At 43.8% G+C, this 47109-nt stretch carries 45 protein-coding genes, 2 pseudogenes and 1 riboswitch (1 of these 48 only partly in view); of the genes and pseudogenes, 13 read left to right on the plus strand and 34 right to left on the minus strand.

Annotation, left to right across the window (positions count from 1 at the left end; translation table 11 throughout):
* On the minus strand, positions 1–514 hold the beginning of the coding sequence (locus AB4513_RS02145) for an HlyD family secretion protein (RefSeq protein ID WP_102257597.1). The gene continues 608 nt to the left of window position 1, outside the view; only the first 514 of its 1122 coding nucleotides appear in the window; the start codon lies at positions 512–514; its stop codon lies off the left edge, out of view.
* A 159-nt stretch (positions 515–673) separates the two neighbouring features.
* Between AB4513_RS02145 and AB4513_RS02150 the strand changes: the two genes are divergently transcribed.
* Both AB4513_RS02150 and AB4513_RS02155 read left to right on the plus strand, forming a co-directional pair.
* Positions 674–1669: an AraC family transcriptional regulator gene (locus AB4513_RS02150; RefSeq protein WP_102257596.1), complete on the plus strand. Its 996-nt coding sequence runs from the start codon at positions 674–676 to the stop codon at positions 1667–1669.
* Between the two features lie 306 nt (positions 1670–1975).
* Entirely contained in the window at positions 1976–2443 is a 468-nt protein-coding gene (locus AB4513_RS02155) for a hypothetical protein (RefSeq protein WP_012600934.1), read from the plus strand.
* Between the two features lie 195 nt (positions 2444–2638).
* Here AB4513_RS02155 and AB4513_RS02160 read toward each other — a convergent pair whose 3' ends face one another.
* The gene (locus tag AB4513_RS02160) at positions 2639–3076 is read right to left on the minus strand and encodes a PACE efflux transporter (RefSeq protein ID WP_102257595.1); all 438 of its coding nucleotides are present in this window, start codon (positions 3074–3076) and stop codon (positions 2639–2641) included.
* A 137-nt stretch (positions 3077–3213) separates the two neighbouring features.
* Here AB4513_RS02160 and AB4513_RS02165 point away from each other — a divergent pair, with 137 nt between their 5' ends.
* Together AB4513_RS02165 and AB4513_RS02170 are read left to right on the plus strand one after the other, a co-directional pair.
* Positions 3214–4116, plus strand: coding sequence for a LysR family transcriptional regulator (locus AB4513_RS02165; protein WP_102257594.1), 903 nt, complete (start codon positions 3214–3216; stop codon positions 4114–4116).
* A 418-nt stretch (positions 4117–4534) separates the two neighbouring features.
* Positions 4535–4879, plus strand: coding sequence for a thiamine-phosphate diphosphorylase (locus tag AB4513_RS02170; protein ID WP_102257636.1), 345 nt, complete (start codon positions 4535–4537; stop codon positions 4877–4879).
* Positions 4880–5007: 128 nt separating this feature from the next.
* Here AB4513_RS02170 and thiE read toward each other — a convergent pair whose 3' ends face one another.
* Positions 5008–5625, minus strand: a complete 618-nt coding sequence (thiE, locus tag AB4513_RS02175; protein ID WP_102257593.1) for a thiamine phosphate synthase — start codon at positions 5623–5625, stop codon at positions 5008–5010.
* 259 nt (positions 5626–5884) lie between these two features.
* Between thiE and AB4513_RS02180 the strand changes: the two genes are divergently transcribed.
* A complete protein-coding gene (locus AB4513_RS02180; protein ID WP_102257592.1) occupies positions 5885–7828 on the plus strand; it encodes a methyl-accepting chemotaxis protein in 1944 nt (647 codons plus the stop codon).
* 153 nt (positions 7829–7981) lie between these two features.
* Here the strand turns inward: AB4513_RS02180 and thiM are convergent, their stop codons facing one another.
* The 10 genes from thiM to AB4513_RS02230 all read right to left on the minus strand — a co-directional run bounded on the left by thiM (position 7982) and on the right by AB4513_RS02230 (position 16787).
* Positions 7982–8767: a hydroxyethylthiazole kinase gene (gene thiM / locus AB4513_RS02185; RefSeq protein ID WP_102257591.1), complete on the minus strand. Its 786-nt coding sequence runs from the start codon at positions 8765–8767 to the stop codon at positions 7982–7984.
* A 29-nt stretch (positions 8768–8796) separates the two neighbouring features.
* Positions 8797–9477: a thiaminase II gene (gene tenA / locus AB4513_RS02190; RefSeq protein WP_102257590.1), complete on the minus strand. Its 681-nt coding sequence runs from the start codon at positions 9475–9477 to the stop codon at positions 8797–8799.
* A gap of 8 nt (positions 9478–9485) precedes the next feature.
* The gene (locus AB4513_RS02195; RefSeq protein ID WP_065104608.1) at positions 9486–10442 is read right to left on the minus strand and encodes an ABC transporter substrate-binding protein; all 957 of its coding nucleotides are present in this window, start codon (positions 10440–10442) and stop codon (positions 9486–9488) included.
* Positions 10443–10560: 118 nt separating this feature from the next.
* On the minus strand, positions 10561–11376 hold the full coding sequence (locus AB4513_RS02200) for an ABC transporter permease (protein ID WP_102257589.1): 816 nt from the start codon (positions 11374–11376) through the stop codon (positions 10561–10563).
* Positions 11369–12127 (minus strand): ABC transporter ATP-binding protein, encoded by a 759-nt coding sequence (locus tag AB4513_RS02205; protein WP_102257588.1) that lies wholly within the window; start codon positions 12125–12127, stop codon positions 11369–11371. The genes AB4513_RS02200 and AB4513_RS02205 overlap by 8 nt, the downstream gene beginning before the upstream one ends.
* Positions 12117–13025, minus strand: coding sequence for a bifunctional hydroxymethylpyrimidine kinase/phosphomethylpyrimidine kinase (gene thiD, locus AB4513_RS02210; protein ID WP_102257587.1), 909 nt, complete (start codon positions 13023–13025; stop codon positions 12117–12119). Before thiD ends, AB4513_RS02205 begins: the two co-directional genes overlap by 11 nt.
* Positions 13026–13121: 96 nt before the next feature.
* A riboswitch (TPP riboswitch) is annotated at positions 13122–13233 on the minus strand.
* A gap of 98 nt (positions 13234–13331) precedes the next feature.
* Positions 13332–14249, minus strand: coding sequence for a DMT family transporter (locus AB4513_RS02215; protein WP_102257586.1), 918 nt, complete (start codon positions 14247–14249; stop codon positions 13332–13334).
* Between the two features lie 85 nt (positions 14250–14334).
* Positions 14335–15063, minus strand: a complete 729-nt coding sequence (locus AB4513_RS02220; RefSeq protein ID WP_102257585.1) for an AraC family transcriptional regulator — start codon at positions 15061–15063, stop codon at positions 14335–14337.
* A gap of 244 nt (positions 15064–15307) precedes the next feature.
* On the minus strand, positions 15308–15559 hold the full coding sequence (locus AB4513_RS02225; protein WP_009844829.1) for a DUF2999 family protein: 252 nt from the start codon (positions 15557–15559) through the stop codon (positions 15308–15310).
* Between the two features lie 130 nt (positions 15560–15689).
* The gene (locus AB4513_RS02230; RefSeq protein WP_102257584.1) at positions 15690–16787 is read right to left on the minus strand and encodes a YdcF family protein; all 1098 of its coding nucleotides are present in this window, start codon (positions 16785–16787) and stop codon (positions 15690–15692) included.
* A gap of 484 nt (positions 16788–17271) precedes the next feature.
* Here AB4513_RS02230 and AB4513_RS02235 point away from each other — a divergent pair, with 484 nt between their 5' ends.
* A complete protein-coding gene (locus AB4513_RS02235; RefSeq protein WP_102257583.1) occupies positions 17272–17946 on the plus strand; it encodes a glutathione S-transferase family protein in 675 nt (224 codons plus the stop codon).
* 186 nt (positions 17947–18132) lie between these two features.
* Here the strand turns inward: AB4513_RS02235 and AB4513_RS02240 are convergent, their stop codons facing one another.
* The 3 genes and pseudogenes from AB4513_RS02240 to AB4513_RS02250 form a co-directional block, all read right to left on the minus strand.
* Positions 18133–18768 (minus strand): HNH endonuclease, encoded by a 636-nt coding sequence (locus AB4513_RS02240; RefSeq protein ID WP_102257582.1) that lies wholly within the window; start codon positions 18766–18768, stop codon positions 18133–18135.
* A complete protein-coding gene (locus AB4513_RS02245; RefSeq protein ID WP_102257581.1) occupies positions 18758–20221 on the minus strand; it encodes an ATP-binding protein in 1464 nt (487 codons plus the stop codon). The genes AB4513_RS02240 and AB4513_RS02245 overlap by 11 nt, the downstream gene beginning before the upstream one ends.
* Before the next feature lie 257 nt (positions 20222–20478).
* Positions 20479–20736: pseudogene (locus AB4513_RS02250) on the minus strand (IMP dehydrogenase); the annotation flags it as partial.
* A gap of 282 nt (positions 20737–21018) precedes the next feature.
* On the opposite strand from AB4513_RS02250, the gene AB4513_RS02255 reads away from it, so the two are divergent.
* On the plus strand, positions 21019–21609 hold the full coding sequence (locus AB4513_RS02255; RefSeq protein WP_102257580.1) for a GIY-YIG nuclease family protein: 591 nt from the start codon (positions 21019–21021) through the stop codon (positions 21607–21609).
* A gap of 84 nt (positions 21610–21693) precedes the next feature.
* Here AB4513_RS02255 and AB4513_RS02260 read toward each other — a convergent pair whose 3' ends face one another.
* The 8 genes and pseudogenes from AB4513_RS02260 to AB4513_RS02295 form a co-directional block, all read right to left on the minus strand.
* Positions 21694–21978 carry a hypothetical protein gene (locus AB4513_RS02260; protein WP_102257579.1) on the minus strand — a complete coding sequence of 95 codons (285 nt, stop codon included), beginning with the start codon at positions 21976–21978 and terminating at the stop codon, positions 21694–21696.
* Positions 21979–22056: 78 nt separating this feature from the next.
* Entirely contained in the window at positions 22057–22239 is a 183-nt protein-coding gene (locus tag AB4513_RS02265; protein WP_102257578.1) for a hypothetical protein, read from the minus strand.
* Between the two features lie 2 nt (positions 22240–22241).
* Positions 22242–22670, minus strand: a pseudogene (locus tag AB4513_RS02270) (hypothetical protein); the annotation flags it as partial.
* A gap of 101 nt (positions 22671–22771) precedes the next feature.
* The gene (locus tag AB4513_RS02275) at positions 22772–23815 is read right to left on the minus strand and encodes a GMP reductase (protein ID WP_009844818.1); all 1044 of its coding nucleotides are present in this window, start codon (positions 23813–23815) and stop codon (positions 22772–22774) included.
* Between the two features lie 857 nt (positions 23816–24672).
* A complete protein-coding gene (locus AB4513_RS02280) occupies positions 24673–25110 on the minus strand; it encodes a PAS domain-containing protein (RefSeq protein ID WP_009844817.1) in 438 nt (145 codons plus the stop codon).
* Between the two features lies 1 nt (position 25111).
* Positions 25112–26116, minus strand: a complete 1005-nt coding sequence (locus tag AB4513_RS02285) for a response regulator (protein ID WP_012600962.1) — start codon at positions 26114–26116, stop codon at positions 25112–25114.
* 381 nt (positions 26117–26497) lie between these two features.
* Complete coding sequence (locus AB4513_RS02290; protein ID WP_009844815.1) at positions 26498–26743, minus strand: hypothetical protein; 246 nt, start codon at positions 26741–26743, stop codon at positions 26498–26500.
* Positions 26744–26999: 256 nt separating this feature from the next.
* Positions 27000–28352 carry an MATE family efflux transporter gene (locus AB4513_RS02295; RefSeq protein WP_102257577.1) on the minus strand — a complete coding sequence of 451 codons (1353 nt, stop codon included), beginning with the start codon at positions 28350–28352 and terminating at the stop codon, positions 27000–27002.
* Positions 28353–28452: 100 nt separating this feature from the next.
* On the opposite strand from AB4513_RS02295, the gene AB4513_RS02300 reads away from it, so the two are divergent.
* Entirely contained in the window at positions 28453–29427 is a 975-nt protein-coding gene (locus AB4513_RS02300; protein ID WP_102257576.1) for a LysR family transcriptional regulator, read from the plus strand.
* Between the two features lie 42 nt (positions 29428–29469).
* Positions 29470–30369, plus strand: coding sequence for a DMT family transporter (locus AB4513_RS02305; RefSeq protein ID WP_102257575.1), 900 nt, complete (start codon positions 29470–29472; stop codon positions 30367–30369).
* A gap of 214 nt (positions 30370–30583) precedes the next feature.
* On the opposite strand, the gene AB4513_RS02310 is transcribed toward AB4513_RS02305, so the two are convergent.
* Complete coding sequence (locus AB4513_RS02310; RefSeq protein WP_009844811.1) at positions 30584–31000, minus strand: VOC family protein; 417 nt, start codon at positions 30998–31000, stop codon at positions 30584–30586.
* 380 nt (positions 31001–31380) lie between these two features.
* On the opposite strand from AB4513_RS02310, the gene AB4513_RS02315 reads away from it, so the two are divergent.
* Together AB4513_RS02315 and AB4513_RS02320 are read left to right on the plus strand one after the other, a co-directional pair.
* Positions 31381–31647 carry a DUF3081 domain-containing protein gene (locus AB4513_RS02315; protein WP_102257574.1) on the plus strand — a complete coding sequence of 89 codons (267 nt, stop codon included), beginning with the start codon at positions 31381–31383 and terminating at the stop codon, positions 31645–31647.
* A gap of 42 nt (positions 31648–31689) precedes the next feature.
* Positions 31690–32298 carry a CIA30 family protein gene (locus tag AB4513_RS02320; protein ID WP_102257573.1) on the plus strand — a complete coding sequence of 203 codons (609 nt, stop codon included), beginning with the start codon at positions 31690–31692 and terminating at the stop codon, positions 32296–32298.
* 151 nt (positions 32299–32449) lie between these two features.
* On the opposite strand, the gene AB4513_RS02325 is transcribed toward AB4513_RS02320, so the two are convergent.
* A complete protein-coding gene (locus AB4513_RS02325) occupies positions 32450–33475 on the minus strand; it encodes a zinc-binding alcohol dehydrogenase family protein (RefSeq protein ID WP_102257572.1) in 1026 nt (341 codons plus the stop codon).
* A 206-nt stretch (positions 33476–33681) separates the two neighbouring features.
* Here AB4513_RS02325 and AB4513_RS02330 point away from each other — a divergent pair, with 206 nt between their 5' ends.
* The gene (locus AB4513_RS02330; protein WP_102257571.1) at positions 33682–34614 is read left to right on the plus strand and encodes a LysR family transcriptional regulator; all 933 of its coding nucleotides are present in this window, start codon (positions 33682–33684) and stop codon (positions 34612–34614) included.
* A gap of 144 nt (positions 34615–34758) precedes the next feature.
* Here AB4513_RS02330 and AB4513_RS02335 read toward each other — a convergent pair whose 3' ends face one another.
* The 7 genes from AB4513_RS02335 to AB4513_RS02365 all read right to left on the minus strand — a co-directional run bounded on the left by AB4513_RS02335 (position 34759) and on the right by AB4513_RS02365 (position 43537).
* Positions 34759–35145 (minus strand): hypothetical protein, encoded by a 387-nt coding sequence (locus tag AB4513_RS02335; RefSeq protein WP_009844806.1) that lies wholly within the window; start codon positions 35143–35145, stop codon positions 34759–34761.
* Positions 35146–35297: 152 nt separating this feature from the next.
* Positions 35298–36062, minus strand: a complete 765-nt coding sequence (gene fecE, locus AB4513_RS02340; protein WP_102257570.1) for a Fe(3+) dicitrate ABC transporter ATP-binding protein FecE — start codon at positions 36060–36062, stop codon at positions 35298–35300.
* A gap of 2 nt (positions 36063–36064) precedes the next feature.
* Positions 36065–37036, minus strand: a complete 972-nt coding sequence (locus tag AB4513_RS02345) for an iron chelate uptake ABC transporter family permease subunit (RefSeq protein WP_102257569.1) — start codon at positions 37034–37036, stop codon at positions 36065–36067.
* The gene (locus AB4513_RS02350; RefSeq protein WP_102257568.1) at positions 37036–38091 is read right to left on the minus strand and encodes an iron ABC transporter permease; all 1056 of its coding nucleotides are present in this window, start codon (positions 38089–38091) and stop codon (positions 37036–37038) included. The genes AB4513_RS02345 and AB4513_RS02350 overlap by 1 nt, the downstream gene beginning before the upstream one ends.
* Positions 38088–39065 carry a Fe(3+) dicitrate ABC transporter substrate-binding protein FecB gene (locus tag AB4513_RS02355; protein ID WP_102257567.1) on the minus strand — a complete coding sequence of 326 codons (978 nt, stop codon included), beginning with the start codon at positions 39063–39065 and terminating at the stop codon, positions 38088–38090. Before AB4513_RS02355 ends, AB4513_RS02350 begins: the two co-directional genes overlap by 4 nt.
* Positions 39066–39152: 87 nt before the next feature.
* Entirely contained in the window at positions 39153–41276 is a 2124-nt protein-coding gene (locus AB4513_RS02360) for a TonB-dependent siderophore receptor (protein ID WP_102257566.1), read from the minus strand.
* Positions 41277–41500: 224 nt separating this feature from the next.
* Positions 41501–43537 carry a TonB-dependent siderophore receptor gene (locus AB4513_RS02365; protein WP_012600977.1) on the minus strand — a complete coding sequence of 679 codons (2037 nt, stop codon included), beginning with the start codon at positions 43535–43537 and terminating at the stop codon, positions 41501–41503.
* A 486-nt stretch (positions 43538–44023) separates the two neighbouring features.
* On the opposite strand from AB4513_RS02365, the gene AB4513_RS02370 reads away from it, so the two are divergent.
* Positions 44024–44662 (plus strand): hypothetical protein, encoded by a 639-nt coding sequence (locus AB4513_RS02370; protein WP_009844799.1) that lies wholly within the window; start codon positions 44024–44026, stop codon positions 44660–44662.
* A gap of 314 nt (positions 44663–44976) precedes the next feature.
* Here AB4513_RS02370 and AB4513_RS02375 read toward each other — a convergent pair whose 3' ends face one another.
* Positions 44977–46170 carry an acetate/propionate family kinase gene (locus tag AB4513_RS02375; protein ID WP_009844798.1) on the minus strand — a complete coding sequence of 398 codons (1194 nt, stop codon included), beginning with the start codon at positions 46168–46170 and terminating at the stop codon, positions 44977–44979.
* Between the last annotated feature and the right edge of the window lie 939 nt (positions 46171–47109).

Below are 47109 nucleotides of genomic sequence, written 5' to 3' on the forward strand. Positions count from 1 at the left end.
GAGACGTTGCTAATGCGGCTCTCGCTTTATCTGCATCTGATTTAGAAACCACACCTTTATCAGCCATCTCTAAAACACGCTTGGCTTGTAGCTTGGTGTTTTGTCTTTCAACAATCGCTGAAGTGAGTTTCGCTTGCGCTGAAGCAATACTCGCGGTTTGAGCACCGACATTTTGGCCTGCAATCTCTAAATTTTGCTCGGCTTGTTGTACTGCAATTTTGTAATCAGACTCATCTAAAATAGCTAACTTGTCACCTTGATTAACCAGTTGGTTTGGTTGAACCAGTATATCGAGCACTTTACCCGACACCTCAGGCTTGATTGGAACGATATAACCTTTTACACGAGCATTATCAGTAATAGGGATGATGCGGTCTGAAATGACACTGAAGAGCAACATGAATGCAACAAACAACAATAGGTAGTTTGTAACCTTTCTTACTTTGTCTTTTCCGTTTTCTTGCTGGCCAACTTCTTCATTGGCTTCTTGCTTATTCCCTTTGGCTTCTGACATGGGGCTCCCTTCTAGATAACTAAGATCAACAAAATTAATACTTTAAAAATAAACCCAGCAATGGAAAACTCAAGTAAATAGGGTTAGATTTAGTAAACAAAACGTTGCAAATGATATGCACGTCTAATAATGCAACAATATATACAGGATTGTATTCTCATGACCTCTAGTCACTACCAAGTCCCAGTAATTCAGACGAACTACGCTAAAATTCTGGTTCAGGTTTTTTCTGACTATGGTCTTGATTTACATATGTTGCTTAAAGATTCCGGTTTACCACCTGACCTTATCGAATCAGAAAGTGATTTTGTGCCATCGGAATCCATTAAGCGTTTGATTTACCTCACATCGGCGCAACTTGGCGTATCTCGGTTCACCGATATTCTAGGACTCGCATTTCGACGTCGAATCATCCCAAATGTCTTGCATCAATTCACCGAATTTAAAACCATTGGTGATTCGCTGAAACACCTAAATTCAATCTTTGCCTACGACTCTCCAGGCAGCAAAGTCGAGCTTATTCAAGAACACGGCCAAAGTTGGTTTTGCCGAACTGCACCCGAAGACAATTCCCCTACGTTTCAATGGGGAGAAGCTTTTGCAATTACATATATCATTGAGTTAATAACCATTTTATCCAAATCCCCATGGTTGCCTAGTAAGGTGCGTCTGCAAGGACATGACATCGATGTCGTCAAAACACTGGTGCCAAGTAGCTGCCAATTGTTTGTTGAACAGTCGTCGACGGCTGTGCTGATCCCTGAAGAAATCTTACAACTCCCAATTCGCCTAACCTCTAAAGAACTCAGTGCTAAACCGACTCTTATTGAGTGGCACACCAGCTTTACCGATAGCGTTTATGAGCTACTCAAGCCCTACATGAAAGAACAAGATCTCTCATTTGAAGAAGCGGCTGAACTGCTCAATTTTTCTGTGCGAACGTTTCAACGCAAACTCAAAAATGAAAATACGACCTATCGAAAAATCAAAGAAAACCTAATGTTTTCAGTCGCATGTGAGCTGATGGAAGAAGGACACACGCTGACCTACATCTCTAGCCAACTCGGCTACACCAACATCTCTCACTTTTCTCGGGCGTTTAAGCGTGTGTCTGGTCTTACGCCGAAGATTTACCAACGTTCAATTTTGGACTAAGTGTAGTTTTGGACTGAATACAATTTTGGGCTAAGTACAATCTGGCCTCCCTCTCAGTTCCATTTGTAAGAGTGTCGCTAGATCTATCGCGCCCCAAAGCTCCTCTACGTCTTGTACCCTAAAATAAATAATCATACTTACTCCTCTTTAAGTCGAAGTACCATCTTGGATCAATCTCGACAGAGATACTTACCATAATGCGCCACACCCACTTTAAGAGCTGTTTCGCATATAAAACAATAAGCGTTTGAAAGTTATAAGTTTATCTCCTAAGTTTTTTATAACCCTTTACTCAAGAAGATGTAGATGAGCAATATAGAAAAAGTATATGGATTTAATACGCCCCAACGGCTCTTTGTCGGTTACACACTCGCCGTACTCGTTGATTTAACCGTTCTCAATTTTTTTGATGAATATTGGGATTTCGTCAATATCGAGTCTTTCACCATCTCATTTGCTGCTGCGATTTTGCTACAGCTGTTGCTCAAGTTATCCATCGGCTTAGAACATAAGCTCGCGGATTACTTCAAGTCGAAACCCGGCACTGCCCCTAAGATCTACAGAGGCCTGTCGAGCTATGTGATTCTCGTCGGTTCAAAATTCGTGATGCTAGAAGCCATCAATATCTTATTTGGTGACAAAGTGGATTTTACGGGGCCTTGGAACGGTGTCGTCGCCTTCTTTGCAGTGGTATTTACCATTCTGGTTGCCGAAGTGATTGTTTCTAAAATCTACTTTGCATTGGATGACACGCAGAAAACCGAAAAAGCCTAACTGCTCTATCAATTTTCAAGTGAACTGCCAACAATAAGTGGGCTACTCGGGAAGCCGATAACGTTGCATCACTAAAAAGCAAAACGCTTCCCGAAGGATCGGTTAAAAGCGTTTTGCGCTTTTTTGAGGGAGTGTTGACGGAGATGAGCTTAGAATGACGAGGTTACTTCTCCCTCGCCACGATTAAGACCATTTTTAGCTCGCTCTAAATTTAACCGCGAAAGATCTGTGCACCAAGAAGGCTCTCACGTGATCGTAAATCAGATTAAACACAAACGCGTAAATGGTAATAAAAATGGTCACGCCGATATCCATTAAGAATGCCTGCCAAATCCCCACATTAAGCAAGAAAGCCATCACTGGGATCGTCGCTATCAACAAGCCTGCTTCAAACAAAACCACATGGAATATTCTCAGCTTAAGTGAACGCTGAGATTTTTCACCCGTAAAGTAGCGATCAAAAATGCGGTTAAAACAGTAATTCCAAATCATAGCGATGGTCGCAACAACTATCATAGTTCCTGATAAGGCATTCACATCATGATCGGTAAATATCGCCAACCCCATAATTGAAAGCGTGACGGCCAAAACTTCGAATAACACTGAGTGGAACACTCTTTCTAACGTACTCATACATTCCTCTAAATAATCTAGTATGTGTTGGATTAGCTCGATTATGTCATCGAAAATAATAAGAGAAAGTTAACAGCCATCACGATTAGTGATAGTCTGAGCATTATCATCCCATTTGGTATTGAGCGAGAGGTAACATGTACAGTTTTGAGCAATTAAAAGTCTTCGTCACCGTGTGTGAAAGTGGCTCTTTTTCTGCTGCAGCACGCAAGCTGAAACGCGCTCAGTCTGGTGTCAGCCAATCGATCGCCAACCTAGAAATAGCTATCGACCAAGAGCTGTTTAACCGCGAGAAAAACATCCCTGTTTTGACCAACACAGGTAAAGCCTTATTGCCTGTCGCTAAGTCGATTCTCGACCAACAAAAGTACTTCGACCAAAAAGTAGAATCGCTGACACAAGAAGATGAACACGAACTGATCATTGCCATTGATGAGAGCATCATAGACAAGAACTTCATTAAGATAATCAGCTCACTAGCCGATCAGTTTCCAATCACACACTTCGATATTATTACCACTTCAACCTTCGATGTTGAAGACTTAGTGAGACGTGGCAAAGCGCAGATAGGCATCATCTATGCGGATGGTGAACTTAAAGTGGATATGGACTTCTTCTTACTGGGCCAAGCACGTTTTCTTACGGTTAGCTCCGCCACTCACGAACTGAGCCAAATGCCCGTCGTTCAAGACTCAGACCTAAAGCGCTACCGCCAATGTGTGCATCGCAGTTCAAAGCAGCGCGAACTGTGGTTCACCTACGGTATTAGCTCGATGCTTTGGTATGCCAACAACCACAAAACGATCATCGATCTCGTTGAACAGAACGTTGGCTGGGCAAATGTGCCTGAAATGATGGTGATGGAAGGCATTCAAAAAGGCGAACTTGTGGCGTTACCTGTCTCACACGAGCATGGTGGTTGGATTACTCCAGTGGGTTGCTTAGTGTCTCGCAGCCATATCAATGGCCCAGTGTTAACAAGTTTACTTGAAAAACTAAAAGGCCACTCATTAGAGAACAATCAATGGCAAGCCAACTAATCTCCCCCCAATTCTTGAGTTCAGCCTATTTTAGCAACTGAATCCTAAGTCAATGACGGTGGTGTTTTCTCCAGCACTACCTCATTTCCGCTTTTCGTGCCGATAATTTTCTTTGTCGTGTGGATAAAACACCCTAGTTGATGTCCCAAAGTGACATAACTAGTATGCGATCCCAAAGGGTTTGTCTTATCAAACTGATATCGACAAACCCAAATCGCTCTTTAACACCACTGACCCAACTTCAAATCTCCCAGATAAACGCTCTGTCTTACAGTTGCTTATGCCGGTTTCAAATAGATCACTTTTGAATATTGATTCGCACCCAGTTTATGAGCGCTCTTCGAGTGCTTTTTTATATCTAAATGAACCTTTTGGAAAATTTGTCGTGAACGTTTTAAGAAATATTTGCCCTGAGAAAATGGGTAAAGAGCGTAACAAACGAGAGTATGATTTACGCGTACTTAATTGTGTCAGTGAAAGCGAATATGAATCGCGTATGGCAGTATGGAATAGCTTAACTTTGGTTGCGACTCCGTCTGTTTCAGAAACAAAAGGCTTCATCGATGAGGCTTTCAACAAACTTCAGCAAGATTTGAAAGAAGCCAGCCGCGAGTTATCGATTAACTACACGGACTTCATTGCAATGGCGCATGAAGAACTCAACTACATTAAGGTGTTTGTTGCTAATAGGACCGCACAATACGGTTGGTATGCCGCGATCGTTCTTATGATCATCGCTACTGTTGCTCTATGCGCTCAGTAAACCAAACTGTGTATTCAATAAATTGTCTTAGAAGCTCAATCGATAGGCCAATTTAGCCTTTGTATAAGCTTGTTCTTTAACTAGAAAACAAATGGTTAACCTCATTTGTTTTCTAGCCTATAACCCCTTCACTCTCCCATTAGAGACAACAGATCCTGCGTCGCTTGTTTTGGATCTTCAGCGTGACATATCGCAGATACCAGTGCTAACCCATGAATGCCGCTCTCAACTAACTGCGGGATGTTCGATTCGTTAATTCCACCAATACCGACAATCGGTAACTTCGTTGTCTCCAACGCCATTTTAATGCCGTCATAACCCCAATGTTTCTTAAGGTTTGTCTTAGTCGGTGTGGCAAAAAGCGCACTGAGGCCAATGTAATCGATCGGCAAACTATCGGCTTCTCGAAGCTGTTGTTCAGTTTCAATCGACAAACCAAGAATCTTATCTGGACCAATCAACTGACGGGCTAACTCAGCAGGCATATCTGATTGACCTAAATGCAAGCCGTCAGCATCCACAGCCAACGCAACGTCCATTCGGTCATTAATGATCAACGGGACACCAGAGCCAGCCAAAATCGACTTAACGGCCTGCGCACGTTCAATAAAAGCTCTGACATCTCCATGCTTCTCTCTTACTTGAACCATAGTGACACCACCAGCGATTGCTTGTTCAACGACAAACTTAAGCGTTTCTAGATCTTGCTGGTCATCAGTAACCAAGTAGAGCTTATAAGGGTTCATATCGTGCCTTTGGAGTCGGAGTCTAAATTGCGTTTCTACTATTTTACCGACAATTTGCATCATGTGCATGGAAGTTAATAAACAATTAGCTCAATTAAGCATGCTCCAACAAATATGCAACCCATTGAAACGATACTAAAAAACCGAATTTTTTAACGAAAGCGTTACTTATTACACAAACTATTCACTTAAGCCTGCCCAGAACCCTGTTTTATGGAATACTTCGCAGTGAAGGAATCAGGTAAATATAGGGATAGTAATGCGCCACCTTTCTATAGCATTTAAGATCAAGCTAGGTTATGCCATCTGCTTGCTCTTTTTCGTCATTTCAGGCTTTGTGAGTTACAAAGGTATCCAAACCTTGTCGAACGGCTTTAGCCAATACAGTGTACTTAGCCAGAAAGCGACACTGTCAGGCAACATTCAAGTGCATTTTCTGCAGATGCGCTTAGCCTCTGAACGTTATTTAAAGTCATTGGATGAGCAATACGAAGTAAATTATCAATCAAGCAAACTCGCGATTGATGAACTGCTCAACAACTTAATCCAAACCACCACCAAAAACGATAGCCTAGCTAGCCTGCAATTAGTGCAAGACAGCGTAGCGGCATTTGACACGGCTTATGGCTCAATGAAACAGAGCCAGCTGCTCATCGACCAATTGGTGAATGTCGAGATGGTCAAACGAGAAACCAACGCCCTCAAAGCCGCGCAAAGCTTGTTGTATGAGTCGTACAACAACAACGATCCAAACGCGAGCTTATACGCGGGTATGTTGATGGAGAACTTCCTCGCAGCCAAGATCACTGTACTGAGTTACTCAAACAACAACGACCTAAAAACCTATGAAGCGGGTAAAGATATCTTTGAATACGCGTTGCCGGGTATTGAAGGCGACATTGAGTCTCTCAAATCATCCCCTTACCAAAGCGAGTTGATTGAAGATTTCTCTAACCAGCGCGAAGCGTATGCAAAAGGCTTTGAACAAGTTCATCAGCAGATGATTGAGAACACGCAAAGAACTGCGACTCTTGCCTCGATTGGTGACAGCTTGGCTATTGCGGTCGCGGATGCTCAAAGTATTCTAGAGCAACAGAAACAAGTATTAACGCCAGAACTGCAAGCCAGTGAAAAACGTTCAGTTCAAATCATCTTCTTGCTAACAGGTGTGGCTTTGGTGATTGGCATGACAAGCGCTGTGTTGGTGACTCGTTCTATTACCAAAGGCATCGCACAGGTTAAACAGATCACCAATGAGCTTTCTCAAGGCAATTTAAATGTTGAAGTGAACATTGAGAGCAAAAACGAAATTGGTGAACTGCTAACCAACATGGAGATCACCATCGAATCGCTGCGCGATATTGTTGGTCAAGTGAACCGTTCTAGTGTGCGTATTGGTGAGATGTCGGAGTCACTCAATCAAGTGACCAATAACAGCTCGACCAACGCAACACAATTGAACAGTGAGATGATCAATATCTCTTCTGCCGTTGATCAATTGGCTTCGAGCACATCAGAAATTGCGGCAAGTGCTAACCACGCGTCTCAAGTTGCAAACCAAGCAACCGAGAATGTCGCGATGGGACTCAAAGAAGTAGACAAAACACTGCATGAAATTGGCAGCGCCGATGAAAGCATGCAGGTCAGCAGCCAGAAAGTGACGGACCTACACAAAGAGTCGATGAACATTGGCGCCATTCTTGAAGTAATCAAAGGCGTTTCTGAGCAAACCAACCTGTTGGCATTGAATGCGGCTATCGAAGCCGCTCGCGCAGGTGAACAAGGTCGTGGATTTGCCGTGGTAGCCGATGAAGTGAGAACGCTCGCTAAGCGTACTCAAGATTCTGCAAGCCAGATTGACGAACTCATCACCTCGTTACAGCGTGGTGCTAAAGATGCGTTAGAGTCAATCAAAGAGAGCCACAGCACGGTTTCAGATGCTTCGACTCAGGCACAACAAGCCTCTCAGAACCTGCATGTGATTAACCAACACATCCAAGATTTGAATCAAGCCAACAGCCAGATCGCAGTATCTGTTGACGAACAAGATTGCTTAACCAAGTCGTTGGGTGAAAACGCGCAAGGTGCAAACACCATCGCACAAAGCAACCAAGAGTCGGTCAGCAGCATTTCTGGTGCCGCGAGTGACTTAACCGAAGTTGCTCATCACCTAGAAAACCAAGTAAATCGATTTAGAACCTAACGAAACCAGCCTTTAACACAGCTGACACGGTTCCGAACCAAGAATAAAAAGCCCCCGACACATAAGTGTCGGGGGCTTTCTTTTAGTTAAGAGCTTTAAGTTAAAAGCTATTAACTTAGAACGATCAGTTTTGAGTTTAGAACTAGATTAAGCCTACTGAACCTTTAAACGTTGAATCAGTGTCTCTTCATCTAGTTGATACAGCTCATCGAGTAAGTTCATCTGCAAGCTACCTGGGCCACGTGAGTTTTCAGCTGCGATTTCGCCAACCACGCCCAATACCGCTGCGGCTGCCAAACCACTTTCATCACCAACAGCAGCAAATGCGCCAGTCAATGCCGTTAAGGTACAACCCATGCCCGTCACGTACGGCATCATTGGGTGCCCGTTGTTTAACGTCACAACGCTGTCTTTAGTGACAACGTAATCTGTCTCGCCAGAAATCACCACATTCGCACCGTATTCAGCGACCAAACATTGCGCTGCGCCTAATGCTGCATCACTGCTATCTAGCGCATCAACGCCTTTGCTCTGCGCTTGCTCGCCCGCTAACGCGATAATCTCAGACGCGTTACCACGAATGATCAACTTGTCAGCTAAGCGTGCAATTTCACGAGAAGTCTCGGTACGCAGCGTACTTGCGCCACAACCCACAGGGTCAAGAACCACGACTTTGTTGTTCGCATTCGCTTGTTCAACAGCAAAACACATTCTTGGCGTCCAAACACTGTCGAGCGTGCCAATGTTGATCACAAGCGCGCCAGAGAAAGACATCATCTCTGCCAGCTCTTGCTGTGAGTGCGCCATAATAGGCGAAGCGCCAATCGCCAATAACGCATTGGCCGTATTGTTCATCACGACGTAGTTGGTGATGTTCACAACCAACGGTTTTTGCTCTCGTACTGCGCGCAACGATTGGATAATTTGTTCAGTTAGCATGGATTAATCCTTATTCGTGAAAGTCGCTTTTAAGCCGCGGTTGAGTCATTAAGTGCATTCAGACCTTGTTGCCAAAAAGCCACTTCCATACGCGTTGCGGTTTTGAAGATATGAACGATGTTCTGACCACGCTCGCTGTTGATATCAATTTCAGCAAGCAGTTGATTGAAGTATTCCGCCCCCGTTGCCACGCCCGACTGGAACTCTTCACCGCCATAAAGTTGTAGCCAGCTCGCGTATGGGTTGCCTTCTAATACGGTATCACTGCTTTCTAACAGCGCTTTACCAATCACGGCATAACCAAGTGAACACGGAGCCAATGCCGTATATAAGTCGACAAGATCACCCGTCATGCCTGCATCCAGAACGTAGCGTGTGTAAGCAACTGTGCCGAAATCTTCAGATTCGTTTTCTAAATCCGATTCGGTTAAACCCCACTGACCACAGTAAGTCACGTGGTGAGAGATTTCAGAATCTAGCAGAGCATGAACACTTGGCAGTGCACGGCGCATATCAGCCAGTGTCTTTGCCTTATAAATTGCCAATGCATAAGCACGGGCATACTGCTTTAAAAACAGAAAATCTTGCTTCAAGTAATGCAGAAAACACGGCTGAGCAAGTGTGCCGTTTGCTAGCGTTTTAACAAAATCATGCTCGGTGTAGTCTTGCCAATCTTGCTGACAGGCTTGGATTAAGTCTTGGTATTTCATGAGATTCCTTAGTCAAAAGTCGGTACGTAATCAGCGGCTTTTGGTAGTGATTTGATGATGCCTTTGTCGAACATGAACTGTGCGTAATCATCGTAACGCTTCATATCCACTGCAGAAGGGCGAAGTGCAAAACGAGTCAGTGTGTCGTTCCATGCGCGTTGGTTAAGCTCGTTATTCAACGTATCTGGTGAATACGCCACAAACTCACTCCATGATTCTTGCGGGTGGTTCACAATGTAAGTGGTTGCTTGCTCAAGTGCTTTGTTGAACGCTTTGATTGCTTCGTCGTCGTGTTTCTTTGCGTTCGCCACAAAGATCAGCTCGTCGTAAGCGGGCACGCCGTGCTCTTCTGGGAAGAACGCTTTCGCTTTAAAGCCTTCAAGAGCTAGTTGGTTGGTTTCGAAGTTACGTAAGCCACCCCAAATTGCATCTACCTTGCCCGATGCCAATGAAGATGAAAGTGCCCAACCGACATTGATGGTTTGCACGTCGGTAAATGCAACATTTTCTTGAGCTAGCATGGTGCCGATGGTCGCTTCTTCGTTACCCGCAATCGCAATACCGATCTTTTTGCCTTTCAGATCCGCTAGTGAATCGTTCTTGCCATTATCTAAAACCATCAACGTATTCAGTGGCGTCGCGATAAGGGTTGATGCACGAACCAAAGGAAGACCCGCTGCTACATCCATGGTTAAACTTGGTTGGTAAGTTACCGCTAGATCGACTTTACCTGCTGCGACCAATTTTGCTGGCGTGCTTGGGTCAGCCGGCTCTTGGATTTCAACCTCTAGGCCTTGGTCAGCAAAGTAACCGCGCTCTTGAGCAATCACAATTGGGCCGTGGTTCGGGTTCACAAACCAATCCAACATCAATGTCAGTTTCTTTTGTTCAGAATCCGCCAATGCATGACCTGAAACTAGCGAAGCAAGCAGTGCCACTGCACCTACCAATTTGGTATTTTTCATAGTTAACCTTTCCTTTTGAATATTATTATTGTGTGTATCGAGCTAATTTTTAACGAAGTTTTGTTTAGATAAATAGCGTGAGCGAAGCTTTATTAAACAAGTGTTATTGAGCGAACCATCACTGGTTCTCCCAAGGGATAGCTTTTTTGAGTAATTTGTCTGTGATGAAGTAGAGCGAGATAGACAGCACCGCCAAGATGAACAAGGCTGCAAACATCTCATCAATGATCATGCGTGCGTTCGCTTGCAGCATTAGGTAACCCAGCCCTTCACTCGAACCCACCCACTCCCCGACGACCGCGCCAATTGGGGTAATAACCACCGCCACACGAATGCCAGACGCTAATGTTGGCAGCGCAGCAGGCAGTTGGATATAACGCAGCAATTGCCATTTCGATGCGCCCATCGTTTTGGCAAGATCAAGATAACCAGTCGGTGTATTTCGCAGACCGTCGTAACAACAAGTGGTCACGGGGAAGAAGATAATGATCGCCGCCATGACGACCTTTGATGCGATGCCATAACCCAGCCACAGCATCAATACTGGCGCAATCGCAAACACAGGGATGGCTTGGCTAGCAATTAAGATAGGCAACAACCAGCGTTTCAGCGGTTCGAACATCAACATCTGTAGGGCGAAAAACAGCCCCATCGACAAACCGAGCAATAGACCAAGTAAGATCTCCTGCGCAGTCACCCAAGTGTGTTTGAGTAGCACATCGTAACGTTCAATAAGTTTTAAAAAGACTTCTGCAGGCGCTGGCAGAATGAAGCTAGGCATCTCAAAGATAACCACCACCATTTGCCATAAACCGAGAATCACAGCACTGCTGATAAGCAAACGCATAACGGGATTCATCTGACGAGGGCGCTTAGTCGTGATCTGTGTGTTAGTTGAACGCGCCACAGCTTCGCTTCGCGTTAGATCATTCATAATCACGCTCCAACTGATCTAAGATCGCTTGTTGTAACTCAGCACATTCACCGTCTAACACTCTTGGTGTCGCTGTATTAGGCACAGACAGTGACTGTGCACTCGCCGGAGTGCCTTGCAACACATACAAGTTATCCGCCAAACGCACCGCTTCTTGTGGATCATGAGTAATCAACACAACGGTTTTATCTCTTAACAGTTCACAAGCTAAGCTCTGTAACTTATGTCTTGTTACCGCATCCAGCGCAGAGAAAGGTTCGTCCATCAGCACAACAGGTTTGTCTTGCATTAAGGTGCGAGCCAAAGCAACACGCTGGCGCATACCACCAGACAACTGATCCGGCATAGTAGACGCGTGATCAGCCAAACCAACAGCAGCGAGCAACTCTAGTGCTTGATTGGTTTGCTGTGCTTTATCAAAAGCTGGATTTTGAAAGCGATGACTCAGACATACATTGTCGATAACCGACAACCACGGCAGTAACAAGTCCTGCTGCGCCATGTAAGCGATGCGATCCGTTAAAGGCAGTTCATCAGAGGTTACCAATGTGCCCTGCCACTCTACCTTGTCGTCCAACAAGCCCGCCAGATAACGCAATACCGTGGTTTTCCCGCAGCCACTTCTACCCAACAATACCGTCCACTTACCTGCGTTTAAGCTAAGCGACAACCCAGACAAGGTCGCGTGCTCACTGTCGTTATAACGTAAAGAGGCATTGCTGAGTTGAACGCCAATCGTATTAACGGACATTACCGTGCCCAGCGAAGAAGTGATTTACAGGGCCATGGCCTTGACCGACTTGCAACTCATCAGCGTGAGCAATTGCGCGCGAAATGTATTGTTTTCCTAGGTCAACAGCCTCTGAAAGCGTGTTGCCTTGAGCCAAGAAAGAAGCAATGGCAGATGAGAGCGTACAACCCGTGCCGTGGGTATTTTTAGTAGGAAAACGCTTCGCGCTAATCAGAGCAGATGTGGTTGGCAGAATCAGTAAATCGTTACTGTTCTCATCTTTCTCCAGGTGGCCACCTTTCAAGAGAACGGCTTTAGCACCCAGTGCGCGTAAGTCTTCAATCATGCCCTGCATTTCAGCTTCGCTTTCAGGTACTGGCTTGCCTGTTAATGCAGCACCTTCTGGTAAGTTAGGAGTAATGATATCTGCCAGCGGAATCAGCTCTTGTTTCAGCGTGGTGATAGCCGAGTTTTCTAACAGCAGATCACCACTTGTCGCGACCATGACAGGGTCAATCACTAAGTGTTTAGGTCGGTACTGCTTAATTTTGTCTGCAACGACTTTGATGATTTGCGAATCAGCCAACATGCCGACTTTCACTGCCACGATATTGAGATCAGTAAAAACCGCATCTAACTGGCTAGCGACATGGTCGAGTGGAACAGGAAAAATAGCTGACACGCCTTGAGTGTTCTGGGAAGTGATAGCGGTAATCACAGAACAAGCAAAACTACCGGTGGCAGACATGGCTTTAATATCAGCTTGGATACCTGCACCGCCGCCACTGTCAGAACCCGCGATGGTTAAAACAATCGGAGTATTCGTGCGAATCGTGTCTTCAGCAGAGTGCTGCTGTGTTGAGGATTTTGGTGTTGAGGCTTTTGGCGTTAAATCTTTTGAAATAGAACTGTGTGTCATTGTCGCTCCTACTATCTTACAAGACGTAGGAGAACGAACACCGATCGAAGGAGAAGTCGCATTAGGCTCATGAAAGCTTTCATGGGTGCAGACGTAGATCGAGTGCTTATAGTTCCCTACGCCAGTGTTAACTGAATCAGGTTCAACGGGTCTCGACTAACGATCTCAGCAAACACCAAATAAGGTATGTGCCCCCCGACTATTGATAGCGATAGTAACAGCACTCTCACAACTGAGATACTCATTTTATTCAATTATACTAATTACGCATGAATAAATTTCAATTAGGCAAAACAAAACAAATACTTATAACGTTCCTTTAGATGGCTTCGACTGTACAAACAAGCACAGCACAATCAGAGACATACCTAACCAGCCTGTAAAAGGAATCAGCTCACCGACAACACAGACGGCAAGCACCGCTGCGACTACTGGTTCAAACAAGGTCAGCAGATTGGCACTGCTCGCGGTCACGTGGCGTAAACCAAAACTGAACGCGATATAGCCCAAGCATTGTGGAATTAACGTCAGATAACTGATGACGAATACGTTGGTCTGTGAGGAAAACAGGTTATTACCAGTAAACCAGAGCGTTGGCAGCAACAGCATTGCACCGAGGCCAAAAATACTGCCCATCGCCGCTTGTGACTTAATCCCTTTATCAATCAGTGCTTTGGTCGCCCAAGAATAAATGGCGTAACACAACCCAGCGACCAGACCTAAGCCAATACCTAACAGCTTGAGATCATCACCGGATTCATTCGCCGATGAAGATTCTGAAAACACCAACAGCCCAATACCTACCACACCAATCGCAAAGCTAGTAAGCCAACGTTTGTTGATATTATTCTTTTTGCTAATAAGACACTCTAACAGTGCAGAAAAGAAAGGTGCGGTAGCAATCGAAACCACGGTACCGATCGCCACGCCTGATAATTTCATTGAAGAATAGAAAGCTAAAGGATAGACCGCTAAAGCCAAAGCACTCACTGTCAACAGCTTCTTGTTCTGCAAAAGTTTGTCGAAAGCGAATAGTATCTTTCGATACGCCAAACCCGCTTGCATTAGACCACCGACGCCCATAGAGAAAGCACCAATCGCTAATGGGCTTAGATCAGGTGCAAAACTTGCGGCGGTGCCTGTCGTGCCCCATAAAATAGAAGCAAACAAGATGACCAAAGTGCCCATTTGGAATTCGTTAACGCGATTGATGGCAAGATTCATTTCTATTATCCAATTTTCAGTTCTGAAATAGATAATAGTGAAGATTGATATAAGTTAGTTTGCTAAAAGGACGCTATTGTTGTTTCTAAAGACTCTCTTTCATTGAGCCTAGAAACGCCCTTGGAGACATCCCAAAGTGCTGAGAGAAGCGACGACTGAAAGCAGAAACATCACTATAACCCACGTTTTCAGCAATCAATTGAACCGGTAAATCGGTATGGGTTAACAGGGCTTGAGCTTTCTCCATACGATAGCGAGTGATGTATTTAAGCGCACTGATACCCAAGCACTCTTTGAAGCGTTTTTTGAATTGAGTGGGACTCAAACAGGCCGTTTCTGCAAGTTGTGGAATAGAGAGAGGTTGGGCGTAATTATCCGCTATCAATCTTTGTACCGCACGGATTCTTGGGTCGATGCTCTTGCTAACTTGTTGTTGCTCTAACAGCAGTGAAAACACATCTAAAACTGATGATTCAAGGCCACTATCGACCTGATATTCCAGCTGCTTCTCAACAAACAGCAAGAAGCTCATCAAAGGTGGCGTTATCGTGAAAACCGAGAGCTCATGCTCTAACAAGTGCTGCGGCAACTCCGCCATATCCGCGACAATAAACCGTGCGGCTTCATCCGCTTTAAACGCATGCGCAGTGGTTACCGGAATTACCACACATTCGCCCACGGCCACTTTGCCGACATACCCCACCATTTCGATATTAATACTGCCTTGGATCGGCAATACTAATTGATGATGGTCATCATGGGCATGGGTATTAAATTGCTTGGTGTAAGATCGAATGCTTAAGCTAGATTTCATAATCAACGCCGGAGTAGATCGGTTCAGAACGAGTTAAAACACGAAACTACATGATTTGAACAAATGAGTCACTTCGGGTTGGCATTTGTTAGTACCCTAACCTATTCTAATGGCGATCAAAAAAGCCGCTCAAGCATCAATCACAATGCTCAAACGGCTTTTTATTAGAGTCTAATTAGCGCTGCCAAGAGCCGTTAGCCAAACCGGCTATCGCTCATGAGCTCAATCGCCATATCACACTAGATTATTTTTGAAGTTGCTCTTTAGCCGCTTCAACCTTAGAAAAATCTAGGCCAAGCTCTTCAACTGCTTCTTTGATTAGCGCAGGGTTTTGCATTACCTGACCCATCAGCATTTGAAGTTTGTCTTGAGGTAAACCAAGTTGGCTGATTGTCGCCATTGCTGCAAGAGGGTTCTCTGTCAACGTCTTGAATATCTCGCTGATCTGCTCGTCGCTAATATTGTTCTCTTTCAACATTGCTAAAATCGGGTTCATTTTTTTGCCTTTGAAACACTAAATTAAGTAGGAGCACAGCATACCATCTAGCTGTGCTCGATTGTACTAACAAGTGAAGCTTTGGTTTAACGCGAACTGTGCTTTTCCCAAACGCAAATAATGCTTGGGCTTAACGAGATTCCAATGGGTAAGAACGGTAGCTCCACATGCCATAAGTTCTTAGAGCATCACGGTAGATACCTAATAGCTCACCACTGCTCGCTTTCTTAAGATCTTCTAGCGGCTTGTCTGGGTAAGAAACCGTATCGAAGGTAATGCCCTGAGGACCCGTTTGCCAGCTAGCGATCTCAAACAGAGTTTGACCACGACGAACATGGCTCGCTGAGCTAATAATGGTCGCATGTTTAATATCATGACGAGCAAGCGCATAGCTACTGAACATGGCATTACCTACCGTGCTGGTCGCGTAGTTCTCTTCAACGATGCGGTCTTTGCTTACCCCTTTTGAGATAAGCCAATCCGCCATTAACTTGCCTTCTGTCTTATGGTTCTTAGGCACGCCGCCGGTTAACACGATCATCGCGTCTGGGTTCGCTTTCGACATTGCTAATGTCGTTTCAAGACGTTCAATCAAGATTTCATGCATAGAACCATCAGGGTTAAGCGCGTAACCCAAAGTGACGATGGCACCGTGCTCATCCAATAAACCTTTCTCCGCCGACTCTTTCAACGGTGTTTCTAACACGCGGTCGACCGTTGCAAAAATACGTTTGATGTCTTCTGCTTTGCCCTTGTTCAGGCTTTCCAGTTTCTCCATGTGCTTGTTGGATTCACTGTCATTGCCTTCAAATCTTTGCCAAACCGCAAGATACGCATGCAAGTCGACATCGTCTGGCGCAACCGTCAATGCTTGCTCAAACAACTCAATTGCTCGCTCTGCATTCTTGTTGTAGATCTGAGCGTTCGCTGCCGAGATCAGCAGGTCAGTACGGTAAGGTTCTAACTGGTACGCTTCTAACAATCGGTTGGTCACAATTTCCATGTTGCTTGGCATTTTAGCCGTGAAGCCCGCGTGAGAAATTCTTGCCGGAGACTTAAATGCCTGCAACGCATCAAGAAGTAGTTGGTCGACAACTTGTCGCTTAGTCACCAACTGCGCGTAGTCCGCAGAAGCCTGTACAGCACCATCGTTAGCAGCAAAAGAATAAGGTGTTGCGCCAAAGGCTAGCATGCCACCAAGAGCGAGGGCGATAATGTTCTTTTTCATGGAAAGATCCTGTGTCGTTAAGTGTTCACATCAGATTTGTTCACCAATGTAAGTCCCTAAGATTAAAAAACCGTGAACCACACCAGAATCTCCGAGGTTAATATTCATTTGTTGCATAAGGTGTGGCTGCAGATCACGATTTTATGTGCCAGAGTAAGCTCAAATATCCAGATAGCTTCGAGTTATGAGGAGCTCCTTTAATTACTTTGGAATATTTAACTTCGAATCCCACCTGCCTATTCCATCTAAATTCGTAAGTTTCGAAGCTCAACATCAAACTTAAATGTGCATTTTATGTTCATTATTTCAGCAGCTTAAAATGCTATCTCTCTACAAGTCGACGCTAATTCACGTTTACACAGCCAAGTTCAAAAGGTACAGAGTGTGATATCAAATCAGTCAATTCACAGAAAATTCAAAAATCATTTATTGAACGATCGTTCAAGTGATGCTTTAATGAATCACCAATACAAGGAGTTACCCCATGCTTAAGTTCTATTTTCACCAAACACCCAACCCAATGAAGATCGCTCTGTTTCTAGAAGAGACAGGCCTAGATTTTGAACTTGTTCCTGTCGATACCTTAAAAGGCGAGCAACACACACCGGAATATCGTTTGATCAATCCAAACGGCAAAACGCCCGCGATTGAAGACGAAGGACAACGTGTATTCGACTCTAACGCCATCCTGCTGTACCTATCTGAGAAAACAGGCAAGCTAGCTGGTCAGCCAGAAGACAGAGCAGAACTGCTCTCTTGGATGATGTTTATCGCGAGCGGCCTTGGTCCATACTCTGGCCAATCGGTACACTTCCGTCATGCAGCGCCAGCAGGCCTAGACTACGCTGTGAACCGTTACCTACGTGAAGCACAACGTCATTACGAAGTGTTAGAAAAGCATATGGAAGGTCGTGAATTTATCGTCGGAAATGAGTACACCATTGTCGATGTCGCTGCATGGGGTTGGATTGATAAAGCACCTTTCGTGCTTGGTGAAGAAGGCCTAGAACCTTACCCGAATTTGAAGCGCTGGTTTAACGCAATCAACACTCGCCCAGCGGCACTGCGTGCTCGCGAAATCGGCAAAGACGTTGAATTTAAAACCGAACGTGATGAAGAAGCGAAACGAGCACTGTTTCCTTCGAATTATGCAAAGTAGAAGTAAAGTCTAATGATGAGGCTCGGTAGTGTTCTACTGAGCCTTTACCCCCAATTGTTACTGAATTGCTGACAGCTATTTCTGAAAGACATCAACCATTGAGCTAATATACAATTACTTTCAACGATGAATTTTATTGTAGTCGCCAATCCAACATCATACTCAATGGACACAACGAAAGCCCAATTAGTCCATGTTTCTTTTATTTACAATTCGCTTAACTAGCTCATCTTCGAGAATTTTTCGTGCGACTCCATCGGCATCAATCAAAGCTTTTGCAAGATCATTGATATCTTGTTCAGGTTGCTCTCTTTTCACAACACCGTAAAACCGTAACAAGCGGCAAGTTACAATGGTAAACTCACCCTTTTCACTCAATGGTCTATAAAAATCTCCAGGAGAAATTGCATTTATATGCTCGTGGTAGAAATCAAAATGAGGGTGAATAATTTTATAGTCTTGAGAAGAATTAGGAAAACGGCGGCGATCGGGGTTAACAAGAACTTCCTTTGAACTCTTAGCTCCATTACAATCTTTACATGCAACACAGAGATTTTCAGGTTCAAACATAAATTGAACCTTTTTATCTTTTGGAACTATATGCTCAATATCCCATGCCATCCCATGACCAACAGGATATGTAATTGCACAGTATGGGCACACATAGTTCTGTTCAACCTTGTAATGATTTTTTATGGACAATTTAATGTCTTTAAATTCATCATCCCCCCAGTCAGTTCCGTTTTTTTTATCACGCTTAATAAAATTATCAACTAACTCTAACTCACCTTTCGTGTATGTTACTGGGTTATCAATCTTCATTAATCTCCTCCATAACTCTTTCAATTGTTGTAATAAGAGAATGAACAGGGTCTTCGCATGAAACTTGAGACTTTAAAGATGTAATCAATTTAATTCTTTCAAAAAGCTCAAAATTTAGTGGCGTAAATTTAGAAAGAGTATTAAGAATATCAAGACTCTCACTAACCAAATATTCATTCTTAAATCCCGGTGATTTAAATAGAGTTGCTAATTGATAGTCTGATGAATAACTTGTTGACTTTGAAGAATCAATCAACATATTTTCATCCAAATTTAATATAAAGCAGTTATCACTAGATAGTTTTGAAACTAAAAGGGGTGAGTGTGTTGCGATCACAAAATGACAACCAGAATACAATGAAAATAGATCATTAATTAATGGAATAAATTCTTCTTGCCACTCTGGATGTAGGCTTATTTCTGGTTCATCTATACATATTAATGAGTTGTTTTCTATTTGACTCGCAATGCCAAGTAACATCATAGCCAAACACTGCTCTCCTGAACTAGCATCAATAAAATCAACAAACTTCCGGTTATCATTGGCTTGAGATAGTTTTAAACTTGATACAGAAAATACCCCACTTTTTGATAATACTTGAATAGCTTTTACATAATCATCTTCAAGAATATTGTTTTTTGAAAAATTAATTGGAATACTAAATATCTTTTTCCATTTTCCGTTGTTGGAATCAAGCAATACTCGAATACTATTATAAATAACATCCACTTTATTATCCCACTCGAATCCTCCTATATGATTTTCATTAAAAATAGGATTATCAAATGTGGTTAGTAACTTAGAAACTTTACGCCTAGATAGATCATTTTCATCAAGCTTCACATTTGAACGATACGAGACAAGAATACGATTACCATATCCTAGGTATTCTAAGGTCTTCTTTATTACTTCAAAGTTTGTCTCAATTTTTTCTGGTTTTTTAAACATGCTATCTAAAACGTTAGAAATTAAAGAAACTATTGAGCTACTACGTTTGCTATTCTTCATTCCAATGTATGAATATATGCTTTCATTTGAAAGTGATTTAGATACATTCAAAGGAAAGCGATCAAATGGGCTTGTAGATAAGCAAATCATGCGCTGAGGAAAAACACGATATCTATCATCAACATGTGAAACAAGCTTGAAAACACTAGCAACTTGAGAACTAATTCTTTGCATAGTACATTCCAACCCATTGCTCAAATAATTTACCTGATTCTGGCTATAGTCAGATGTAACTGCATTAAACCTTTCATCCCAGTTATTAGGATTTTCTATCAAGAAATTATCACTAACGTAAAAGTTTGATGCTAAAAATTCCAAAATCCGACTTTTACCGGCACCATTTTTTCCAGTCATAACACTAATTAAGTTCTTCCCAGAATTTGAATATTTTGACAACTCAAACTCTTTACCTTCAATAGTTACTTTACGAATTTGGAACGTCACGCTAGACCTTTAGAGTTGATATTTTGGCACATTATATTCAATCTATCACAGTGACACTAGGTTATTAAACGAAACCAATTGTATTGTTATGGGGAAACACGAAAAACGACGATTACATTGTCGATGTGTATTTCGTAGGCTAAGCCCTACCCTAAATTAACTTAGCCACAACACTCTAATTTTTCTTAATCAACTTCCACAAAAAAGAGCCGCTAAAAAGCGGCTCTTGATCTTCAAACTATTCGAACTCGTTCAGATTACTCTTTACCGAATACGTTGTTCTCTTGCTCTTGCACACGGATGAAAGTCGTACGCTTAGTTAGCTCTTTAAGCTTTGCTGCGCCTACGTATGTACAAGTTGAACGTACACCACCAAGGGTGTCAGAAATCGTGTAATGAACAGAACCACGGTATGGAAGTAAAACAGTTTTACCTTCTGCAGCACGGTACTTAGCAACACCACCTGAGTGCTTGTCCATAGCCGACTGAGATGACATGCCGTAGAACTTAACAAAAACAATCAACACTACATTTAAATCAATAACTTAAGTTAATTTAAATGTATATAAAAACAGTAATAAGTGGCGATTTATACCCATAAATAACGCTGTTTTACAATGAATGCCGCCATTTTTGCCGCCACTTTTAACTTGCCTGTATGGTGGAGGAACATTTGAGGAGTCCGCTTACATATCAATCAATTCTAACTCGGAATTTACATTAACTAGTTAATGCGCTGACATTGCACACGTCCAACATTTCATACTGATAAAATCACGCGTTGTTGGATACTTATTGTGGCAAAAAATAGGCATGAAGGTTTTGCAAAGGCATATAAAGAAGCAACATATCTCTATATCGCATACTCAAACAGATCTCATCTGTTTAAAATGGGCATCACAAAAAACACCCAAGATCGCTTACGTAACTTAAACTCGCATCGACCTGATGATAGCGGTGATTGGAAGTATGTGGGATATGTGAAAATAGGTCCCAAAATTACAGGTATAATTGAATCCCAAACCGCTACGTCACTGAAGCAGTTCAATATCCATCGTCCCTTTGGTGGAAAAAAAGGTTACTGCCGAGAACTATACAGTTGCCCGCTTTCTGTCATCTTAGAATACTTACACTACAGGCTTCTTCCTGAAGAGCGCAAAGCCCTAGCTAAATCAATCATGCAAAAGAACACAAAATTCAGAATGCATAACGGCAAATTGGTTAGCTTCTTAAAACCAACAGCAGACGACAACTTAAACCCTAGTTCGGTAAAAAAGCGAAACAAAGACAAAAACAAAAAACAAACACCTAAGCGTATTAGGCGTACTGATTTAACGCCGATGGCACAGATGCTTCAAGATAAGCACAACATAGCGGTCTATGTTTAGTCTACTAGACTGTTATTTAATAGACCCAAATAAAACAAGCTTAAAACACTACTCTGCGTAATCCCCTATTGCGTGAGCTGTTTTTTATGCGGCAATAGCCTTAATCTCAACAACCAACCTATACGCATCTTCTAGCACATCTCTTTCTTGAGTATCTAGGGCTTCATTAGCTTGCTTTAACGCATACAGATAATCTAGCATCACAATTAGGTCGTGAAGTAACGGAACTATCCGCTTATCTACACTTGTGATGTACTCCTCTAACTCTTCATCAGAATGCCATTTTTTAGGCTCTCCCCCCAAAGCAATAACAATAGCTGTTCGTAAGAAGCGGCATAATGGTACGAGTTTTAGGGCGATTATTAACATATGAACGTAATTGAAAGTATTTCATTTATTCTGTCCACATACCTTTTAAAGAGCAACTTTAGCCTACTATCTATCGAGTCAGTTAGCAGAATAACTTCCCGCTGAACTCCCCGACTCTACTATCACCTTAGCGTTTTGATTGATTTCATCGACCACAGCGTTCGCAATGGCTTCAGCCATCATCTCACCATCGAGCACGAAGCCTTTGGCTTTCAGTTCTGTTTCTATCTTTTGCTTTAATGATGCTTTGCTTATCGCCATTGTTACTTCCCTGCATAAACGGTTTTCGAAACGTCCACATGCGGTTTCCCCATAAACGGGCAAATGCTCACACCGGTGCACACCCCTTTTTCGCCATTAAACTTGATGGTGTCCGCGCCTTCGGTGATGTTCTTAGCTTTAATGGTTCTATTACCTTTGACGGTTTCGATGTGGGTGTCGTCAATCTCTGTTATTCGATTTTCTAGCACTTTGATTTGTTGAGTGAGGCATTCAAGCTTGTCGGCTTGGTCTGTCTTACGTTCGAAGCTGCCTTTCTGGTCCACCAATTGATACACATCTTTGCACTGTTGGTAGCGGTTTCGCCTTCTTTGATTCCTAGTAACTTGAAACCAAGTGGTAGCAGACAACGAATAAAGGGCTTATCCGGTTGACCGAACATAAATCTGAGTTCAAACAATACTGCCGATTGCCAGCAACTCTGGTAGCACAACAATCGTAGCTTTTTGTCCCAAACAAAAAAAAGCCGCTAAAAAGCGGCCCTTGATTTTCAAACTATTCGAATTCGTTCAGATTACTCTTTACCGAATACGTTGTTCTCTTGCTCTTGTACACGGATAAAAGTCGTACGCTTAGTTAGCTCTTTAAGCTTTGCTGCGCCTACGTATGTACAAGTTGAACGTACACCACCAAGGATGTCAGAAATTGTGTTGTGAACTGAACCACGGTATGGAAGTAAAACAGTTTTACCTTCTGCAGCACGGTACTTAGCAACACCACCTGAGTGCTTGTCCATAGCCGACTGAGATGACATGCCGTAGAACTTCATGTATTGCTTGCCGTCTTGCTCTACTACTTCACCGCCCGACTCAGAGTGACCAGCTAGCATGCCGCCTAGCATTACGAAATCAGCACCGCCGCCGAACGCTTTAGATACGTCACCCGCACATGAACAGCCACCGTCACCGATGATCATGCCGCCAAGGCCGTGTGCTGCGTCGCCACACTCGATGATTGCAGAAAGTTGAGGGTAACCTACGCCTGTTTTAACACGTGTAGTACAAACAGAACCAGGGCCGATACCAACCTTAACAATGTCTGCGCCAGCTAGAATTAGCTCTTCAACCATGTCACCCGTTACAACGTTACCAGCAGAGATAACTTTAGTCGGGAATTCTGCACGTACTTTCTGTACGAACTCAACAAGGTGCTCTGAGTAGCCGTTAGCGATATCGATACAGATAAATACAAACTCTTCGCTAAGAGCCATGATCTTCTTAACTTTCTCGAACTCAGCTTCAGATGTACCTGTTGATACAAATACGTTGTTCAGTGTTTTCTTGTCTGCTGTTTTAGCGAACTCAGCCCACTGCTCTACTGTGTAGTGCTTGTGTACTGCAGTCATAACACCGTGCTCTGCTAGAGCAGCTGCCATTTCAAAGCTTGCTACCGAATCCATGTTCGCTGCAATTACTGGAGTACCAGACCATTGACGACCGCTATGCTTGAATGTAAAATCGCGGGTTAATTCAACTTGAGAACGGCTTTTAAGGGTAGAACGCTTCGGACGGAAGAGTACATCTTTGAAACCTAACTTAAGTTCTTGTTCGATACGCATGGTGTTTTCCTTGATTCATAAAATTATGTGCCTCTCGCGAAATGCGTAGTAAAACCGTTGGCAGACGAGTTTACTTTTCTTCGGACACAAAAAAACCGGAGCGTTGGCAGACGCTCCGGTTTTCAGCATTATAGGTCGTGATTTAGTAACAGCAAGTCTGATATTTCACTTTTTTTTATGCTATCCTCTCAAAGATTCCATACCTGCTAAAACTCCTCTAGTGACACTTCCCCACTAAATTCTTACTAATTAATAACTTAGCGAACCATTCACGCAAACACTGTTGGTTTATTGCGCAATCGTTTTCCTCCCTTTTTTACGTAATATCCCCCTCACAAAGCAAATATGTGAGGAAAGTGCCTCGAAATCACATAAAAACCACACTTTTCTCCAACAAAAAAATGCCTTTTTTCATAAATAAATTCGATTTTTTTCTAATTTTTATCGGTTTTTGACCAAATTGGGCAGTCTCGTGACGTTTCTGTTTTGCGGTCACTTGGAAAAGTAGAGTGAAAACAACTCAATCTAGAGGCCAATACTCACTTGGGTTTGATAATTCAGCCCTCGTACTCCATTAAATGAAGCTTTCAAACTCAAACTTTATAAATCCACTTTCTATTCACCCGTAGCATTGCCGCGCCGAAAGCACATTTCGTGGCTGCCCTTTCGTTGATTTAACCTAAAACATTCAGTAAAGCGCATGGAAAAAGAGAATTGGTTAACGTGAAAAGCTAGGGGGAAGATTAGGTTTGAAGATAAAAAACAAAAAAAATGGCTAAGGTAATTAACCTTAGCCATTTTTATTCGATGTTTTGAATTGTTCTTTACAAGCTATGAGTCTCGAATTAAGACAGGTGCTAATTCTTTTGAGCGCTTAACGCTTCTGCAGTCGCATCTTGAATCGACAAGAACAATGACGTGATTTGTCCAGTAGGCGAACGCATCGGGTTTAGCGTCACGTTCTGGTACATGAAATCAGCTTGTTGAGTAACAGGGCGAACATTACGGCACTTGAACAGGTAAGGTCTTTGTGGCCATGTAATAAAGCTGCGACAACCTAAATCATAGACTGGCTTGGTTTTCAGCCTAAACCACTCTTCTGGGATTTCAGGGAATAACTCAAAGATCGACTTACCGATAGCATCATGTGATTGCTTACCGCTATGGTGAGTCATGAAGCCATTCCAAACTTGCACCTCAAAATCGCGATTAATAACCACCAGCCCCATGTCGACGTTCTGAACCATGTCCACCATCCAGTGGAACTGTTCAAATTCAGCAGGAAGATTCAACATATTAAAACTCCTCCATTAGGTAGGCCAATTTATTATCTAGAAGTGGCAAAGATTCATCAACAAACATGAATAGAAGGTCACAACGGATTGAAGTGCCGTCTATGTTATAGCTGACTTCGAAAGTCATCGTTTTCTTGAATGAGCCGCCGGTATTTTCAATAACGGAATCGATTGAGATGTGTTGACCCAGCAACACCGGAGAGCTCTGGAAGAAACGAACTTCTGACTGCTCACCTAACCCATTCAGGAATGAACCCACAAGGATATTAGATACATCCATCAACAGCTCTAATTCTTCTAACTGTTCGCTTTCTGTTGGCACCTTCATGAGCTTTTTAAGATCGCTCACACTGGAATCACTCAGCAAGACTAACGCTTCACCTGCAATACCTTCTCCACTAAAGCCTTGGCAAACACCCGACACTTGGTCGTTGTCTGCTAAGTCGCGAAGTGCCATGTGCAATTCACTCACTTCCAAAATATTCACGTTCGGTAGTGGTAAATGGACAAATACATCAAAATGGCGCGCCAGTGCATCGGCGGCGCGGCCGATTGCTACGTTCGCCACTTCCATGTAGATATCGCGTCTGCGTAGTATTGGAAGATCTAAAGCGGTAGGGGTAACAACCTGAGGCTGCGTTGGCGGCTCAACAAGTTCACGTAAAATGCCTTTTAACGCTTCTTTATCGATCGGTTTTTGTAAAAACGCTTTAGCACCGAGGTCCATGACCCTCTGCTGCGCTTTTGGCTGGATGTCACCGGAAACAACGACAACAGGTGTGTTATCACCTAAGCGTTGCATCTCTTCCAATGTGCCATAGCCATCTAGCTCAGGCATGGTCAAGTCGAGGAACATCAGTTTAAACTGGTTTTGAGCTAACTCTTCAAGTGCATTAAGCCCATGAACAGCAAAAGTTATATCTGCATTTAGAGAACTAGGCAGTGATCGAGCCATCTGCTTCCTTGCTAATGCAGAATCATCACATATAAGAACTGGGAACGACATAAATGCACCACCGACAAATTAAAGCTAATTTCGAGGAGTGTAACAGATCATTATCGTATCAGGTACGGGGTGAATGAATTTATATGTAGATTATTAGTCAGATTGATGGGAAAAGCGGATATTCGATTATCTCTGATTATTCTTTATGAAAAACAATATGCTACAGAGATAGTAACAAGCCATTTTATAAAGTAATTGCACTATTTTATGAAATGACTGCGATGATTTATAGAATAACAGCCTTAATAAGTAGCCTATTAAGGCTCGACTTGCCGATTCACGCAACAGCCATACATGTTGAACACCTATACGTGTTGACCGCCTACTACGCGTTTATCAGGTTGACGTTTTTATCCGTTTTACATAATGAGTGCAAAGGGGCTAAAACTGATATGTAGGCCATAGAATCAGTAATGCGAAACGAATAACCACAGCAAACACCAATAAAGCGATGCCCAGACGGTACCATTTGTATTCCGCAATATTCATTGGGATACGCTTATAAAACATAGTAATCACGCCTTTCCAATCACTACTGCGTCTTCCGTACTGCATCATGCTCGTCAAAACAAACAGAGCGCCAAGTACTAGCATTCCTTTCTCAGCCCAAAACAATCCAACTTCCATTTGTATTTTCCTTGATAAAACGATGAGCGACTTAAATCATTCTAGCCACCTTTGCTTACGGTTTCTGTAAGACCAAGGTCTAAATTACGAAGTACGCAATTCAGGGCTTTTACCTGATAGCTGATAGCTGATAGCCCATTGTTGGTAATTAGAAACTGGTAACTGGTAATTGATAACTGGTAATTGATAGTTCTCGGTCAGCATTACAAAGTTTATCGTTCAAGCTTTCATGGTAAAAGCGAGCATCACAAGCAGATCACGAATAAGCATGAGTCGAGAGATCCGGAGACTGACTGTTCTTTTGAATGACACGCATCAATTGGATAAGCAGCAGAATACCTGTCACACCTAAACCAACACCGATTCCGCCCCAGATCCCTGCCAATTCAAACTTAGACATCAAATACCAAGCCGCTGGCAAACCAAATACCCAGTAACCAATGGCTGTCATTACGGTTGGCATTGAGACAATCTTCATCCCTCTCAACAGGTTAATCGCCAATAACTGCCAAGCGTCTACAATAAAGCACAACGCAACCACCCAAATAACAGAGGCCAATAGCGAAGTCATTGCGCCCGTACCATCGTCTAACTTGAAGATAGACGCGATCATTTCCGGCCAGATGATGAACACGGCAGACAAGGCTACGCTCAACACCGACACCAATATAAAGCTTAGAATCGAGGTTCTTTTGATGCCTTCGTAGTTGCCCGCACCGAAATCACGGCCAACCAAAATCGCCGCAGCTTGTGAGAAACCGAAATTGAAGTTCCAAGTAAAGCTTAAGCATTGCAGTAGGATTTGGTGCAGTGCTAGAGAAGCAATACTGATCGTCCCCGCCATCAGAGTTCCGCCGTATATCAAGCCATGTTCAAGCAATGCAGCGAGCCCAATAGGCAAACCCATCATCAATAAAGGGCTCATTAATTTGATTGAATACTCTTCTGTGTTTAACCAAGGGGCGAACTGCTTAAACTCGTCACGCTTGAATACCCAAACCGTGTATCCAAGCATCACGATAAAGGCCGCGATAGCCGTACCTAGCCCTAAACCGGTTAAACCCATGTCTAATTGGAAAGTTAAGAAGTAGCTCACTGGCACATTCAGAATTACGGTGATGATAGACATCACCAGAATAGAGCGCACATTACCAAACGCACTGGTTAATCCACGCAGTACCAACAAAATAAGCGAAGGCAGCATCACCCATTTCAAGGCATGCACATATTCCATTGCTAAAGTAATCACTTCTTGGGGCTGTTTTGCTGCCTCTAATACCAACGGAGCAAACCAAAAGCTGGCCATTAAGGTCACACTCAACACAAATGCCAACATTGTTGCGCCTTTCACCGCCAATCTGATTTGTGTATTACCAAACTCAGGGCGAGCTACGCGCTGACCGTAAGCGATCGCAATCAAGTTCGCGACACACCCCACGGTGCTGCTCGCAATAATAAAGATGAAAAAGTAGATAGAGGCGCCTAAGCCACCAGCCGCAAGGGCTGACACACTGATACGCGACATCATCCAAACATCAGTAAGGACTAACGCCATAGAGATCAGCTGTGAAATGATCAAAGGGAATGCAAGAGTGAGTATTTTTTTCATGAGCGCCTCAGGTAATTTCGCCCAAAATACGATCGATGAGGCTGGCGTTCAATTGATAAATTTGCGACTCTAACATTCCATAAACTCATGCGAACGAATTATGACCCCATATCCTAGCTTGCCATCATCCCATAATGGCTTAAAAGCCTTCGAAGCTGCTGCAAGGCTGATGAGCTTTACTCTGGCCGCCGATGAGCTGCATGTGACACAAAGTGCGATCAGCCGTCAGATTAAACAGCTTGAAGATGAGTTAAACGCATCATTGGTTATTCGTAAGCATCGAGCGATTGAATTAACAGAACATGGTCACAATTTGTACGTGGCTTTACGTGAAAGCTATGCCAATGTCGAAGCGGTTATTGCTTCTTGGGGCGAGCCAAAGCAGAAACGTATTGTGATCAAAGCGACTTTGAGTTTCGCGACGCGCGTATTGATCTCTAAAGTCCGGGAATTAAACGAGCGTTATCAAGATTATGAAATCGTCATTGTGCCTGTGATTGAGGAAGACGAATCGATCAACAGCAGCGAATATGACCTACTGATCTTCCATACACGCTTCAAAAAACGCTATGACAAGGCACCTAACATCACCTTCTTACGTGAAGAGTTTATGGCGCCGGTCTGTTCGACTACTTTAACGAACAAAGATACTGACCTCGATTCGATCTTAACCTTACCAAGGCTCCACCCAACCTTAGATCATCACGACTGGAAAGTGTGGCTGGCTGATGTCGAGTCCCCGCCGAAAAAGCCCGTTAGAAATACCAGCTTCTTGTCTTTGGATATGGCACTCAGTGCCTGCTTGTCAGGTGAAGGCGTCACGGTGACGGATTTGCTGTTGGTTTTGCAGGATCTACAACGGGGCTTCTTGTACTGCCCTAAGGATGCAAAGATTCAGCACAGTGCTTGGACTTACTTCATGCACCAGCGTACACACACACCTATCATCAATGACCTTATTGAATGGCTGAGGGAAGAGACAGCAAAAGAGATCGAGTTGCTGAAATCACTCGCACAGCAATATCAGTGGTTTGGTGTAATAGAGCAAGACAAAGGCTTTGGTCGACTCTCTTAAATTAAGCTATGATTCCCCTTCCCTCACCCGATTGATATTTTTATGCCTTCTTTCTCTGTTTCAATGATCCCTGTTGGGGTTAGGTTCATGATCCTCTCCGCTTTTGGGTTCGCACTGATGTCTGCTTGTGTGAAATACATCAGCAACTACGGTATACCTGTATTTGAAATTGTTGCAGCAAGGGCATTGGTCTCTTTGATCATCAGCTATATCGATGTGAAACGAAAAGGCATTTCGATCTGGGGTAATAACAAACCACTCTTGTTTGTGCGTGGTGCTGTCGGTACTGCGGCGTTAATGTGTGTTTACTACGCCGTCACCACCTTGCCACTAGCAGAAGCGACCATTCTACAATACGTACATCCCGTGTTTACCGCGTTGCTTGGCGTGTTGTTCTTAAAAGAGCGCGTGCAAAAGTCGACCATGATCTGCATTGCATTCTGCCTCGCGGGATTGCTGGTGATGGTACAACCAAGCATGAACAGCGGCGTAAACAGCGAGTTACCCATGTTCAGCATTATGGTGGCGTTATTGGGCGCGTTTGGTAGCTCAATTGCTTATGTAATTGTGAGAAAGCTTAGCCAAACTGAAGATAGCTCAGTGATCATCTTCTATTTCCCGCTGGTTGCTCTTCCAATCTCAACAGCCCTGATCTGGAACGACTTTGTATGGCCAAGCTTATTCTTAACCATTATGTTGGTTCTGGTCGGGATTTTCACTCAGATAGGCCAATACGGTTTAACCAAGGCGATGCAAACTCAAGCTGCCGGTAAAGCTTCAGCTTACTCATACGTTCAAATCGTATTCTCAGCGCTGTTAGGCGTGTGGATCTTCAATGAGACTCCATCCGTTTGGACTTACCTAGGTGGTGGTCTAATTGTCACGGGCGCACTCATTAACGTGTTTGGCAAACAGTTGTTAGTGCCATTCAAGGCTAAGTAACCAACTAAGCGACCAAGCAACCAAGCAACCAAGCAACCAAGCAACCAAGCAACCAACAGAGTAAAGATCAGTTAGCCAATCAGCTAATAGATATAAAAAGGGCATTGCGGAATATTCCACAATGCCCTTTTCTGTGAGTCTTCCTAGCACCCTTTCTTAGACGTTTTATTTCGAACAATCTTGCTCTAGTACACCAACTCGATTACGAGTTCTACTACGTGGCATTGCGCAGCTTGGGATCATCACTCAAGTACTCTACAAATTCGATTTCAAAGCCCGCAGGATCAACAAAGTAAACGTTTTTGCGATAAGGTTCTTCAGCCCCAGGTTTGGCAATAGGGAAACCCGCATCAATAAGGCGCTCAATCACGCTCTCGATATTGTTGGTTACATAAGCAAAATGCGCGAGACCGACAGAATGCCCAGCCAAATCTCTGTTTTCTCCTTCGCCGTGATCGCTCAACGCGATGTATTGATATTCATCACCAAAATGTAGCCAGTTACGTGGCTTGCCAGACCATTCGCCTTGCCCTTCATCACGCACATACCAGTGAGGGAAAGCTGCTTTATAGAAAGTCAGCATCTCTGGGATATCTTTAACCACTAAATTTACATGTTCAAGTTGGATCATTCTTCTCTCCTTAAAGTATTCTCTTAAGCAACGTTGCATATCCTAATACCTCAAGTTAAGTTGAGGTAAAGAACTAATTTACGTTTATTTTCGAGAACGTCTTTAGAGTCCAAATGGCTCTGCTTTGACTACATACAAACAGTAAGTTTAGACGACTTAGTCCAACGTAACTCTCTTGCCTCGTATTATGTTCTTTGTACTTAATACCAGTGACTTTATGGGAGGTGTTCTCTCCAAACCACACCTTCCACAAAGTGAGCCGATGAAATGGATGCTGTATACAGGCCTCCCCTCAGTGATCGCAATGCAGAACCAAACCGTAGTTAATTGAAATACAAGCACTTAGTATTTTTTAGTCGACTGCGTAGCGGGAGTGATACATGGACAGCAGAATTACCATCAAAGAATTTCTCAGAGTGTTCGATTACCTTCGTTCAACGGGCGAACAGCTGAACAATAAATATCAAGTAGGCGAAATGACGGCTTGGCATGATTACGACGGTTACACCTGTTGGCTAAGCTACAGAGACGTTACGGTAACCCTGATGTTCCACGGTTCATTAAAAATCGAATACGACCAAGCGTCGAACTATGAAGACTTCATCAACCATTGTCTGGCTATGCTTGCTACAGAGCCTTCTCCGTAAGTACGAAAGGTCAACACGCCCTAATAACTATTGGAGAAAATCATGCACGAAACTGACTTTAAAACGCACTTACTGCCTAAACGAATCGCTTCTTTGTGCCTAATACTCAGCCTTTCTTTTTTATGGTGTCAAGTATCTGTAGCAGGAATAGATATGATTGATTTTACACAAGCGAACGAACAGAAGAATTGGACAGCGACCAACGACAATGTGATGGGCGGCATCTCAACAGGCGGTCTTATTCATGATGGCGAGACGAGTCAATTTAAGGGCGAACTATCGTTAGAGAACAATGGTGGCTTCAGTTCAATCAATCGCTCTGTTAAAACACTAAGCTCTGAAACGGACAGCGTAGAGTTGACGTTTGTGGGTGATGGTCGTACTTACCAGTTAAGGTTCACAACGTGGATAGATGGAAACAGGACCAACTACAAGCACAACTTTGAGACAATTAAAGGTGAACAACTCAAGAAAATTTTCCGACTAAACGACTTTCAAGCGGTGTTTAGAGGTCGGTTACTCAACGGAGAGCCGGGGCTTAAAGCTCAAGACATTAAACAGATCGGCTTTTTGATTGCAGACAAACAGCCTCTGCCCTTCGAGCTAAACTTACTTCAGATTCAATTCAAAACCTCGCAAGAAACGGAGTAACGCTTTGTTGGAATAAGGTAAAGTCTGAATAAACCACCGACGAACAAAAGCCCCTGATATCTTACCGATTCGCGATAGATATCAGGGGCCTTCCATTCAAGCGTTCAAAAGGTCAATGCTTCAAACCGTCAAAGATCTAAATCATTAGCTATTAATATTTAATGGCTGTTTTTCCAATCGACGTACTGCTTTCAATACGTTGGTGCGCATCTTTCAGAGTCTCAACACTAAAACCATTCAACGTCGTCGTTAGTGTCGATTTAATGCGGCCTGCATCAATCAAGTTCGCAGCTTGGAATAAGATGTCTTGTTGCTTCTGGATATCGTCTGTGTTGAACAGTGAACGTGTAAACATCAGCTCCCACACAAAACCTACAGACTTACCTTGAAGCGCCGACAGATCAATTCCACCATCGAACTCCACAATCGAACTGATCATGCCTTGTGGTGCAATCAGCTCCACCATCGATTCCCAGTGCCCTTTGGTATCCGCAACATTAAAAATGTAATCGACATGCTGGATGCCTTGCTCGCGCACAGACTCAACCAAGTTACGGTGATTCACCACATGGTCTGCACCCATATCCCTTACCCACTGCTCGGTTTCAGGTCTTGAAGCCGTCGCAATGACAGTCAGGTTAGTCAGTTGGCTCGCCAATTGAATAGTGATTGAACCTACGCCACCAGCGCCACCAATGATCAGAATCGACTTTTGCTCTTCAGGACGAACACGTAGGCGATCGAACAACGCTTCCCACGCAGTGAGTGTCGCTAGCGGCATCACAGCAGCAGCTTCATCAGAAAGGCTCTTTGGTGCTTTCGCCGCAATACGGTAATCAACGGCTTGGTATTCCGCGTTAGCTCCCATGCGAGTGACGTCACCAGCGTAGTAAACACGGTCACCTAATTCAAAACCTTCAACGTCTGTACCTTTACCGACAACTTCACCGACTGCGTCATAGCCCAGCACTTTAGGTTGTTCGAGTGTTTTATCCTTAGCACTACGAATACGAATTTTTGCGTCAGCAGGGTTGATAGAAGTCGCGCTCACTTTTACCAGCAAGTCATTATTTTTTAGTTCTGGCAGACTCGTTTCAAACTCAAATAAACTGTCTTGCTCTGTAATCGCAAATGACTGAGTAAATCCAATAGCTTTCATTTTTGATGGTACTGACATTGTGCTTTCTCCTTGAATTAGACGAGTTAATCTTAGTCAATTCTCACTCTAGATAAACCGTCTAACATTTGAATGATTTTCAAATATATTTTGATAATTAAGCGTATAAAGTTAGCTTAGAAGAGGTAAATAAGGGTTAACCCGCTTTGTGATTAGCAAAGATTTCAATACAATGTTTAGAACATTATCAAACACAGGTAGATAAGATGCTTCTTGAAGACTTACAGGTCATTTTGAAAGTGGCGGAGTTTCGCAGCATCACCGCAGCAGCCACCAACCTAGACATGCGTACTGCTACCGCGAGTGCTGCCGTCAAACGAGTTGAAGCCGCACTAGGCGCTGAACTGTTTGTAAGAACCACTCGCCATTTAAGGCTCTCTTCAGCAGGCGAACGCTATTTACCTGAGTGTGAACAGGCCTTGAAAATATTAGAGCAAGCCAAGCTCAGCATGCGCGAAGAGCTTGGTATTCTCGATGGAGAAATCCGCATTGCGCTTTCATCGGATCTAGGCCGCAACCTCATCACACCTTGGTTAGATGAGTTCTTGCTTGAATACCCTAAAGCATCACTTAGAACGAGCATCAGTGACAGTAATATCGATTTTTACCGTGACTCCGTTGATATGGCGCTTCGCTATGGCTCCCCTACTGACGCCAATATGTATGGTTTCAAGATCTGCGATGTGCCGAGAATATTGTGTGCGGCTCCTGAATATTTGGCTGAAATGGGAACACCAAAACACCCGAGTGACTTAGCTCAACATAATGGTTTGCTTTATCAGCTGCATGATATGTTGCAAGACGAATGGGTGTTTAACGATGGTAAGCAGGATCACAAAGTGAAGCTGAAAGGGAATCGTGCATCGAACGATGCTGACCTTGTTAGACGTTGGTGTGTTGCCGGTAAAGGCGTGGCGATAAAGTCTTGTTTAGATATGTCGAAGCATTTGCTTTCGGGCGAAGTGGTTAAAGTTATGCCTGAATTAAAACCAACACCAACCGAGTTGTGGTTAGTCTGCCCTAGTCGTCAATCCATCACACCAACGGTTCGCTTATTAAGAGATTTATTCCGCGAGAAAACCGCAGAGATCCTTTCTCAATTGGGAGACCAAGGTATTCTAGAAAATAAAGCATCATAGGATCTAATGCTGCTTAGAGATAAGACGCAGAGATACAAAAAAGGCGTTAGTGAACTTTGAAGCCACTAACGCCTTTCTTCATTTGAACATCACCCTGTATTAATGGATGTATCTACATTAATACTAATACTTAAATGCGAGTACTTAGTTTGACTCTTCTTCTACATCACAATCAGCACAGCACTGAAGAGCAATTTCATGTTCGAAGGTGATTGTATCTTGGCCTTCTTCTAGAAGTTCTGCAATTTCATCCGCGACTTCTTGCTCATCATCAGCTTCAATTCCGCTCGCTAACTCTTCTTCTGAATAACCGAAGAAATTCAGTAATAGATACTCGCGAGCTTCGTCTTTGGTACAAACCACATTTGCTGAAAGATCAGGCGTAACTTCACCTTCCGCAAGTGTCTTTGTCACTTGCTCTAGAGCAGTATCTTTCATCGCAGGCGTTAACCAACCAAGATCAGTACTTACTGTCGTTTTTTTACAGTCGAAGCAAGGCAGTTGGTGAAAGTAGTATTGAAAGGTCGTCATAGGTAATTTCTTCTTTAAGTGTTGTATAGCGAGATTATGCGCGTTTTATAGCAAAATACTATCTCAATCAACACCAAAAATTGATTCGCTCTGATTATTTTAACCAGATGCACAGCAAGCCATACTGACAACTTTAATCATCGGCTATTTGCTTAAATCGCCACACACATCGGCGTATTGGATATAGGGTCACGAAATACGCTCACTTTGAGATCAAAAACATCATTCAGCAATGTCTCGGTCATCACCTCATCGGGGGTGCCTTCAGCCACTAAACCTCCTCTTTCTAAAACGATCAAATGATCGCAGTAACGGCTCGCTTGGTTCAGATCATGGAGCACAACCACCACCGTTTTTCCCTTGTCATTCATCTGCTGCATCAAGTTCATTAATTCAACTTGGTGAGACATATCAAGATAAGTGGTCGGTTCATCCAACATCACGACATCTGTGTCTTGCGCTATTATCATCGCTATCCATGCTCTTTGACGCTGCCCACCCGACAGTGACTCAATCGGTTTATCAGCAAACTCAAGTACGCCAGTATCACGCATTGCTTGTTCGACAATCGCTTGGTCTTCTTGCCCTAACTTTCCCCAATGGGACACATAAGGAGAGCGGCCATATTCAACCAATTTTCTGACCGAGATGCCTTCGGGGCTGACCAATATTTGCGGCAGAAGCGACAACGAACGCGCGAGCACTTTATCGCCATAGCTCGACAACGGTCTGTCTTCAAATAACACCTCTCCAGTCACCGGCTTATTGATCCTGACTAACGTCTTTAACAAGGTAGATTTACCACATCCATTGGGTCCAATTAAGGCAGTAATTTTTCCCTTAGGGATGGACACCGAAAGGTTCGGTATGATCGTTTGTTTGCCGTACGCGACGGAAAGATTCTGCGTTTTTAGCATGGTTACCAACCTCGATAACGATAGAGAAGAAATATGAAATAAGGCGCGCCAATGACAGAAGTAAGTACCCCTGCAGGTAATTCAATCGGTGGTTGTAGACCTCTTGCCAAGCCGTCGGCACAAGTAACCAGAATCGCACCCACCAGAGCAGACGCCGGGATTAACAACTTATGATTATGCCCAAACAACAAGCGCGCTAAGTGAGGTGCTAATAAACCCACAAAACTGATCGTTCCAGCCACTGAAACGCTGACGCTGGCAAGCAACACTGCGGCCAATAGTGCAAGAGCTTGTATCTGTTTTGGCTTAGTACCCAATGTGGTGGCACTTTCCTCACCAAGCCCCATCACATCCAATCGCCAAGCAAGCCAAAATGCCATTGGCAACAACAAGAGCAATGCTCCCCAAATAAAGGGAACTTGCTGCCAGTTTCGTCCCCAGAGGCTGCCGGTTAGCCATACCATCGCAGTGTTGATCTCGATGGGGTTAGTGACAAGCAAGAAGTCGATGCAACTCGCCAGAAACGCACTCACTGCAATACCAATCAAGGCCAACTTGGCGGGTGTTGGCCTTGACCACCATGCCAATAGCGCAATCAGCCCAGCAGCCAGTACCCCACCGAACATCGCTACGACAGGAAGCACACTGACTGGTGCATTGGGGAACCAAACTAAACTCGCTGTCGCAGCAAGCCCTGCCCCGGCGCTAATGCCCATAAGATCAGGCGATGCTAACGGGTTACGTATCACGCCTTGCACTAATACGCCAGATAGCCCCAACCCTGCGCCCACGCTTATCGCGAGTAACATACGTGGTAGTCGATACTGATGGATAACAAAGTCGTCACTGGAAAAGGCGACCAAATGTTCGATGACTTGAGGAATAGAAAGTGACGCTGCACCGACAAACAAGCCCGCAGATGCCACTAATATGAGAATCCCTGATAACAAAACTATCTTAGTGTGATGGTGCATTAAGATCTCCTCGTCGCAATCAAAATAAAACAAGGTGTCCCAAGTAGGGCTGTAATAACACCAACGGGCGTTTCAGTCGGGAAAGCAATCGATCGTGACAACGCATCTGACCAAGACACTAATGCTGCACCAGCCATTGCGGAGATAGGGATCAGTAGATGGTAATTGTGCCCAACTATGGGCCGAACCAAATGAGGAACCAACAATCCTACAAAGCCAATGGGACCAGCGATAGCGACACTGGCCCCCGCAAGTAACACGATAGCCAATCCACTCATGAGGCGAGTAAGCCGGATATTACTGCCCAACCCCACAGCCACTTCTTCACCAAGCGCCAATAAGTTGAGGTTACGAGCAAGGCTAACAGCCAACACCAAACCAATCACTGCTGGCGGCCAAAGCTGTTGCCACTGTCCCTCATCCACGCTAGACAATGAACCGGTAAGCCAATGCAGCACGCTATAAGCCATATCATCAGCTAGAATCAACGCTGCTCGAGTTAACCCAATCAATAAAGCAGTAATGGCGATACCCGCTAAAACCAAACGTAACGGATGAGAACGTTCGGAGAAGAAGCCACCGAGGAGCATCACAGCACCACCGCCTAGCAATGCACCAAGAACGGCATTAAGGATCGGGTTTAAATCACTCACCACAGGTATGCCTATCGCAGCTAAAGCCATAAAACAGGCTGCGCCAGCGTTAATACCTAGAATTGATGGAGACGCAAGTGGGTTACGTGTTAATCCCTGCATCAACAGTCCGGCGACGGCTAAGCTTGCACCAATCAATAACCCAGCGTGAGCCCTTGGAGCTCTAAGTGTCGCCAATATTTGATGAGTCATATTGCTCTCATCAAACGCAAACCAATAGTGAACTAAGTCACTCAATGTTAGGGAGAAATTAGACCAACCTAGCATAGAGGCCAAGTAACCAGACATCGTCAAACACGACACTAAAGCCGTAAATAACGTGACTCGCCACGACACTAATACCGTAAGCCACGACACTATAAGCGAACGTCGCTTACCTCTAGAGAGCAACATCGAACTCATGAACGATCCAAGATCTGCTCTAGATTTTTCGCCATTTGTTCCGCGGCCAACATGCCTCGATTCAATGACCATAGTGCTGGTGACACTTCTACCACTTGTTGATTCTTCGCGGATGTTAATACATTAAACAGTGGGTTTTTCTGCCAATCATCAACGATATTTGGATCTGAGTAAGCACCAAGGAGCAACCAATCAGGATTTGTTTTCAACAACAACTCAAAGCTGGTTGGCAAGTACGCCTTGTCTGTCGGTTCCACTATTGGGCTAGCAATACCTAATGTGGTGAGTACACCTCCGGCATACGAAGCAGGGCTATGTAGCCACATTCCTTTTTCCGACACAACTGCAAATTGGACTGTTTGTTTAAGCGAGAAATGACTTTTAAATTCCACCATGGCTTGTTGATGTTGGTGAATTCTTTGTTCCATTGCCGATTGCTTATCGAGGGCGATACCGACCTTAAGCGCAGATTCCAAGTTCTCTTGATAAGTCTCTCCACGGCTTTTGAGCAGCAGAGTTGGTGCGATTCGCTGTAGATCTTGATAAACCGTACGATGACGCTCTGCATCGGCAATGATCAGGTCGGGCTTTAATACCGCAATAGCTTCTAGACTAGGCTGCGAACGCATCCCAACCGATTCCCATGGTTGCACTAATTCACGCACCGCCGGAATCACTCGCGAAGCATCATTGTCATCGGCAACACCAACCGGAGACACGCCTACCGCAGCTAACGCATCGACAAATGAGAACTCCAACACCACAACGCGTTGCGGGGTAGTCGCTATCTCAAACTGACCTTGCTCGTCTTGAATAATCCTCGTTTTTGCTGTACTGGAGAATGAGAACAAGCTTAAAGCCAACAAAGCTAAGGTTATCGCTATCTTGCTGAATAAAAAATGCCTTTTGAATGACAGCAGTCCGTTCGGCAGCAGCCATTGATTCGAAAATAAAAGTCGAGAGCTGTTTTCCATATTTACTTTTCCTTAAACACTAGAACCGTGAAAGTCGCCAATAATATTGGCGACTTATATTCGTTATTATTTTTAATCAATTACCGATTAGAACTGATAGTTCAGATCCAAAGTGTATGAACGCCCTGGCGCTGGATAGCGGCCAACCGGACTGGTATCAATACCGCGGAAGTAGTAGTCCTCAGCAAACAAATTGTTCACTGCAACATTCATGCGTAACTTACTGTTTTCATCTTTATACAAGTCTGAGCCTAGGTTTAAGTTCCATACCATGTAAGCAGGTACTTTGCCTTTCGCACCCGTTGCATCTTCAGCACTGGTATTGGCATTGTCAGAATAAGACTCACTGAAATAGTAACCAGATAAGGTCGTATCTACCCGGCTAAAGGCGTAAGTCGCATCCCAGCTAAGCTGATGCTCGGATGTGTAAGGAAGTTGCTTACCTTTGTTTGCACCTTCTGCCTCTATCGTCGCATCCAAATAGTTATAACCCGCGCCTAAACTCAGAGCTTGCATAGCCTGCGGAACATAACGACCTGAAAGCTCAATACCTTGATGAAGCGTTTTACCAATATTGTCAAAGGTCTGCGTTCCGCTTTGCCATTGGAGTTGGTCTTCAAAATCAATGCGGTAGAGCGCGACATTAAAGCTAGTTGAATCTTGATTGTAACGAGCACCCAACTCGTAGTTCCATGCTAGCTCACTGCCCTCTTCACCCTTGCCTCGGATGTAAGCGATTTGTGGTGCGCGCAAAGATTTCTGCGCATTGGTGTACCCAACCCATTGCTCAGTTAAATGGTATGCCACGGTTAAGCCCGGCAACCACTCCGTCACTTTGTTGTCTGTACTCTGAGCTTTACCCTTATCATTAAAGGTCATATCAATCGATTCGTAACGAATACCTGGAGTAACCTTTAGCACGTCGTTAAACAGGCCAACTTCATTGCTGATGTAACCTGCGAATGCATCGGTATTCAAGTTCCAATCACGTGGCACTTTTGTTACTCCGCCAGCAATTGGCGTTTGCGTTAGCTTGTAATCGATATCTTCATTTACATAGCGAGCACCTACAATCAAGTTTTGCGTCACCGTATTACCGTCAAAGTACATCGCTAACTTAGGTTCCACACCATAAACAGCGAATTCACGTGGTGAGGTGCGAATATCTGTTGATGGTAATGCTGGATCAGCCCAGTGACCGCCTGCGCTATTAAAGCCCCATTGGAAGAAACGCTCAGAGTGGTGACCGAATGTCAGAACCTCTAACTCTGCGCCATCTGCAATATTCAAATCATGCAAATACTTCAGGCTCCAACGCGTTGATGTGCCTTTGTATTCGTCATATGGTCGCTTCGATTGAGTACGATCTTTCTGGTAATCTTTTGGCGATAAAGCGCCCGGCATTTGGGTGTCGGCATCGTAACGCTGAACGAATGCTTGTAGCTCCTGGGTATCACTGAGTAACCATTGCAACTTCGCTTGGAAGTTTTTTACATCCGTATCTGAATGATCACGGAAGCTTTCACCTTTTAGGAAGTTACCTTCCACTTGAAGTGCCAGCGTATCGGTTAACCAACCACCGGTACGTAGGTAAAAGTCATTCAGTGGTGTATTACCATCTTCAAATACGGTGAAACGATTACTGATTTCCGTTTGCCACTCGTGTGGAATGGGCTTAGTCACCAAGTTGATCACACCACCCACGTTATTTGGCCCGTACTGCACAGCCGCACCACCACGTACGATATCAATTCGGTCAAGCATAGATAGCGTTGCTGGAAAAATAGATTGTCCGGTATGACCATAAGGCGCAAGAGTCAGTGGTACACCATCCATTAGAAATTGAGCATGACCACTGCGGCTCGCTTTCAAGCCGCGCACCGAGATGTTAGGCAATACACCCGTGCCCGTTTCGTCTTGAACCTTAATGCCCGGTACACTTTGAAATGCTGAATCAATAGAGAGTGCGCCAGTCTTTTTAATTTGTTCGTTAGTTAGAACGGTACGCGCTCCCGGATACTCTTTCACATCTTCTAATTCTGAATTACCGATCAAGCTGCCCGTCACGACAACCGTTTCCATGGTCGTCGTTTGCGGATCAGACGCAGCGAATGCACTCATGGAAGTCACTGAAGCGATGGCCGTTGCAAGTACGGTCAAGCGCAGTTTATGTTGCGCGTGGGGTTTACCATCCAAATTCTGGTAAGGCATGAAAATCTCCTAAGTAGGCAAATTAGGGTCAAAGGCTGTGCTTTTAAGTTATGCCAACGCTTTGACCCATTGGGCTAAACGACCTCAAAATGAGGCCAACTGTTCACTCACTCGTAGCGAACAAATCAATAGTTTTTTCAGTTGAAATAGCTTTTAGTCACGTACTAGCTCTTAGAAACGTAATAACGCTTAAAAATTAACGACTCTTAGAGCTGAACTCGCTTTTAGAACTGATAGCCGTAGCTGAGCATGAATTCAGCTGGCGCTCCGTAACCAATCTGGTTAGTACCCGACTTACCACTGGTTGCCCCAAGAATGTATTTCTCGCCAAGTACGTTATAAGCGTTCGCTTGAACTTTGTGACGACCCGTGGTGTACGCTGCCATCAAATCAACAGTGGTGTAATCACCTAATGCGACGGCTTCATTGTTACCTGCGTAGCGGTCCCCTACGTATTTCACACCACCGCCCAAACGCCAGTTTTCGTATAATTGGTAAGTACTCCAGAGTGAGAACAGATGATCGGATACATCATTCGGCTTTTTACCTGTATCTTTATCTTCTGCATCTAAGTAGCTATAACCAACTGAAATATCCCACAACTCTGTAATCTGACCGCGAGCTTCCAGTTCAATACCTTGGTGACGTGCTTCAATCTTATTGATAACGTCGCCATTAATATTGGTTTGTGGTTGTTCTTGATCAATTTGGAAAATAGCGGCATTGAGCATCAAAGCGTTATCGAGTAAGTAAGCTTTCGCACCCACTTCTTTTAGATCGGTATGGAAGAATTCAGCCAGTTTAGGGTTGATATAAATACCGGAGTAAGGCAATTGCCACGAACGAGCTAAGCTTGCGTATACCGACATATCGTTGTTGATGCGATAGACCAAGCCACCACGGTAGCTCACTTTGTTATCATCTAGCTTCTCTTGGGCTTTCCCGGCTTTTTGCTGCTCAAGTTCCATAGAGTCATAGCGCACGTTACCTATCACCGATAGATCACCCAAGGTGTAAACGTCTTGAAGGTAAATACCCGTCGTCGTCGTTGTGTTATCACGGAAAGGCTTGAAACCCGGATCAGGCGTTGCTCCTACGACGGGGTTATAGATGTGTTTCGGAGGTAAGGTTTTATCGCTTGCTAGCGTTAAATCGATATTGATCTGGTTATAATCCGCACCAATCATCATTTGGTTAGAATCGGTTTCCCACACTAACTCGGATTGCATCGTCGTTGTGGTTCGAGGGTCATAACCGAAATTGTTCACGGTTTGAGAGACTTTATCTCCCGTCACAGTGCCTTGACGCGTGCCCTTTTGCTCAAGTTCGATATGATTGTATGCCGCTCGGTTTGTCCATACCCACTCGCTATTCAAGCGCCACTCATAATTAATGCCAACACGCAGGCTATCGGACTCTTGATAATCGTTAGTGCCACCGTAGAAAGAACTCTCAGAGACATCGACAGGTTTGCCATTTTTGGATGGAACACCACGATATGGCACCAGCTCTTGGTGTGCATATTCGACATCTAAGTCAACGGTATGCCCTTCAGCTGGCAGCACTCGAATGGTTGGTGCGATAAAGAAATCATTCGAATCGACATGGTTAACATACGAATCAGCCTGTCGGTGTTCCAGGTTAATACGTCCATTGACCTTATCTGAAAACGCCATTGAGCTATCCACCTGCCCTACAAATTGGCTGTTACTGCCAACACTGCCGTTCACATTGGTAAAATTGTCGCCATTCGCTCGCTTGGTGACTAAGTTAATGATACCGCCAGCAGAACCCCTACCATACAGAGCACCTGCAGGGCCTTTTACCACTTCAACACGCTCAATATTGGATAGGCTTCGATACGACTGTAAAGTTCCATCATCACGCATGCCATCACGATACATGTCATTCAGTGCATCAAAGCCACGAATAACGAACTGATCTCGACTGCCTTCACCTAAGGTATTATTGACACCAGCAACACCATCAAGAGCATCCACTAAACGGACCGCACCACGGTCTTCCATCTCTGTTTTAGTGACCACTGAAACGGCTTGTGGGACATCGAGCCATTCGACATCCGTTTTGGTACCCGATTGCGGCATGTGCTCCGCGTAGCCTTCGTACTGATGACCAATAACTTGCACGGTTTCATCCACCGTTACTTCTTCTGAAGCCATTGCATTCGACACGGTAGCCACTGTGGTTAATGCACCTCCAATTGCCAAAGCGAGGGGGGTGAAAGCCAATCTAACGTTCATATTCTAATTCCGGTTTAGTTTATAAATCACAATGGACGCGAATAAGAACAAATATCATTTATATTTGCAATATATATTTTACCGCCTACCCCTCCAGCACGATATGCAACATTGCTATTTACAAAATAATCAATAAAAACAAAATCATAAAAAGAACAAGCCTCTTAAGACATTGGATAATGTCGTATAAAAGTAGGTAAAAACGAGGTTCGACGGTTGGGAATACTCAGAAAAAGGACTTTTCGATAGGGAGAAAGACAGCAAATAAATAAAGGTTTGAGCCAGGTAACGGATGGGATTAATACCCTTTAGCACGGCGTGCCTATTAACTGGTCATACCTCAAAATAATGTTCAATAATTCAAGTCGACATCACTTAATGGCTAGCAAATATCGAAGTCTTAGATATGTTCATATATGCTTATAAACGGAAGCTTATTTTTATAAGCATTCATACAGATCATGAATAATAACAAAGGACTGTTTTATGCCATTGACATTAGATCAAGCTGCTCAGCTAATGAATCGAAATTTAGAACAATTTTTACATCGTTGTCCGCTTTCCATTAGTAGTGCTGGCCAATCAAAAGGAGCACTTACCTTTTATTTATATAGCCTCGGAGATACGGCGCTTGGTATCAATCAAGGTGTTCAAATGCCAGAGATGCGTTTGCGCTTATCTAAAACGGCGCTATCAAGTAGCGCTAAAGCTCTTCAATGCATCCACATACCGGTATCTCAGTTTGAACAACTTAAGCCTGAGTCCATTTCTAAAGTCACCCACTATGATTCTGCAAACTTCCTTGTTACCACTCAATTAACAGGTTGTACGTTTGCTATCCGACCGGGGAAAGGAGGCGGGCTTGAGTTTTTGCATGTTCAGCCAAATAGGGACTTTGATGGAGCAAAAATACAGCAAGCGATAAAAAAGGAGTTTCAAGTGTCTTTCGGTAAAGGGAATGGCTCTAACGGTACTACTTATGGGAATAATACCCGGGTTACTGTTTTAGGGGAGAGGAAAAATGGCTTGTGGAAAGTTTATGCACAGTATCAAGACGGCAACGGAAATGTAACTGGAGTTGATTGTATCTACAAAGAACCAAGCTCAGTAGCCTATGTTGACTGACAAACATGATTAGCAAAGAAGGCATGCCATACTCTCGTCTTTTAGCGTTCTCGCAGAAACGGGGAATTCAACTAACGAGCATTCCCCTCAAAACGACATAACTTACGACATCGTCATAGCGCGTATCACCCTCGAGTGATGCGGGCTTCGATACAAGATGACTCTAAGGCTACATTAGTAGCCTTTTTTCTCCTTCGATAACGAATAGAGAAGACAGGTAACAAGCAGATCTACTACAACTCATCCCGAACAAGAAAATAAAAAAAGCGAGCCACTTGGGCTCGCTTTTCATTATCTGATTTTCTTAAACTCTATTACAGAAGTTCTACCGACTGTTGAGCAATCACGAACTCTTCGTTCGTTGGAATAACCATTGCTACTGCGTCTAACATCTCTGATTTAGCGATGATACCTTCTGCGCCAAAGCGAGCGGCTTCATTGCCTGCAACGTCTTCAACAAAACCAAGAATCTTAAGGTTGCTTAGGATCTCACGGCGAATTGGTAGAGAGTTCTCACCGATACCACCAGTGAAGATGATGCCGTCTAAAGAGTCTAGCGTTGCAAGGTAAGAAGCAACGTATTTAGCAACGCGGTAAGTAAACACCTCGAAAGCAAGCTTAGCGCCTTCGTGGCCCTCTTCCATCGCTTCTAGGATGCCACGAGCATCGCTCGTAAGACCAGACACGCCAAGGAAGCCAGACTCCTTGTTTAGAGAATTAAAGACTTGCTCTTGTGACCAACCTTTTTTAAGTAGGTATTCGATGATACCTGGATCTAAATCACCACAACGTGTGCCCATCATAAGGCCAGAAAGCGGTGTGAAGCCCATTGACGTATCAACACTGTTACCGTCTTTGATAGCACATACAGATGCACCGTTACCTAGGTGAACAGAGATGAAGCTAGCTTGTTCAACTGGCTTGTTGACCATTTTCGCAGCTTCACGGCTAACGAAGTAGTGGCTCGTACCGTGGAAACCGTAACGACGAACACCGAAGTCTGTGTATAGTTCTTTTGCGATTGCACCAGTAAATGCACGTTGTGGCATTGTTTGGTGGAAAGCCGTATCAAATACAGCAAATTGAGGTAAAGAAGGGAAAGCTTCAATCGCAGCGCGGATACCAATAGCACCTGCAGGGTTATGAAGTGGAGCTAGGTCAGATAGGCTCTCAATCTCACTCGTTACTTCTTCAGTAATACGAACCGTTTGAGTGAACTTCTCGCCGCCGTGAACGATACGGTGCCCGATAGCCACTATATCAGCAGTGAAGCCTAGATCTTCCATCAATCCAACCAGTTTGCCAATGGCAATTTTGTGGTGGTTATCTTCACCTTGAATGGCAATTTCAGTTTTCTGACCTTGATACTTCCAGCTCATACGAGCATCTTCAAGACCAAAACACTCCCCTAAGCCACTCAATACGGCTTCACCAGAAACAGAATCAATAACAGCAAATTTTAGGGATGAACTACCCGAGTTAATAACCAGAACAAACGAATTAGACATTGGATATGGATCCTGTTTCAGTACGAATTGGATGAAGTGTTTACTTCAATTTTAGTTAAGCCCATTATTCAATAATTTTTGAATCTTTCAACTTTTGTTTTACAAAAAGCACCAAATGAACACAATTAAGTTGATCTGAGTCATTAGTTCATTTATTTCGAGAGCGAAATTAAAAAATAGTTGAATATGACAGTTGGTCAATAAACGAAGTAAAGGACTGCTCACACTAGGGCGTGTTGACCTTTCGAGGTTAAATTTTGTTCGAGATAAAAGCGTTTTAATCGCGGCGAGGGGGAAGTAGCCTAGTCATTCTAAGCAAATCTCCCTCAACAAAGAGTAAAACGCTTTTAGCCGAACCCTTCGGGCAGCGTTTGCTGGTCATTTCTACTACGTTATCGGCTTCTCATGTAGACTAGCTACACATCAAAGCCTCCGCCTTGTATAAATACCCAGCAACTCGCTGCAAAAACCAGCTCGAAAGATCAACACGCCCTAATTTCTACTCGATTAAGTTAACTAGAGTGAATCGAACCAATGCACGTAATCCGCCTAGCCCCTTCCCTTTTGTCTGCTTATCATTACCGATTACTTTTTGCTCGATTTCTCAATTGCTCAATGTTTGCATCAAAAAGATCACAAGAGTTGGGAATAGTGAACGACGAAATCCGATCTTCTTTTAATTGCATTCGAGTACAACTCTACGAATAAATGAACTGTAACGTCGCTTAGATAGCCTTCACTCATTGTTTTAGTATCTTGTAGCACGTTATTTCAATGTAGACTTAGAACGCGATACAGCTAAGTTTAGGCGCTAACATTAGATATAGGGACGACGTTTAGTTGAAGTAAGCTGCCGAATATATAGAACTAACCAAAGCTTAAGTTCAAATAGCAGGCACAAAAAAGCCGAGCATTATGCTCTAATGCCGTTCGGATAAG

Source organism: Vibrio sp. 10N.222.54.E6, assembly GCF_041473955.1.
Classification (GTDB): domain Bacteria; phylum Pseudomonadota; class Gammaproteobacteria; order Enterobacterales; family Vibrionaceae; genus Vibrio; species Vibrio tasmaniensis_A.

What these genes read in the sequence shown, in the direction of transcription:
- AB4513_RS02330 (WP_102257571.1), top strand. Translation starts at nt 33,682, where the DNA reads ATGCTTCTTGAAGACTTACAGGTCATTTTGAAAGTGGCGGAGTTTCGC.
- AB4513_RS02265 (WP_102257578.1), bottom strand. Translation starts at nt 22,239, where the DNA reads ATGGCGATAAGCAAAGCATCATTAAAGCAAAAGATAGAAACAGAACTG.
- AB4513_RS02170 (WP_102257636.1), top strand. Translation starts at nt 4,535, where the DNA reads ATGGGTAAAGAGCGTAACAAACGAGAGTATGATTTACGCGTACTTAAT.
- AB4513_RS02235 (WP_102257583.1), top strand. Translation starts at nt 17,272, where the DNA reads ATGCTTAAGTTCTATTTTCACCAAACACCCAACCCAATGAAGATCGCT.
- AB4513_RS02335 (WP_009844806.1), bottom strand. Translation starts at nt 35,145, where the DNA reads ATGACGACCTTTCAATACTACTTTCACCAACTGCCTTGCTTCGACTGT.
- AB4513_RS02360 (WP_102257566.1), bottom strand. Translation starts at nt 41,276, where the DNA reads ATGCCTTACCAGAATTTGGATGGTAAACCCCACGCGCAACATAAACTG.
- AB4513_RS02285 (WP_012600962.1), bottom strand. Translation starts at nt 26,116, where the DNA reads ATGTCGTTCCCAGTTCTTATATGTGATGATTCTGCATTAGCAAGGAAG.
- AB4513_RS02240 (WP_102257582.1), bottom strand. Translation starts at nt 18,768, where the DNA reads ATGAAGATTGATAACCCAGTAACATACACGAAAGGTGAGTTAGAGTTA.
- AB4513_RS02325 (WP_102257572.1), bottom strand. Translation starts at nt 33,475, where the DNA reads ATGTCAGTACCATCAAAAATGAAAGCTATTGGATTTACTCAGTCATTT.
- AB4513_RS02310 (WP_009844811.1), bottom strand. Translation starts at nt 31,000, where the DNA reads ATGATCCAACTTGAACATGTAAATTTAGTGGTTAAAGATATCCCAGAG.
- AB4513_RS02165 (WP_102257594.1), top strand. Translation starts at nt 3,214, where the DNA reads ATGTACAGTTTTGAGCAATTAAAAGTCTTCGTCACCGTGTGTGAAAGT.
- AB4513_RS02345 (WP_102257569.1), bottom strand. Translation starts at nt 37,036, where the DNA reads ATGCACCATCACACTAAGATAGTTTTGTTATCAGGGATTCTCATATTA.
- AB4513_RS02300 (WP_102257576.1), top strand. Translation starts at nt 28,453, where the DNA reads ATGACCCCATATCCTAGCTTGCCATCATCCCATAATGGCTTAAAAGCC.
- AB4513_RS02315 (WP_102257574.1), top strand. Translation starts at nt 31,381, where the DNA reads ATGGACAGCAGAATTACCATCAAAGAATTTCTCAGAGTGTTCGATTAC.
- AB4513_RS02225 (WP_009844829.1), bottom strand. Translation starts at nt 15,559, where the DNA reads ATGAACCCGATTTTAGCAATGTTGAAAGAGAACAATATTAGCGACGAG.
- AB4513_RS02260 (WP_102257579.1), bottom strand. Translation starts at nt 21,978, where the DNA reads ATGTTAATAATCGCCCTAAAACTCGTACCATTATGCCGCTTCTTACGA.
- fecE (WP_102257570.1), bottom strand. Translation starts at nt 36,062, where the DNA reads ATGCTAAAAACGCAGAATCTTTCCGTCGCGTACGGCAAACAAACGATC.
- AB4513_RS02230 (WP_102257584.1), bottom strand. Translation starts at nt 16,787, where the DNA reads ATGAAAAAGAACATTATCGCCCTCGCTCTTGGTGGCATGCTAGCCTTT.
- thiM (WP_102257591.1), bottom strand. Translation starts at nt 8,767, where the DNA reads ATGCTAACTGAACAAATTATCCAATCGTTGCGCGCAGTACGAGAGCAA.
- thiD (WP_102257587.1), bottom strand. Translation starts at nt 13,025, where the DNA reads ATGACACACAGTTCTATTTCAAAAGATTTAACGCCAAAAGCCTCAACA.
- AB4513_RS02355 (WP_102257567.1), bottom strand. Translation starts at nt 39,065, where the DNA reads ATGGAAAACAGCTCTCGACTTTTATTTTCGAATCAATGGCTGCTGCCG.
- AB4513_RS02220 (WP_102257585.1), bottom strand. Translation starts at nt 15,063, where the DNA reads ATGAAATCTAGCTTAAGCATTCGATCTTACACCAAGCAATTTAATACC.
- thiE (WP_102257593.1), bottom strand. Translation starts at nt 5,625, where the DNA reads ATGAACCCTTATAAGCTCTACTTGGTTACTGATGACCAGCAAGATCTA.
- AB4513_RS02370 (WP_009844799.1), top strand. Translation starts at nt 44,024, where the DNA reads ATGCCATTGACATTAGATCAAGCTGCTCAGCTAATGAATCGAAATTTA.
- AB4513_RS02365 (WP_012600977.1), bottom strand. Translation starts at nt 43,537, where the DNA reads ATGAACGTTAGATTGGCTTTCACCCCCCTCGCTTTGGCAATTGGAGGT.
- AB4513_RS02200 (WP_102257589.1), bottom strand. Translation starts at nt 11,376, where the DNA reads ATGAATGATCTAACGCGAAGCGAAGCTGTGGCGCGTTCAACTAACACA.
- AB4513_RS02295 (WP_102257577.1), bottom strand. Translation starts at nt 28,352, where the DNA reads ATGAAAAAAATACTCACTCTTGCATTCCCTTTGATCATTTCACAGCTG.
- AB4513_RS02375 (WP_009844798.1), bottom strand. Translation starts at nt 46,170, where the DNA reads ATGTCTAATTCGTTTGTTCTGGTTATTAACTCGGGTAGTTCATCCCTA.
- AB4513_RS02195 (WP_065104608.1), bottom strand. Translation starts at nt 10,442, where the DNA reads ATGAAAAATACCAAATTGGTAGGTGCAGTGGCACTGCTTGCTTCGCTA.
- AB4513_RS02205 (WP_102257588.1), bottom strand. Translation starts at nt 12,127, where the DNA reads ATGTCCGTTAATACGATTGGCGTTCAACTCAGCAATGCCTCTTTACGT.
- AB4513_RS02275 (WP_009844818.1), bottom strand. Translation starts at nt 23,815, where the DNA reads ATGCGTATCGAACAAGAACTTAAGTTAGGTTTCAAAGATGTACTCTTC.
- tenA (WP_102257590.1), bottom strand. Translation starts at nt 9,477, where the DNA reads ATGAAATACCAAGACTTAATCCAAGCCTGTCAGCAAGATTGGCAAGAC.
- AB4513_RS02160 (WP_102257595.1), bottom strand. Translation starts at nt 3,076, where the DNA reads ATGAGTACGTTAGAAAGAGTGTTCCACTCAGTGTTATTCGAAGTTTTG.
- AB4513_RS02280 (WP_009844817.1), bottom strand. Translation starts at nt 25,110, where the DNA reads ATGTTGAATCTTCCTGCTGAATTTGAACAGTTCCACTGGATGGTGGAC.
- AB4513_RS02180 (WP_102257592.1), top strand. Translation starts at nt 5,885, where the DNA reads ATGCGCCACCTTTCTATAGCATTTAAGATCAAGCTAGGTTATGCCATC.
- AB4513_RS02320 (WP_102257573.1), top strand. Translation starts at nt 31,690, where the DNA reads ATGCACGAAACTGACTTTAAAACGCACTTACTGCCTAAACGAATCGCT.
- AB4513_RS02155 (WP_012600934.1), top strand. Translation starts at nt 1,976, where the DNA reads ATGAGCAATATAGAAAAAGTATATGGATTTAATACGCCCCAACGGCTC.
- AB4513_RS02150 (WP_102257596.1), top strand. Translation starts at nt 674, where the DNA reads ATGACCTCTAGTCACTACCAAGTCCCAGTAATTCAGACGAACTACGCT.
- AB4513_RS02305 (WP_102257575.1), top strand. Translation starts at nt 29,470, where the DNA reads ATGCCTTCTTTCTCTGTTTCAATGATCCCTGTTGGGGTTAGGTTCATG.
- AB4513_RS02215 (WP_102257586.1), bottom strand. Translation starts at nt 14,249, where the DNA reads ATGAATCTTGCCATCAATCGCGTTAACGAATTCCAAATGGGCACTTTG.
- AB4513_RS02350 (WP_102257568.1), bottom strand. Translation starts at nt 38,091, where the DNA reads ATGAGTTCGATGTTGCTCTCTAGAGGTAAGCGACGTTCGCTTATAGTG.
- AB4513_RS02290 (WP_009844815.1), bottom strand. Translation starts at nt 26,743, where the DNA reads ATGGAAGTTGGATTGTTTTGGGCTGAGAAAGGAATGCTAGTACTTGGC.